Annotated in this window: 36 protein-coding genes; 29 read left to right on the top strand and 7 right to left on the bottom strand. The window is 58.3% G+C overall.

Annotation, left to right across the window (positions count from 1 at the left end):
- Positions 1–601 precede the first annotated feature (601 nt).
- The 7 genes from E6C55_RS30610 (at position 602) to E6C55_RS30635 (ending at position 7,428) form a co-directional block, all read left to right on the top strand.
- Complete coding sequence (locus E6C55_RS30610; protein WP_136373643.1) at positions 602–1,480, top strand: putative sporulation protein YtxC; 879 nt, start codon at positions 602–604, stop codon at positions 1,478–1,480.
- Positions 1,481–1,950: 470 nt separating this feature from the next.
- Positions 1,951–3,891: a threonine--tRNA ligase gene (gene thrS / locus E6C55_RS30615; RefSeq protein WP_211093681.1), complete on the top strand. Its 1,941-nt coding sequence runs from the start codon at positions 1,951–1,953 to the stop codon at positions 3,889–3,891.
- An 81-nt stretch (positions 3,892–3,972) separates the two neighbouring features.
- On the top strand, positions 3,973–4,503 hold the full coding sequence (locus E6C55_RS30620; protein WP_136373645.1) for a 3D domain-containing protein: 531 nt from the start codon (positions 3,973–3,975) through the stop codon (positions 4,501–4,503).
- Between the two features lie 107 nt (positions 4,504–4,610).
- Positions 4,611–5,186: an RNA polymerase sigma factor gene (locus E6C55_RS30625; RefSeq protein ID WP_136373646.1), complete on the top strand. Its 576-nt coding sequence runs from the start codon at positions 4,611–4,613 to the stop codon at positions 5,184–5,186.
- A 24-nt stretch (positions 5,187–5,210) separates the two neighbouring features.
- Positions 5,211–5,351: a hypothetical protein gene (locus tag E6C55_RS33985; protein ID WP_168735965.1), complete on the top strand. Its 141-nt coding sequence runs from the start codon at positions 5,211–5,213 to the stop codon at positions 5,349–5,351.
- A gap of 182 nt (positions 5,352–5,533) precedes the next feature.
- Complete coding sequence (locus E6C55_RS30630; RefSeq protein ID WP_136373647.1) at positions 5,534–6,994, top strand: methyl-accepting chemotaxis protein; 1,461 nt, start codon at positions 5,534–5,536, stop codon at positions 6,992–6,994.
- 89 nt (positions 6,995–7,083) lie between these two features.
- A complete protein-coding gene (locus E6C55_RS30635) occupies positions 7,084–7,428 on the top strand; it encodes a hypothetical protein (RefSeq protein ID WP_211093682.1) in 345 nt (114 codons plus the stop codon).
- 131 nt (positions 7,429–7,559) lie between these two features.
- On the opposite strand, the gene E6C55_RS30640 is transcribed toward E6C55_RS30635, so the two are convergent.
- Positions 7,560–8,843, bottom strand: coding sequence for an ammonium transporter (locus E6C55_RS30640; RefSeq protein ID WP_136373648.1), 1,284 nt, complete (start codon positions 8,841–8,843; stop codon positions 7,560–7,562).
- 304 nt (positions 8,844–9,147) lie between these two features.
- Between E6C55_RS30640 and liaF the strand changes: the two genes are divergently transcribed.
- The 16 genes from liaF (at position 9,148) to E6C55_RS30720 (ending at position 27,789) form a co-directional block, all read left to right on the top strand.
- Positions 9,148–10,254, top strand: a complete 1,107-nt coding sequence (liaF, locus tag E6C55_RS30645; protein ID WP_136373649.1) for a cell wall-active antibiotics response protein LiaF — start codon at positions 9,148–9,150, stop codon at positions 10,252–10,254.
- Between the two features lie 4 nt (positions 10,255–10,258).
- Positions 10,259–11,269, top strand: a complete 1,011-nt coding sequence (locus tag E6C55_RS30650; RefSeq protein WP_136373650.1) for a HAMP domain-containing sensor histidine kinase — start codon at positions 10,259–10,261, stop codon at positions 11,267–11,269.
- 34 nt (positions 11,270–11,303) lie between these two features.
- Positions 11,304–11,969 (top strand): response regulator, encoded by a 666-nt coding sequence (locus tag E6C55_RS30655; RefSeq protein ID WP_136373651.1) that lies wholly within the window; start codon positions 11,304–11,306, stop codon positions 11,967–11,969.
- A gap of 81 nt (positions 11,970–12,050) precedes the next feature.
- A complete protein-coding gene (locus E6C55_RS30660; RefSeq protein WP_136373652.1) occupies positions 12,051–12,464 on the top strand; it encodes a YugN family protein in 414 nt (137 codons plus the stop codon).
- Between the two features lie 214 nt (positions 12,465–12,678).
- The gene (locus tag E6C55_RS30665) at positions 12,679–14,310 is read left to right on the top strand and encodes a S1C family serine protease (RefSeq protein ID WP_136373653.1); all 1,632 of its coding nucleotides are present in this window, start codon (positions 12,679–12,681) and stop codon (positions 14,308–14,310) included.
- A 96-nt stretch (positions 14,311–14,406) separates the two neighbouring features.
- Complete coding sequence (locus E6C55_RS30670; RefSeq protein WP_136373654.1) at positions 14,407–15,093, top strand: response regulator transcription factor; 687 nt, start codon at positions 14,407–14,409, stop codon at positions 15,091–15,093.
- Between the two features lie 6 nt (positions 15,094–15,099).
- Positions 15,100–16,635, top strand: coding sequence for a sensor histidine kinase (locus tag E6C55_RS30675; RefSeq protein WP_136373655.1), 1,536 nt, complete (start codon positions 15,100–15,102; stop codon positions 16,633–16,635).
- 48 nt (positions 16,636–16,683) lie between these two features.
- Positions 16,684–17,634, top strand: a complete 951-nt coding sequence (locus E6C55_RS30680) for a 4-hydroxy-3-methylbut-2-enyl diphosphate reductase (protein WP_136373656.1) — start codon at positions 16,684–16,686, stop codon at positions 17,632–17,634.
- Positions 17,635–17,682: 48 nt separating this feature from the next.
- The gene (locus tag E6C55_RS30685) at positions 17,683–18,180 is read left to right on the top strand and encodes a DUF2062 domain-containing protein (protein WP_230986930.1); all 498 of its coding nucleotides are present in this window, start codon (positions 17,683–17,685) and stop codon (positions 18,178–18,180) included.
- A gap of 189 nt (positions 18,181–18,369) precedes the next feature.
- Positions 18,370–19,431: a 3-deoxy-7-phosphoheptulonate synthase gene (aroF, locus tag E6C55_RS30690; protein ID WP_136373657.1), complete on the top strand. Its 1,062-nt coding sequence runs from the start codon at positions 18,370–18,372 to the stop codon at positions 19,429–19,431.
- Positions 19,432–21,068: 1,637 nt separating this feature from the next.
- Positions 21,069–22,127 carry an LLM class flavin-dependent oxidoreductase gene (locus E6C55_RS30695; protein ID WP_230986931.1) on the top strand — a complete coding sequence of 353 codons (1,059 nt, stop codon included), beginning with the start codon at positions 21,069–21,071 and terminating at the stop codon, positions 22,125–22,127.
- A gap of 386 nt (positions 22,128–22,513) precedes the next feature.
- Entirely contained in the window at positions 22,514–23,938 is a 1,425-nt protein-coding gene (glnA, locus tag E6C55_RS30700; RefSeq protein WP_136373658.1) for a type I glutamate--ammonia ligase, read from the top strand.
- Positions 23,939–24,177: 239 nt separating this feature from the next.
- Entirely contained in the window at positions 24,178–25,266 is a 1,089-nt protein-coding gene (gene serC / locus E6C55_RS30705) for a 3-phosphoserine/phosphohydroxythreonine transaminase (protein ID WP_136373659.1), read from the top strand.
- Between the two features lie 108 nt (positions 25,267–25,374).
- Positions 25,375–25,842, top strand: a complete 468-nt coding sequence (trmL, locus tag E6C55_RS30710; RefSeq protein ID WP_136373660.1) for a tRNA (uridine(34)/cytosine(34)/5-carboxymethylaminomethyluridine(34)-2'-O)-methyltransferase TrmL — start codon at positions 25,375–25,377, stop codon at positions 25,840–25,842.
- Positions 25,843–26,048: 206 nt separating this feature from the next.
- Positions 26,049–26,294 carry an AbrB/MazE/SpoVT family DNA-binding domain-containing protein gene (locus tag E6C55_RS30715; protein WP_136373661.1) on the top strand — a complete coding sequence of 82 codons (246 nt, stop codon included), beginning with the start codon at positions 26,049–26,051 and terminating at the stop codon, positions 26,292–26,294.
- Between the two features lie 358 nt (positions 26,295–26,652).
- On the top strand, positions 26,653–27,789 hold the full coding sequence (locus E6C55_RS30720; protein ID WP_168735966.1) for an aminotransferase class I/II-fold pyridoxal phosphate-dependent enzyme: 1,137 nt from the start codon (positions 26,653–26,655) through the stop codon (positions 27,787–27,789).
- 83 nt (positions 27,790–27,872) lie between these two features.
- Here the strand turns inward: E6C55_RS30720 and E6C55_RS30725 are convergent, their stop codons facing one another.
- Positions 27,873–28,172 (bottom strand): Rieske 2Fe-2S domain-containing protein, encoded by a 300-nt coding sequence (locus E6C55_RS30725; protein ID WP_136373663.1) that lies wholly within the window; start codon positions 28,170–28,172, stop codon positions 27,873–27,875.
- Positions 28,165–29,037: a DUF2161 family putative PD-(D/E)XK-type phosphodiesterase gene (locus tag E6C55_RS30730; protein ID WP_136373664.1), complete on the bottom strand. Its 873-nt coding sequence runs from the start codon at positions 29,035–29,037 to the stop codon at positions 28,165–28,167. The genes E6C55_RS30725 and E6C55_RS30730 overlap by 8 nt, the downstream gene beginning before the upstream one ends.
- 221 nt (positions 29,038–29,258) lie before the next feature.
- On the opposite strand from E6C55_RS30730, the gene E6C55_RS30735 reads away from it, so the two are divergent.
- The 5 genes from E6C55_RS30735 (at position 29,259) to E6C55_RS30755 (ending at position 34,855) form a co-directional block, all read left to right on the top strand.
- Positions 29,259–31,154 (top strand): PrkA family serine protein kinase, encoded by a 1,896-nt coding sequence (locus E6C55_RS30735; RefSeq protein ID WP_136373665.1) that lies wholly within the window; start codon positions 29,259–29,261, stop codon positions 31,152–31,154.
- Between the two features lie 242 nt (positions 31,155–31,396).
- Positions 31,397–32,587 (top strand): ornithine--oxo-acid transaminase, encoded by a 1,191-nt coding sequence (locus tag E6C55_RS30740; protein WP_136373666.1) that lies wholly within the window; start codon positions 31,397–31,399, stop codon positions 32,585–32,587.
- Between the two features lie 1,202 nt (positions 32,588–33,789).
- Positions 33,790–34,323, top strand: a complete 534-nt coding sequence (locus E6C55_RS30745) for an accessory gene regulator ArgB-like protein (RefSeq protein WP_136373667.1) — start codon at positions 33,790–33,792, stop codon at positions 34,321–34,323.
- Entirely contained in the window at positions 34,320–34,445 is a 126-nt protein-coding gene (locus E6C55_RS30750) for a cyclic lactone autoinducer peptide (RefSeq protein ID WP_136373668.1), read from the top strand. The genes E6C55_RS30745 and E6C55_RS30750 overlap by 4 nt, the downstream gene beginning before the upstream one ends.
- A gap of 14 nt (positions 34,446–34,459) precedes the next feature.
- Entirely contained in the window at positions 34,460–34,855 is a 396-nt protein-coding gene (locus tag E6C55_RS30755; RefSeq protein WP_136373669.1) for a LytTR family transcriptional regulator DNA-binding domain-containing protein, read from the top strand.
- Between the two features lie 214 nt (positions 34,856–35,069).
- Here E6C55_RS30755 and E6C55_RS30760 read toward each other — a convergent pair whose 3' ends face one another.
- The gene (locus tag E6C55_RS30760) at positions 35,070–35,969 is read right to left on the bottom strand and encodes an SDR family oxidoreductase (RefSeq protein ID WP_136373670.1); all 900 of its coding nucleotides are present in this window, start codon (positions 35,967–35,969) and stop codon (positions 35,070–35,072) included.
- A gap of 51 nt (positions 35,970–36,020) precedes the next feature.
- Entirely contained in the window at positions 36,021–37,418 is a 1,398-nt protein-coding gene (locus tag E6C55_RS30765; protein WP_330999677.1) for a SpoVR family protein, read from the bottom strand.
- 804 nt (positions 37,419–38,222) lie between these two features.
- On the opposite strand from E6C55_RS30765, the gene E6C55_RS30770 reads away from it, so the two are divergent.
- Positions 38,223–42,398, top strand: a complete 4,176-nt coding sequence (locus E6C55_RS30770; protein ID WP_168735967.1) for an S-layer homology domain-containing protein — start codon at positions 38,223–38,225, stop codon at positions 42,396–42,398.
- A gap of 449 nt (positions 42,399–42,847) precedes the next feature.
- Here E6C55_RS30770 and E6C55_RS33990 read toward each other — a convergent pair whose 3' ends face one another.
- A complete protein-coding gene (locus tag E6C55_RS33990) occupies positions 42,848–43,000 on the bottom strand; it encodes a hypothetical protein (RefSeq protein WP_168735968.1) in 153 nt (50 codons plus the stop codon).
- A gap of 80 nt (positions 43,001–43,080) precedes the next feature.
- Entirely contained in the window at positions 43,081–43,245 is a 165-nt protein-coding gene (locus tag E6C55_RS33995; protein ID WP_168735969.1) for a hypothetical protein, read from the bottom strand.
- Positions 43,246–43,587 lie beyond the last annotated feature (342 nt).

Raw genomic sequence — 43,587 nt, forward strand, 5'->3', positions numbered from 1 at the left:
ACAAATAACCATTCTGTGAAAGATGCGTCGAAGAGCCGTATGCGGGAATTCCGCACGTACGGATCTGTGAGGGGGACGGGCACAATCCTCGAAAGGAGAGGCCCTACCTACTCGACCATAAAATCGCTGGGGGAGGCGAATCGGCATATGCTTCGGATCAGCGTGAGGAGGATCAGCGTATGCCCCGATCAGCATGAGGCGAATCAGCAAGCGCCGAATCGGCATATGCCCCGATCAGCACCAGCATCACATCAGCATAAACCGCCGGAGGTTTGGGTGGAGATATGGATTGGTTCAGATTGGAGCTTCGGATAGAAATGTAGATTCGAGGTGTGAATTGGTTCAGATTGGAGCTTCGGATAGAAATGTAGATTCGAGGTGTGAATTGGTTCGAATTGGAGCTCCGGAGGAGATAGGGATTAGAGGTTCGAATTGGTTGGTCATTCTGGCGGGGATTGCTTGGGAGGGGAAGGATACGCGCCGTAGCCGAGGGGAAACCGGTTGATGTCGATTTATAAAATATACCATATCGCCGCGCCGATCGTATATCCTTTTTTCGGTCACCATATAGTGTAGCTAAGGAGAAGTCGGAGGTGATCAGGTGAAGAGGGACGAATGGACGATCGACGCGGGGACGGAGCGCGAGGCGGCTATGCGGCTTGCCGTCATGCTGAATCAGTCATTCGCCGGGCTCACGGGCGGCAGCGGGGAAGGGCCTTGGGAATATTCGCGCGAGGACGGTCGGATACGGTGTTGCCTGGCCATCGAGAAGGGGCGGGAGGAATTCTGCGGGAAGACGGGGGCCGTGCTGGCCGACTTCATCGTGTCGGAGCGGGAACCGTCGCTGCTGCGCCGGCTCATAAGCAAGCGGCAGGGTGCGCGCGCGGATGCGGTCGAGACGGACGTGATGATCTCCGAGGCGATCGGGATGCTCGACGGGGAGACGGAGTACGAGGGGACCGCCGCTCAGCAAGGCCGGGCAAGAAGAATCAAGCGCTGGGGGCAGCCGCTTGGCGCGTTCCTGATGGAGAACAGCTTCCTGCATCTCGACGGCTTCCTGCGATTCCGGCTTAGGGATTATCAGGAGGAAGTGAAGGAGGCGGCGGAGGCGGCGGCTCTGGAGCGGATGATGGAATGGCAGTATCAGGAGTTCATGTCGCTCCTGCAATCCATGGTCGAATGGCAAGAGGTACGGGTTCAGGCCGTTCATGTCCTGCACTCCGAGGGACATGCCTGCAAGCTGCTCGATGAGAAAATGAAGCCGCTCGAGAAGGAGAGCTGGCCTGCGGAGCCGATATCGGATGAACGAAGCAGCGAGCCCGACGAGCAGGAGGAGGAGAGTTTGCTTGTGAGCCGCCTGCTTGCTGCGTCTCCGCGGCGTCTGTATATTCATACCCGGGAGCCGGAGGCGCAGGTGATTCGCACTTTGCTGGGAATTTTCGGCGAGCGTGCCGCTATCTGTCCGGATATGCCGACTTGACGCGGCTAGTCTGCTGGCGTTATAATTCCGGTAATTAGCCTTGCGTGAACGGGAGCGAAGCTTCCGAGATACGCCCAACAGCGATGAGAAAGACAACGACGTCTGCAACGGACGGCCCAGAGAGAGGAACCTTGGCTGCAAGTTCCTTCCGGTACCGACAGGCGTATACCCCTTTCAAGCTGCACGGTTGAACGCGGGCCGCATTCCGGAGCTTACGGTTCGGATGCCGCCGCCTGTAAGCCATGCCGGGTCATGACCGTTACTCATGCCTGAGAATCGAAGCTTCGTCCGGCATTCCGTGCCTCGGTCGAATGGGCTTCGGTTGAATAAGGGTGGAACCACGAGATGCGAACGATCGAGCGCTCGTCCCTGCTGGGACGGGCGTTTTTTTTGTCGTTATGGAACCTGCGCGCGTCCCTTGCCGACTTATCTTCACGAACAAGGCAATGACATAAAGGAGGCCAATCAGCATGGCACTGCAAATTAAATTCCCCGATGGAGCGATTCGCGAATTCCCGCAGGGGTCGACGGTCGAGGACATCGCCGGCTCCATCAGCAGCGGGCTCAGGAAGAACGCCGTCGCCGGCAAGGTGAACGGCAAGGTCGTCGATCTGAATACGGTGATCGAAGAGGACAGCGCGCTCGAGATTGTTACGCTGGACACGCCGGAAGGGCTCGAAGTGATGCGTCACAGCTCCGCCCACTTGATGGCGCAGGCGATCAAGCGTCTGTTCGGCGGCGATAAGGTCAAGCTGGGCATCGGGCCGGTTATCGAAGACGGCTTCTATTACGATATCGACCTGGAGCAGTCGATTACGCCGGACGATCTGACGAACATCGAACGCGAGATGGAGAAGATCGTCAAGGAAGATCTGCCGATCGTTCGCCGCGTCGTCAGCCGGGAGGAAGCGCTGAACACGTACCGCGAGATCGGCGATCCGCTCAAGATCGAGCTGATCGAAGGCTTGCCGGAAGGGTCGACGATCACGATCTACGACCAAGGCGAATTCTTCGACCTGTGCCGCGGGCCGCATCTTCCGTCCACGGGCCGCATCAAGGCGTTTAAGCTGCTCAGCATCGCCGGAGCGTACTGGCGCGGCGACAGCAAGAACAAGATGCTGCAGCGCATCTACGGAACGGCGTTCGCGAAGAAAGCCCAGCTTGACGAGCATCTTCACTTCCTCGAAGAAGCGAAGAAGCGCGACCACCGCAAGCTCGGCAAGGAGCTCAACATGTTTACGTTCTCGCGCGAAGTCGGCCAAGGCCTTCCGCTCTGGCTGCCGAACGGCGCCAAGGTGCGCCGCACGCTCGAGCGCTATATCGTCGATCTCGAGGAGAAGCTGGGTTATCTGCACGTCTACACGCCGGTGCTCGCGAACGTCGATCTGTACAAGACGTCCGGCCACTGGGAGCATTACCAGGAAGACATGTTCCCGCCGATGCAGATGGACAACGAAGAGTTGGTGCTTCGTCCGATGAACTGCCCGCACCACATGATGGTGTACAAGAGCGAGATGCGCAGCTACCGCGATCTGCCGATCCGGATCGCCGAGCTCGGCATGATGCACCGTTACGAGATGTCCGGCGCCCTGACGGGGCTGCACCGCGTCCGCGCGATGACGCTGAACGATTCCCATATCTTCTGCCGTCTCGACCAGATCAAGGAAGAGTTCAAACGGGTTGTGCAGCTTATCCAACGGGTGTACGAGGACTTCGGCATCAAGGAATACCGCTTCCGCCTGTCCTACCGCGACCCGCAGGACAAGGAGAAGTACTGGCCGGACGACAATATGTGGGAGACGTCGCAGCGCATGCTGCGCGAGGTCGTCGAGGAGCTCGGCCTGCCGTTCTTCGAAGCCGAAGGCGAAGCGGCCTTCTACGGTCCGAAGCTTGACGTGCAAGTCAAGACGGCGCTCGGCAAGGAAGAGACGCTGTCCACGGCGCAGATCGACGTGCTTCTTCCGGAGCGGTTCGAGCTCGAATACGTCGGCGACGACGGCAAGAAGCATCGCCCGGTCGTCATCCACCGCGGCATCATCAGCACGATGGAGCGGTTCACGGCATTCCTGCTGGAGAACTTCGCCGGAGCGCTCCCGATCTGGCTGACGCCGCTGCAGGCGAAGATCATTCCGGTCAGCCTCGCGTACGAGGAATATGCCCGCGAGCTTACCGACAAGCTGCTCGAAGCCGGCGTTCGCGCCGAGGCCGACCTGCGCAACGAGAAGATGGGCTACAAGATCCGCGAAGCCCAGCTTGAGAAGATTCCGTACATGCTGGTCGTCGGCGAGAGCGAAGCGGCGAACGGAACCGTCTCCGTCCGCAGGCGCGGAGAGGGAGACCTCGGAGCGCAGCCGGTATCGGACTTTATCGCCCGCATCTCCGAAGAGATCGCCTCGAAGCGCACCGACTAAGATGCGTCGAGCAAGACAATAAGCAGATCGCATAAAGCTTGCCGGCCAAGGGTACCCTTCCTCACAGGGGAGTGTGCTAAGATGCCAGCAAGCTTTATGTTCATCTCGGGCCGATTCGCGCGAAGCGCCCTGGCGGTAACCGTCGCGCTTGCGTTATCGGGACGGGCGGAGCCGAAGGCGGAAGCTGCCGACGGACCGGGTCCGGAAGAGCAAGGGGAGATCGTTCGGGTCGTCGCGACCGGCTATACCGCCGGGGTGGAGTCGACAGGCAAACGGCCGGGGCATCCGCAGTACGGGATCACCTACTCCGGAGTAAAGGTCCGTCGAGGCAAGCTGTCGACGATCGCGGCGGACCCGAAGTATTTTCCCATTGGGACGATCCTGTTCATTCCGGGGTACGGGTACGGAATCGTAGCGGATACGGGCTCCAAGATCAAGGGGAAGAAGATCGACCTCTACTTCCCTTCGAAGAGGCAAGTGTTCCAGGAATGGGGCAAGAAAACCGTCGATGTTCGGGTGATCCGCAAGGGGAACGGGAAGATAACCGAATCGATGCTCGATGACATGAGCGAGGTCATTGCGCCGAGCGAAGACGACCCGACCTCGGGCTAGGACCAATTCCCTAAACAGCTCTGGTTCCTGTCAAATATTCTCTTTTGCCGGAGTCTATGCTACAATTGGGGAGATGATTACGCTTCGCCGAGGAGTGACCTCTCCCAATGAAGATCTCCCTTCGAGAATCGAACGTTGCCTTCCGCAACGACGTGGATTCTGAAGAGCTTATGCATGAGCTTTATCGGCAAATGCTGCAGGTCGCCAGACACAAGCTGATTCGCAAGATGGACGCGGTGGACATCGTTCAAGAGGCTTGGGTGCGCATTCTCGAGAAGAGGGACAGCTTGCGGGACGAAGACAAGCTTATCCCTTGGGCGAAGACGATCGTATATAATCTCGCTTCCAACGCGAATCGGGCACGGAGAAGCCGTTCGAGCAGACAAGCCTTCTACGACGACGACATTCCGGAATATGTCGCACAGGCCGGCGCGGGCGTCGATCCCGAGCTGTTGACGGAACTGTCCGACATGCTTGGAAGATTGGACCCGACCGCCCGTACGCTGCTCCTCTACAAGTTCTATTACGGCTTCCGGGACGATGAGATCGCCGCTGCGCTGGAGATGCCCGTCGGAACGATCAAGTCGAGAATCCATCGGGAGAGAGAACGAATCCATAAGGAGCAGATCAAGAACGAACGGAGCCCGGCGCCCATACATAATCACTCCTCTATCGGCGAATGATACGTGCTGAGGAGGTGAGTGATCTTGGGCAAGAACAAGGGACAGCGGAATCAGAACCAACACAATCAGCAGCCGCAAGATACCGAGTTCGCGAGCGAGTCGATAGACGGCGCGAATTCCTATTCGAATAACAAGAAGAACGCACAGAATCGGAATAAGCGTTGATCGGCTGCGGAGGCGAAGGAAGCCGCCCGCATGGTGATTGCGACCAGGAGGAACCAGGCGGTTCCTCTTTATTTTTGTCGATTTTGTAGGAATAATGACGTATACTATAGAAAATTATGGATCAGAATTAAAGCTCGCAGGATAGATATGGAGTTCGCAGCATATTCAAGCGGAGGTGTCTCATGGCGCAGTGGCAACGATGGATTCGAGAACGAGGGAACGTCATTCGGATCGGACAGGCCGGAACGGCGGGGGAGAAGCCGGCTGCTTCCGGCTCCGCGGGTTCGCCTCTCTCCGCGCCTGAAGACGACAGCGCTCTCAAGCATATGGTGGAGGAAGCGCTTGTGATCTCCGACCGGCTCCAGGCGGCGGTGGCCGAGGTGGATCTGAGCATGGGGCAGCTTGAGGAGATCGCGGCTCGTTCCGCCGAGGAGGAAGAGCGGCTTCGCGTCAAGAGCCGGGAGGCTTCCGGCCAGTTGGAGGAAGCGTTCTCGGCGCTTCAAGAGGTGGCGGCTTCGTCCGAGCAGATTCGTGCCGTCTCGGAGCAGATGAGCGCCCAGAGCCGGGAAGCGAAGGATGTCGTCATCGAAGTGGCGCGTTCCTTGACGCATACCGACGAGGTGATGAACGATCTGTCCGTTCATCACGGCTCGATGGAGGAGACGGTTCGCAGCCTGATCGAGCAAGCCTCCAGGATCAACGAGATCAACGCCTTGATTCAGGAGATTGTCTCCCAGACTTCGCTGCTGGCGCTGAACGCGGCCATCGAGGCGGCTCATGCGGGCGAGTACGGGCTCGGCTTCTCCGTTGTCGCTCAGGAGATCCGCAAGCTTGCGGAGCAGAGCGGCCATGCGGTCAAGCGCTCGACGACAATCGTCAAGGACATCGAGAACGGGATTCGCCAGGTGGTCGATTCGGTCGATCAAGAGAAGCATTCGGTCGCCCGGGGCTTGGACGAGATGCGCCAGACGAGAGACCGCATGGACTCGATCTTCAACCATATCGTGAAGGTCGACTCCCAGGTCGGGAAGACGCTGGAGGCGGCGGTGGAGCAGGCGGGGCGGACAAGCTCGGCGAACGGCATGCTGAAGGAAGTCGTCGATTCCGTCGGCCTTATGGTGCGCGGGGTGGATGATACGCTGCTTCGGAACGAGAAGCAGCGCAAGGCCATCGCGAAGCTGGGGAAGGTATCCGTCGCCGTCAAGGCCTCGGCCGACGAGCTGGCCGCTTCGGTGCAGCAGACGGGCGGGAAGGTGCTGTCGGGTGTTAAGGAGATCGACGCCACCCGCTGGACGGAGCTGCTCGCCGCCGCGCTCGGCCGCAACCCGGGATTGGCGGAGCTTGGCGAGGACGAGCACCGCCTCGCGCTGAGCTCGCTGCTGAAGAAGACGGGCGGAATGGAAGCGATCTGGTCGAACCGGGCGGACGGCACATTCGTGTTCTCCGAGCCGGAAGCGGGCTTGCTCAACGCGCAAGGGCGGGAGTGGTGGAAGCGGGCCATGAACGGGGAGATGTTCGTATCCGATGTGTACTTATCTGCCATCACGAAGCGGCCATGTCTGACTGTTTCCATGCCAATTCGCGATGGAGACGGCCGAATTGCCGGGGTCATCGGAATTGATATCGCAGTTTCTGCGAAATAACCTGACATAAGCATTCTCAAGCCTATCTTTTTCTTGTACAATATGTGTAGTTGTCACAAATGTTAACAAGGATAGATGGGTGATACTCCATGAACGGTCCGTTAAGTTCCGCCATGCCGTCCTCTTCCGCCCGGAAGAATGCCGAAGTGTACTCGTTCCTCGAATCGTTGATCGAGAAGCGGGAGTCGGAGATCCGGGAGATCGAGGAGATGGTTCTTCGTTACGAACGCCGCGTCCAGAAGGAAGAGCAAGCTTACCGGGCGATGTCAACGCTTCGCCGCATGCTGACCGGACGGAAGCCCGATCATCACATCGCTGTCGAGTACATCCACTATGTCAAGAAGCCGAAGGAGAAGGCTCGCTTGCTCCGCGAGGAGATCGAACGGTATCGGGCGATGCTCGAAGGGACGCTTCCCGTGGAGCTGACGGAATAGAAGCCGGTATATCCGCTCGAACGTGCGAGCCGAACTGACGAACGAAGGCCTGCGCTCGGACTCTGAAGAAGAGTTCCGGCGCAGGCCTTTGTTGTTGATGCTGTTGTTGCCGGGAGCGGCGAAGGCCGGATTTACGTGGAAGGCTTGCGCAGCTCGTCCACGTCGATGAAGTCCTTGTCCTTGCTGTAGGCAGGCACCCCGTGGAGGGAGACGTCGAGACCGATTCTCTCCTCGTCTTCGCTTACGCGGACGGGGCGCCAGGCCTGGATCAGACGCAAGGCAAGCCAGGTGAGGACGAAGCCCCACACCGCGACGACGGCAAGGCCGAGCGCTTGGGCTCCGAGCAGGTGCCAGCCGCCGCCGTGGAACAGGCCGGCATGGGCAGCCGTTCCCGGCAAGGCGAACAAGCCGACGGCCAGCGTGCCGATGCTGCCGCTGACGCCGTGAACGGCGAAGGCTCCGACCGGGTCGTCGACCTTCCGGCGCTCCAGCCATTCCGAAGCGAGCACCATGGCGATGCCCGATACCGCTCCGATTCCGATCGCGGCGACGTCAGAGACGAAGGCGCAGCCAGCCGTAATGCCGACGAGGCCGGCCAGCGCCCCGTTGATGACCATCGGCGGATCGGCCTTCTGGTAACGCAGCATCGTGAACAGGATGCAGGCGGCGCAGCCCGCCGCCGAGGCGAGCATCGTCGTGACCGCGATATGACCGATGCCCGGATTCGTTGCGCTCAGCGTGCTGCCCGAATTGAAGCCGAACCAGCCGAACCACAGGACGAAGGCGCCGACGGAAGCGAGCGGCAGATTCGACGGGGGGACGATGTTGGTCTTCCCCTCCGGGCCGAAGCGGCCGAGGCGCGGCCCGAGGAACAGGGCTGCGGCGAGCGCGGCGAAGCCGCCGAGGGCATGGATGGCCGCCGAGCCGGCGAAGTCGATCATGCCGAGCTTGGCCAGCCAGCCGTTCGCGGACCAGATCCAGTGGCCGGAGATCGGATAGATGAGTCCGGTCATGACGATGGTGTACAGGATGTAGGCTCGGAAGTGGATGCGCTCGGCCGCCGCCCCGGAGACGATGGAGATGACGGCGATGACGAACGCGCATTGGAACAGCCAGAACGTATCGCTCGTAATATTCGTCGGCAGATGCGACAGGTCTCCCTTCATCAGGAAGCCGCTGGTGCCAATGAAGCTCCCGAGATCGCGCCCGTGCATCAGGCCGAAGCCGACCAGATAGAACACAAGCGCTCCGAACGCGATGTCGACGAACACCTTCATAATAATGCTGACGGCGTTCTTCTGCCGGACGAAGCCGGCTTCCAGCAGAGCGAATCCTCCTTCCATCAGGAGAATCATCGCGGCTGTGAGAATAACCCACACGGTATCCAGGCCATTGGAGACGTCTAGTAGCTGCATATCGTCAACTCCGGTATAAAATTGTGAAAACCTAACATGAACAATGGCAAATCGGACTCATTATATAGGGAGGAATTGATGATGTCAACGAAGTTTGTGAGTAAATATCACATTGTCTTTCTCGGTGTCTCTCTGTCTATCTCGGTCTCGGGACGGAGAAGAGAATCCATCCCCCGCCGCTTCATGAAGCGGCGCATTGCCGCTATAATAGGAATTGTCAAAGCCGATCTCCCTCGGATTATCCAAGGAAACAAGGAAGCAAGGGATAGCGCCTATCACAGTCAATTTTAATGGAGGAATCGTTATGCAATCCTTCTTGCATCGGTTATTCTGGGGAGCCGTCCTGATCGGTGTCGGCGCGCTCTTCCTGTTTAACCAAGCGGGTGTCATCTCTATTGATATAGGAGAGATGTTCTCCTCTTACTGGCCGGTTATTCTCATCTTGATCGGAATCCAAGGAATGCTGCTTCAGCGCAACGGAGGCTTCTATTGGAATCCGCTGCTGGTGCTGCTGGGGATGTTCTTCCTGGCGCGCAATCTGGAATGGATCGACTGGGAGCTGCATGATCTGATCCGGTTCATCGGCCCTGTTGCGCTGATTCTGGTCGGCTTGAATCTGATCGCTCGAGGCGGAAGACCGAAGAAGCAGCCGGGAGAGGACTCGGGCTGGAATTCCGTGCCCAAGGCGCCCCCGGTTCCGCCGCCGGCGCCGTCGATGCCGGAATATCGCGATGTCGAGCCGGAGCCTCCGATCGATCGCGGGCCGCCTCCCGCACCGGACTCTCTCGGCTGGGACGATGCCGCTCCGGGGCCGAAGGGAGAGCAGCCGCAAGGCGGATTTTCCCACGAGCCTTCCCATGAGCCTTCCCACGAGCCTTCTCACGAGCAGTTCCATGAGTCTTCGCACGAACGGCACGATCGCACCCGCGACTTCCGGGGCCGGGGAGAGGCGTGGAAGCACCACCACAAGTCGTGGAAGGAACGCGCGGAAGCGCACGGACACGGCTATGGATACTGGGATCATTCGTCCCAGCGCGAGAGCCACACGAGGTTCATCGGCGACTTCGATATCGGAAGCGACTACTTCGAGCTTCGTCCGATGAACATCTCGCACTTCATCGGCGACACGAGAATGGATCTGACGCGGGCGCAGATTCCGATCGGAGAGACGCGGATCTATGTGTCCTCGTTCATCGGCGATGTGAAGGTGTTCGTGCCGAACGACTTCTCGATCGGGGTTCGCGTCGTCTCGAGCAGCTTGATCGGCGATGTCTCGATTCTTGAGCAGAAGCGCGGCGGCGTCTTCAATCAGATGAACCTGCAATCGCCGGGCTTCGACGACGCGCCGAAGCGGATCGTCTTCATCGTAAGCACGTTTATCGGCGACGTCCGCATCAAGAAGGTGGGATAAGCGGATGCTGCGAATCGTGCGCAACAGCAAATGGGAAGGGGCTGTCTATGCAGGGGCGTCGACGGCGTTCCTGCTTGGCCTCGTCTATGCGGCATGGACAACCATTCGCGGAGAGGTGCCCTACATGGATTGGTGGGGCGGCTGGGCGGTCGTAATCTGGATCGCCGACGTCGCGATCGCTTACCTGCTCGGCAGGCGGATTCACCGCAGGCTGGATCAGCTTCAACTGGCGATGAAGGAAGCGGCGATGGGCAATTGGAGCGAACGGTTGCCGGAGCTGTCGCGGGATGCGTTCGGGGAGACGTTCAAGGAATTCAACTTTATGGTTGAGAAGCTGGAGACGCGCATGAAGCGGCTTCAGGAGCTGGGGGAGAAGGACGTGCTCGAGGAAGCGCCGGCGCTGGAGGCGGCGGTGCTGGAGGAGCGCAGGCGTCTGGCGAGAGATCTGCACGATTCGGTCAGCCAGCAGTTGTTCGCGCTTCATATGGCGGCTTCCGCGTTGCCCAAGCTTATGGAGAAGAATCCGCAGCAGGGCGGGAAGGTGATGGAGCAGCTCATCGAGATGTCCTCGTCCGCGCAGAAGCAGATGAGAGGACTGATTGCGCAACTCCGTCCGATGGAGCTTCAGGGGCGCTCGCTCGCCGAAGCGCTCGATCGCTGGTTCCCGGACTTCTGTCGGCAGAACGGGCTTCAAGGCACGCTAGATATTCAGGCGGAACGGCCGATCTCCGAAGCGAAGGAGCATCAGTTGTTCCTCATCGCGCAGGAGGCCATGGCGAACGTCGTCAAGCACGCGCGCGCGAGCGAAGTCCGCCTGGCCCTGGGAGAGACCGGCAAACAGATTATTTTGCAGATTGAGGACGATGGGGAAGGGTTCCAGGCGGATCAGATTCGGGCAGGCTCGTACGGCCTGACGAGCATGAGGGAACGGGCGGAGAAGCTCGGAGGGGAAGCCGAGATCGTCACGAAGCCGGGGACGGGAACAAGGGTGTTCGTTCGCTTCCCGAACTTCTAAACCATGGATGGTGTAAAAAAAGGAGCTTGAGGCGATGAGCACGGATACGGCGGTATGCAAGGTGTTGCTGGTGGACGATCACGAGATGGTGAGAACCGGATTGCGCACCTATCTTATGCTGGACTCCAGATTCGAGGTTATCGGCGAAGCGTCCGGCGGCCTTGAGGCGATCCGGATGCTGGAGGACCGGCAGGGGAAGGAGGACTTCCCCGAGCTTGTCCTGATGGATCTGATGATGCCGGGCATGAACGGAGTAGAGGCGACACGGGAGCTTATCGGCCGTTACCCGAGTCTGAAGATCATCATCCTGACAAGCTTCCTGGAAGACGATAAAGTCATCGAGGCGATGGAGGCCGGCGCGGTCAGCTACGTGCTTAAGACGGTATCGGCGGAAGAGCTGATCTATGCGATGCAGGGGGCGCTCCGCAGCATGCCCGTCATGAGCTCGGAGGTGTCCCAGGCGCTGACGAGAGGACTTCGGCAGCGCTCCGTCAAGAGCGACGAGGAAGGGCTGACCGAGCGGGAACGCGAAGTGCTGCTGCTGATTGCCGAAGGCAAGTCGAACAAGGAGATCGGGGACGAGCTTCACATCAGCATCAAGACCGTCAAGACCCATGTCAGCAATCTGCTCATGAAGTGCGGAGCGGAGGATCGCACCCAATTGGCGATCTATGCCCACCGGAAGGGCTGGGCCGAATAGCGAGTCGATAACGCGGTCGGCAGCGGGACGGATAAAATCGGTGCGGATCGGCAACGATAAGGAATAAAAGGGGGATTCCCCATGATTCCATTGACTTCCCGAATCGATTCCAAGGAAGGGGACTTCGTTCCCGTGCAGACCGCTCTCGAGCGCAGAGGGTTCACGCTCGCAGGAGGCTGGGATTACGAGCGCGGCTCGTTCGATTGCGCCTTGGACGACGAACGCAAGGTATGGCTTCGTCTTCCGTTCGAAGTGACAAGCGGGAGCCTCGACAGCGAGACGAAGGACAGCGATGCCAAGATTCGCTTCGGTCAGCCTTATGTGCTCAAGCACTTGTATAATGAAGGACTCGATCCGGAAGCCCGGGCTCGGACGATCGGCGCGATGTTCGATCAGTTCCAGGACCCGGTCGACCCGGACGCCCGCGTCGAACCGGAATGGATCGAAGCGGCGACGCGGCGTCTGAACGAGGCGGAAGAGATCTATCCGGCGTGAAGATAACGAGGATTGGGAGCGCCCTCCGGACCATCCGGGGGGCATCTCTCTTTTATTTGTTCATCTTCCGTTCATCTTTTAGATTTTGTTCACTTTGAATTAATCTTGCTTTAAGGTTGGGGAGCGAATATAGGAGCAAGACGAAGTTGACGCACGGCCGGCCGACCAAGACAAGGGCGATAACAAGCCGGGTGCATAACGAGGAGGACTGGACATGGACGATAACAATGAGAAGAAGCCGGAAGATTTATTCGGATTCCGATATGCCGGAGACGGCCAAGAGAGCGAGCCGCGCAAGGTGGAACCCGAGAGAGGGGAAGCCGCCGAGCCGGAGACGGAGACGATCTACAGCCCTTATTCGTCCCATTCAGACGAGCCGCCTAGAACATCGACATACGGATCTGCGAGCAGCACCTACACATACGGTCCTTATTCCGGAGGGGGAGGCTCGTCCATTAGCTCGGAGGCTGGCGATTCCGACGCCAAGGCCGATATGGTTCCGACGGTCCGCGAGTCGCGGCCGTTCACCGTATCCGGCAATGGCCGCAACTGGGAGAGTCCGCCCCGTCGGAAGGGAACCTCGCTGCGAGCGGTGTTCGCCTCCTTCATGGTAGGCGTCGTCGCGGTCGGCGGTCTCATGTTCGCGGCGGATCGCGGCAACTGGTTCTCGGATACCTCGCTTAAGAGCGTTGTCGCTTCCTCGGGCTCCTCCTCGTCGGCCAAGGCGAACACGGTTGTCAGCAACACGACCGACACGGTTCGGCCGAACAACATCTCGAAGATCTTCGAGCAGGCCAGCCCGGCAGTCGTGAAGATCGAGACGTACACAACGGTTCAATCGCGCTCCTCGGGCGGAGGAAGCTGGCTGGACGATCCGTTCTTCCGTCAGTTCTTCGGCGACGAGCAGAACGGCCAAGGCGGCAGCGGCAGCGACGGCTCCACCGGGAACGGAAGTGACGACAACCTGCAAGAATCGGGCATGGGCTCCGGCTTTATTTTCGACTCCACGGGCTATATCCTGACCAACGAGCACGTCATCGACGGCGCGAAGAAGGTTGAAGTTACGGTCAACGGCTACGATCAACCGTTCACTGCCGAAGTGCTCGGCTCCAGCTACGATCTCGACCTTGCGGTGCTGAAGATCGAAGGCAGCAACTTTCCGACTCTGAAGCTGGGCGATTCCAGCGCATCGAACATGGGCGACTGGGTTGTGGCGATCGGCAACCCTTACGGCTTCGACCATACGGTCACCGTCGGCGTTCTGAGCTCGAACGAGCGCGAGATCAGCATCCAGGATACGAACGGAACGCGCAACTACGAGCATCTGCTGCAGACGGACGCTTCGATCAACCCGGGCAACTCCGGCGGTCCGCTGCTTAACCTGAACGGCGAAGTTATCGGCATCAATACGGCGGTCAGCTCCGAGGCGCAAGGCATCGGCTTCGCGATTCCGACGAGCACGATCAGCGAGGTTCTCGACAACCTGAAGACGAACACGAAGATTCCGTCCAAGCCGTCTCCGTTCATCGGCGCAACGCTGCAGGATATGACCGAATCGATCGCCAGACAGCTCGGCCTCAGCTCCGCGAGCGGCGCGGTTGTCAACAGCGTGCTGTACAACTCCCCGGCGTATAACGGCGACCTTCGTCAGTACGATGTCATTACGGGAATCGACGGAACGAGCTACAACAATTCCGAAGAGATCATCGCGGCCATCCAGAAGAAGAGCGTCGGCGACAAGGCAACCTTGAACGTCACCCGCGCCGGCAAGAATATCGAGATCACCGTGACGATCGGCGACAAGAACGAATTCGAGGAACAGCAGCAGACTCAGACGCAGCAATAAGGCAAGTGTTTGCGCCAATCGGAAGGGCAGTCTTTCAAGGCTGTCCTTCTTTGTATACAATAGGACATATAACTTATCCATATTAAGGAGCGAACCATGAGATCTCACATAGTTGTTATCGATGACGATGAGAAAATCACTTCCATGCTGCGACGGAGCCTGGCCTTCGAAGGCTACGAGGTAACGACGGCGCCGAACGGTGTGGAGGGACTGCGAATTCTGCAAGGCAGACACGCCGATCTCGTTGTGCTGGACGTCATGATGCCGCAGATCGACGGCTGGGAAGTATGCCGGCGCTTGCGCGCCGCAGGCATTCATTCCCCCGTGCTGATGCTGACGGCGAAGGACGATGTTCAAGATCGGGTGAAGGGGCTCGACATCGGAGCGGACGATTATCTCGTGAAGCCGTTCGCCCTCGAAGAGCTGATGGCGCGCATTCGCGCGCTGCTCCGCCGGCGTCCCGAGCAAGCGGAGGACAACAACCAGCTTCGGTTCGAGGACTTGCTGCTCGATGTCGACGGACGCGAGACGATCCGCGGCGACAAGCGGGTCGAACTGACGGCCAAGGAATTCGATCTGCTTCATCTATTCATGCAGAATCCGAAGCGTGTGCTCTCGCGCGACCAGATCATGGAGCGCATCTGGGGCTACGATTACAGCGGCGAATCGAACGTGCTCGAGGTTTACGTCGCGATGCTGCGGCAGAAGCTGGAGGAGCACGGCGGCAAGCGCCTGATCCAGACTGTGAGAGGGGCAGGCTACGTTCTGAAAGGGGACAGTTGATTCATCATGTCGATACGTCTGCGCCTAACGTTGTGGTATTCTGGACTGTTGGCCGTCACGTTGGTGGCGTTCAGCGTCCTTGTCTACACCATCGTCTCGCATAATGCGTTCTCCGATCTCAAGTCGAAGCTTATCGCGGAATCCAGAGAATTCCAGGTGGTGACCTCCAGGCTGATCATTCAGCCGACGACGCGCCTGGATCGATCGACGATCTTCGTTCAAGTTAACAGCTACCAGGATAGCAATCAAGGGGTCAAAGCTGACGGAACGACCAACCTGCTTAACTGGGCGTTCGACTTCCCGTCGCTCGACAAGGTCGACTTCGACAGGCGCTTCGTGGAGCGGACGTTAAGCAATGTTCCGTTCTATGTGATGGAGCAGCCGCTGTTGCTCGCAGGCACGAACACGATCGTCGGGCTGGTGCAGATCGCGACCCCGATGAACAAGGAACAAGCGATGCTGGCGCAGTTGAATCGGGTTCTGATCATCGCTTCGTTCGCCGGGCTGATCATCGCCTTCCTGCTCGGCATGTTCCTCTCGCGCAAGGCGCTTCGTCCAATCGAGCAAGTGACCGAGGCGGCGGAGCGGATTCAGAGCGGTTCGGATCTGAGCACCCGGATTCCCGGCGAGAGCCAGGACGAGATCGGCCGGCTGCGGCAGACGCTGAACCATATGCTGCAGCGAATCGAGGGAGCGTATCGCGGCCTTGAGGAGACCAATATCGCGCAGAGACGCTTCGTGTCCGATGCCTCCCACGAGCTGCGGACGCCGCTGACGACGATTCGCGGGAATGTCGACTTCCTGGAGAAAATCTGGGACAGCCCAGTTGTGGAGGACAACGAGGATCGACTCGGCGCCGGAGACGGGTACGATGTTCGCATGGTCAGCTCTCCCAAGCTCACCGCGCAGGAGAAGGAGCAGTTGTCCAAGGAGGCGATCAAGGATATCGCCGACGAGTCGCGGCGCATGAGCCGCCTTGTGAACGATATGCTGTCGCTTGCCCGCGCCGATGCCGGTTACGTGATGGACAAAGAGCGGATCGAGTTGAAGCCCCTGGCGGAGGAAGCCGCGAGAAGGGCCGTGTTCCTGCCGCGCAAGGCGGACTGGAAGGTCGGCTCGCTCGATGCGCTCGACGGCGCTTGGGTGCAGGGCAATCGGGATTACCTCATCCAGCTCCTGTTTATTTTCATCGAGAACGGGTTCAAGTACACGCCTTCGGGTGAGGTGCGGCTTGAGGCGCTCCGTTCGGGCGACAAGGTGGGGCTTGTCGTGGCGGATACGGGCATCGGCATCTCCAAGGAAGAGGTTCCGCACATCTTCGACCGCTTCTACCGGGTCGACGTGTCCCGCGGAGAGACGCCCGGCACCGGACTCGGCCTCTCCATCGCGAAGTGGATCGCCGACATGCACCACGCAACGCTCGAAGTCCGCACCAAAGTGGGAGAAGGCACCAAGTTTATCGTTTGGCTTCCGGTCGACTTTGCCGAACCTGTCGAATACGATATAATAGAGATATCATCACGCCCCGGGGAGATGGGATGAGAATGTCTCGGCTGCCTCCCAATGGGCGGGAAAGCAGGCATCAATCGTATGGAAGTCGTGAAAATCTCGCCAAGAGGGTACTGTTACGGCGTGGTGGATGCCATGGTCTTGGCGCTTCAGACGGCGCGCAACCTGGACCTGCCGCGCCCCATCTATATTCTCGGCATGATCGTGCACAATAGCCATGTCACGGATTCGTTCAAGGACGAGGGCATCGTTACGCTGGACGGACCGAACCGTCTGGAGATTCTCGACCAGGTCGAGAGCGGAACGGTGATCTTCACCGCTCACGGCGTCTCTCCCGAGGTGCGCAAGCGCGCGAAGGAGAAGGGGCTGACGGTCGTCGACGCGACCTGTCCGGACGTGACGAAGACGCACGACCTGATTCGCGAGAAGGTGGCAGACGGATATGACGTCATCTATATCGGCAAGAAGGGGCATCCCGAGCCGGAAGGCGCGATCGGCATCGCGCCGGAGCGGGTGCATCTGATCGAACGCGAGGAAGAGATCGAAGCGCTGAACATCGATTCGGATAAGATCATCATCACGAATCAGACGACGATGTCGCAATGGGACATCCGGAACCTGATGGCGCGTCTGCTTGAAGCGTATCCGAGCGCGGAGATCCACAATGAGATCTGCCTGGCTACGCAGGTGAGGCAGGAGGCCGTCGCCGGGCAAGCCGGCGAAGCGCAGCTCTGCATCGTGGTAGGCGACCCCCGAAGCAACAATTCGAACCGCCTGGCGCAGGTGTCGTCGGAGATTGCGGGCGTTCCCGCTTATCGCGTGTCGGACGTGTCGGAGATCAAGAAAGAGTGGCTGCAAGGCGTCGAACGGGTTGCCGTGACCTCCGGCGCCTCGACGCCGACGCCGCTGACGAAGGAAGTCATCCAATACCTCGAGCAATACGACTCCAATCTTCCCGACACGTGGGAGATTCGCAGGACGGTCAACATGAACAAGTTGCTGCCTACCGTAAGGGAGAAAACCGTAAAATAGCAGGTTATGGATGGCGATCCGGATGCTATCAGAGAAGGGATATGCCCCATGAACCCATTATTACGATGGCTGCGCAAGCTGCCGCGCCTCATGAAGTACCAGTATTACAAGCTGCTCCGCGCCAAGGGCGGAGCGGCCGTCATCGCGATGGGCTTCGCCGTCGGGCTGTTCGTCGAGATGTTTAACCTGCCGACTTACGGCACGTCCTTCTTGCTTATTTTTCCCTTGAACTTCGTGCTGAGGGGAAGTCTGGCTGCGGCGCTGGTCGGCTTCGTCTTCGGGAAGATCATCTATGTGCCGATGTCCTTCCTGAACACGTATGTGGCGACCCATGTGCTGCCCAATGACTTCTCGGTGCAATTATCGTTCCTTCCCGGGTGGATCAATCGCGCGCTGCTGCTTAATCTCAAGCTGATCGTCGGCGGCGTCATCGACGGGGCTGCGCTCGCCCTCCTGCTCTACTTCCCGATTCGTTACAGCGTCAACGCCTTCAAGCGGAAGCGCAAGGAGACTCGGAAGCTGCGGCGGGCGACGGTCGGGCATTGAGAGGCGAGAAGGGAAGAAGAGAACGGAATGGATGAGGAGAAGCGGGCATTGACAGCCTGCTTTTTTTCGGATATAGTTACTTTAACGCGTAACAGCGTATAAGCGTCGAAGCGTATAAGTGCTAAAACGTGTTAATTCATTGTTAATCCATGTTAATCATTGAATCGCAATATACAGGAGGCTGCAATCATGATTGTCATCACATCCCCGCAGATTACGGAAGAGCGCATCGAAGAGATCGTGCGCCAGATTGAAGCCGGCGGCGTGCAGGCGCACGTCTCCCGCGGCACGGACCGCACGGTCATCGGCATTATCGGCAAGGCCGATCCTCATCTCGCGGAGCATATCCGCTCGATGAAGGGCGTGGAGAACGTCATCAAGATCTCCAAGTCCTACAAGCTGGCAAGCCGCGACTTCCACCCGGACGACACGATCATCGAAGTCAAGGGCGTGAAGATCGGCGGAGACAACCTCGTCGTTATGGGCGGACCTTGCGCGGTGGAGACGCCGGAGCAGATCGACGAGATCGCTCGCCTGGTCAAGGCAGCCGGCGGCCAGGTGCTTCGCGGCGGCGCGTTCAAGCCGCGGACGGGCCCGTACAGCTTCCAGGGGATCGGCATCGAAGGCTTGAAGTGGATGAAGGAAGCGGGCGACAAGTACGGCCTCATCACCATTACGGAAGTTATGGCGCCGGAGTTCGTCGACGTCTGTGCGGAATACGCGGACATCATGCAGGTCGGCACCCGCAACATGCAGAACTTCGATCTGCTTCGCAAGCTCGGCACGATCAAGAATCCGGTGCTCCTGAAGCGGGGCTTCAGCGCCACGTACGACGAATGGCTTAATGCGGCGGAATACATTCTGGCCGGCGGCAACCCGAACGTCATGCTGTGCGAACGCGGCATCCGCACGTTCGAGACGTACACCCGCAACACGTTCGACCTGACCGCGATTCCGGTTATCCAGCAACTGTCCCACTTGCCGGTCATCGCCGACCCGAGCCATGCGACCGGCCGTCGCGAGCTCGTCGAGACGATGACGAAGGCTTCCGTCGCCGCGGGAGCGAACGGTCTCATCATCGAGATGCACACGGACCCGGACAACTCGGCGACAGGCGACGGCGTGCAATCGCTGTTCCCGGATCAATTCGCGAACCTGCTGAAGGAGCTTGAAGCGCTGGCTCCGCTGCTCGGCAAGAAGTTCGACACGGCGAAGGAGCCGGCCGAAGCGTTCGCGACCTGGAAGGTGTAAGCGAATCGAATCGGCATCAGGCTTCGAATATAAGCACACAAGGCTGCCCCCGGCGATCCGATGGATCGACGGCGGGCGGTTTTTTTTGACATAGCGCGCCTAGCCAAGCTAGGCACAACTAGCCGGTGGAAGTCCGGTCGAGGTAAGAGCCAAGTCGCTACGCAGCTGACGGGCAACTGGTGGAGAGATCCTAAGGTTGAAGCCCCGTGACAAAGCAACAACTGCGGGAAAACGGCAGGAGTGCGAGCAAATCTGGAAGTGGAGATGAACAGGGAGAAGTCCAAACTCGTCAGCCTGTGGGACGGTAAAGAAAGAAGGATTCGATTTTCTGGGGATGCATCACCGGAAAATACCGAAGAAGCAGAACATCGGAAAGCCGGATGAGGGAAAACCTCAATTCCGGATTGATGCAGGGGGATCTGAACAGTAAAAAGGATCTATAAGTTTTGGGGTAGCCCGTTTGGAATCGTGCGGGAGGGGGAACCGGACAAGCCGGACATCTCGCCGGATAGGAGGAATTGATGAATTTATGTGAAAAATCACATTCGAGCGTCGCGATAACGGGCAGGTTGGACGATTCTATGTGAAAAATAGCCTATATAGAGAAAATTCCGGCTCCCGTTGCCGCATGTATGCTAAAAATCACATAAAACGCCGAGATTGCGGCTCATTCAAACCGATGAATGTGAAAAACCGCATAAAATCGCAAAAGCCGGCGGATCAGAGGGCAAATACCGACGGGTCAGCGGGCAAATACCGACGGGTCAGCGGGTAAAAGGCGGCGGATCAGAGGACAAAAGCCTGCGGGCCGGAGGTGCGAGCAGCGTTGCGGGGAACGGTCAGGGCGCGATGTCTCGACCGTTATCCTTATGCGAAAAACCGCCATGACAACCCGAACGGTTGTCCCCCCTACCATACGGACTCACGGAGCGGGAGAGGAGCGCCGCGCACAACGCACAGAGATCAGCTTGCCATGCATGCATCCGGTACGCGGCAACTCCTTTCCCTCCGCGCCTTCTCCCCTCTGGCGGCATTAGGTCTCCTCTCCCGCTCGTTCAGGATCCACCTCTCCCGCTCGTTCAGGATGGGAATGAGGGGGATCACCCGGCTGCGGTCGGGGTGCGGCGATGGTCCAAGAGGTTCCTGAGCCGCGGGGAGAAGAAACATAAGCGTGCAGAAGGGGGATAGCGCCCCTGTTTTCACCATAATATGGTAATTGTCTTGCGAGGGGGCGGTGAGCAGGAGAGAAGGACGCGGTTAGGCGTTTTTCTTGTATGTGTCAGATAATGAATGTGAAAATTCACATTGGTGCAGCCCGATAACAGCCGGTTTGGGCGAACCTATGTGAAAAATCATATTCATCGAGGAATTTTCGGCTCGAGTCGCCGCATATATGCTAAAAACCGCATAAAACGTCGCGATTCCCGCCCAACCAAGCCGACGAATGTGAAAATCCATATAAAATCGCGCTGGAGGGGGAGGATGCGGGAGAGGTTGCATAAGCGATTGGGAGGGAGGAGCAAGCCGTCCCGCAAGAAGTGTGATGGGAGCGCGCGGGAAGGGTTCATGGATCGGCCGGACACGGAGTAAGCTTAGGGTAGCGGCCAGAAGGAACGGCGCGGAAGGAGCGGGTGTCTATGCCGAATATGCCGGATATGTCGGATATGCCGGATATGCTGGAGCTGGGAGTGCTGGATCAGTCCGTGATCGGACCGGGGGAGAGTGCGACGACGGCCTTGTGGCAGACGGTCGAGCTTGCCCGGAGAACGGAGAAGCTCGGCTACAGCCGATTCTGGGTATCGGAGCATCACGATTCCGGGAGCTTGGCCGGCTCTTCGCCGGAGGTGCTGCTGGCGGCGATCGGCGCGCATACGTCCCGCATCCGAATCGGATCGGGAGGCGTGCTGCTGCCGCATTACAGTCCATATAAGGTAGCGGAGAACTTCCGCGTCCTCGAAGCACTGTTCCCGGGGCGAGTCGATCTCGGGATCGGCCGGGCGCCGGGAGGCTTCCCGTTGTCATCTCTTGCTCTGCGCGGTCCGGCAGCCCCTGTGCAGGATGACGGAATGCCGGATAAGCTGCGGGAGCTCGGGGCATACTTGGAGACCGGACAGGCGCTTCCGGCCGAGCATCCCTTGCACGGCCTGATTGCCTCCCCGCGCGTGGCGTCGGCCCCGGAGATCTGGCTTCTCGGGTCGAGCGATGTCAGTGCGGCGCTGGCTTCGCGCCTCGGCGCGCGCTTCTCGTTCGCGCACTTCATCAACGGCGAGGGCGGGCAGCGGGCGGTCGCGCAATATGCGGCGAGCTTCCGGCCGGGGATGCTGGGGACGAGGGCGCAGGCGAGCATATGCGTCTTCGTCGTGTGCGCGGAGACGGACGAACGGGCGGAACGGGAAGCGAAGGCGGCGGACTTGCGGCTGCTGTATCAGGAGAAGGGGGAGCGGCATCGGCCTTATCCAAGTGTGGAGGAAGCGGAGGCTTACCCTTATACGGAATGGGAGCGGGCGAGAACGGCGATCAATCGAAGGCGGATGGTTGTCGGAGGTCCGGAGCGGGTGCGCGATTCGTTGCAGGAGCTTGCGGACAGCTACCGGGCAAGCGAGCTGCTCGTTGTGTGCCCGATCGCGGACTTCCGGGCGAGGGTGCGCTGCTACGAGCTTCTGGCGGCTCTGTTCCTGCGGCGAAGCTTCGGTTGACGGCCTCACTCGGCAGGGCAAGGGGGCATCAAGGAAAAACCGAAAGACGAAAATAAGTCGAAAATGGGGATTACGATTGGCTTTGGCTATAACGTTCGTGTTTGGGTTGGTCATGTAAGCCTTTTCTTTGCCGCGACAAACCTGACATGAGATGGCGAAAAATCGCGCCAATACAAGGCTTCCCGCAGCTATCGGCCGTCGTTAACGGCTAAAAACCCATGCGGAGAGAAAGTGTGAGAATAGCTTACACTTCCACAAAAAATACCTGACATAACTATTGACGCTCCATATATCGAGAATTATAATAACTTCAGTGAGTTGGGGGAAAGTTGAACGTTCTTCATGATTGAGACTCTTAATGTTCGGGAATGGGGAGGAAATTCGAAATGTCCGTACAAAAAGTATTGGAACTGATCAAGGAAAAAAACATCGAGTTCGTAGATTTCCGTTTCGTTGACTTGGCTGGCCGCGCCCACCATATCACGTTGCCTGCAACTGAGGTGGATGCTGATACGTTCGTTAACGGCGTAGCATTCGACGGTTCCTCGATCGCGGGCTTCCGCGGCATCGAAGAATCCGACATGGTCATGATGCCGGACACGGAATCCGTCTACGTGGATCCGTTCACCGCGCATTCGACCTTGATCGTTATGAGCAATATCCATACTCCGGACGGTGCTCGTTATGAGCGCGACCCTCGTTCGATCGCCCACAAGGCGGAAGAATTCCTGCAAGCCTCCGGCGTAGGTACGACTGCGTTCTTCGCTCCGGAATCCGAATTCTTCATCTTCGACGACGTTCGTTACGAGACGACGATGAACTCCTCTTCCTTCTTCGTAGATTCCGAAGAAGCTGCTTGGAACACCAACCGCAAGGAAGAAGGCGGCAACCTGGCGTTCAAGGTAGGCGTCAAGGGCGGTTATGTTCCGGTAGCCCCGGTTGACTCCCAACAAGACATCCGCAGCGAGATGGTTCGCCTGATGCAGGAATCCGGACTTCGCGTTGAGCGTCATCACCACGAAGTGGCAACGGCCGGCCAAGCGGAGATCAACTTCCGCTTCGATACGCTGACGAAGACGGCTGACAACCTGCTGAAGTACAAGTACATCGTGCATAACGTCGCTCGCCAATACGGCAAAGTAGCTACGTTCATGCCGAAGCCGATGTTCGGCGACAACGGCAGCGGCATGCACGTTCACCAATCCATCTTCAACGGCGGCGACCCGCTGTTCTATGAAGAAGGCGCTTATGCGAACCTGAGCCAACTGGCTCTGAACTATATCGGGGGCATCCTGTACCACGCTCCTGCCCTGATCGCGATCACGAACCCGTCCACGAACTCGTTCAAGCGTCTGGTTCCCGGCTACGAAGCTCCGGTCAACCTCGTGTACTCCAAGGGCAACCGTTCCGCAGCCGTTCGTATCCCGGTTGCTGCGGTTACTCCGAAGGGCTGCCGCATCGAGTTCCGTACTCCGGACTCCACGGCTAACCCGTACCTGGCGTTCGCTGCCATGCTGATGGCCGGTCTGGACGGCATCAAGCGCAAGATCGATCCTTCCGCACTCGGCTATGGCCCGTATGATAAGAACATCTACGAGCTGTCCGACGAAGAGAAGAAGGAGATCCGCAGCGTACCGGGGAACCTGGACGAAGCGCTGGACGCTCTGGAAGCCGACTACGAGTTCCTCACGGAAGGCGGCGTCTTCACGAAGGAATTCATCGACAACTACGTTTCCTTCAAGCGCGGCGAAGCGAAGGCAGTCTCGATTCGCGTCCATCCTTACGAATACGGTCTGTACTTCGATTGCTAAGATCGAAGCGCCAATAAGTTAACGGGGCTGCTCCGAGAGTCTTCACGGACTCGAGGGGCAGCCTTGTTCGTAATTGGGCGAAGCTTGTCGAGCCAAAGCCGAAGGATATTCGAATATTCCCTCGAATTTGTTCGGATATTCATTCGATCGCCATCAATTCAATCGGAATAACGGTTGCTACGTTAGCCTGGGCTTTGATATGATAAGCCTATCCTGATTTCTAACAAGGTGGGTATGAGATGACGAACCGAGCTTACAACTTCAACGCGGGGCCGGCAGCGCTGCCGCTTGAGGTTCTTCAGCAAGCGCAGGAACAATTCGTGAATTATGAGGGATCGGGCATGTCCTTGATGGAGATGTCCCACCGCGGAGCGATCTACGAAGGGGTGCATCAACAGGCGGAAGCGCTGCTTCGCGAGCTGTTCGGCATTCCGGAAGGCTACAAGGTTCTGTTCGTGCAAGGCGGAGCGAGCACCCAGTTCGCCATGGTTCCGATGAACCTGCTGCAGCCGGGCAAGGCGGCAAGCTTCGTGGCGACGGGAAGCTGGGCGACCAAGGCGATTCAGGAAGCGAAGCTGTTCGGAGAGACGGTAGTTGCGGCTTCCTCCGAAGCGGACAAGTACAACCGCATTCCTTCGCTCGCGGAGATCGCGATTCCGGATAACGCCGCTTACCTGCACGTGACCTCGAACGAGACGATTGAAGGCACCCAGTGGGCCGAATATCCGGATACGGGCTCCGTTCCGCTCGTCGCCGACATGTCCAGCGACATCCTGTGCCGTCCGCTCGACATCTCCAAGTTCGGCCTGATCTACGCGGGCGCGCAGAAGAACCTCGGCCCTTCGGGCGTCACGATCGTTATTGTGCGCGAAGACCTGATCGGAACTCCGTCGCTGACCGTTCCGACGATGCTCCGGTACAGCACCCACGCCAAGAACGATTCGCTCTACAACACGCCGCCTACATTCGCCATCTACATGACGAACCTCGTTCTGCAATGGGTGAAGGCCCAAGGCGGAGCGGCGGCCATCGAGCAGGCGAATCGCGAGAAGGCCGAGCTTCTGTATCGGACGATCGATGAGAGCGGCGACTTCTATCGCGGCTTCGCGCAGAAGGATAGCCGGTCGCTCATGAACGTTACCTTCCGTCTCGGCAGCGAGGAGTTGGAGAAGAAGTTCGCCAAGGAATCTGAAGCCGAAGGCTTCGTCGGCTTGAAGGGACATCGCAGCGTCGGCGGCCTCCGCGCTTCGATCTACAATGCCGTCCCGCTCTCCAGTGTCCGTGCGCTTGTGGACTTTATGGCGGAATTCCAACGCCGCAACGGGTAACGCTCGGCTTTGCTTCGAAGAGAAAGCGGCATTCGCCGCTTTTTTTTCTTGACGGCAAGGAGGAACGCAACGGGGATATCGCTTTATGCAACGAACGGAGGAGACCAGGTGGCTTTTCACATCGTATTGGTTGAACCGGAGATTCCCGCGAATACGGGCAATATCGCCCGGACGTGCGCGGCAACCGCAACGCATCTCCATCTCGTGCGCCCGCTGGGCTTCTCGACGAGCGACAGCCAGTTGAAGCGCGCTGGGCTCGATTATTGGCATTCGGTCCGGATCTCGTACCACGATTCGTTCGCCGAGTTGCAGGAGCAATACCCGGAGGGTCGCTTCTTCTTCGCAAGCACGAAGGTGAGCAAGCGGTATTGCGACTACGAATTCCGCGACGGCGACTTCTTCGTGTTCGGCAAGGAGACGAAGGGGCTTCCGCAGGAGCTGCTTGACGCGAATCCGGATACCGGCATGAGAATGCCGATGACCGACAAGGTTCGTTCGCTCAACCTGGCGAATTCGGCGGCTATCGTCATCTACGAAGCGCTGCGTCAGACCGGATTCCCGGGACTTGAAGGATAATTCCGGGTAATCCCTGTTTATATCCATGGATATTAGCAGAAAAATCGACTAATTTCCGCATGATTTGTCGAACATTTGTACAATTTTAAGCAAATTGACCATTGGTAGAGGATTCGTCCATCCGATAGAGAAGTGCTATATAAGGTACAACGGTTTCTATTTGGATACTACCTAGATGATCGCTACAGAAATGAGGAGGAACTGTTTTGAAACCCGCTGGCGTCGTTCGTAAAGTGGACCAACTCGGTCGTATCGTATTGCCCAAGTCTCTTCGCAAGAGATATCAAATGAATGAAGGAGATCCTGTCGAGATTCTCGTACAGGGCGACCATATCATCTTGGAGCGTTACCGTCCGCGCTGCGTGTTCTGCACGTCGATGGATAATGTCGAAGAGTTCAAGGACCGTTACGTATGCGGCACTTGCCTTGGCGAGATGCAGGGCATGCTGTAAGCGGCAAGGCAACACGGCTGTAATGGGGAAAAAAGAAACACCGCATCTTCCGCGACTTCGGCGGGGGGAGCGGTGTTTCTCTTGTGTTCGAGGGAGCCTGAGGCGCTCGTTACATTCCGGCAGTCTTGTCCTCGTTGTAAGCTGCGGTCAAGACGGCGGTCAGGAGAATCGCTAACACGAGGATAACGATCCAGAAGTTATGTGTCAGTCCCAGAAACATTTGCCACACCTCCACTAAACTTCCTTTATTATACCCAAGACAGGCCAAAAAGAAAACGCAAAATGTTGCTCCGTCCGCGCATAGACTAAGATTGTAGCCGAATGTCGCTGCCACTTGGAAGACGAGGAGGGCATGACGATGGGCGAGATGATCAACTGGATGGGCGGATGGCCGAAGGAAGGCGTCTTGTCGGCCGCGGAATGGGAGGAGCGGACGGAGCGTTGCTCGGCGCTCGGCGGCGCTTGGCGCGAACGGGACGCCGAGCGGCTTAAGGAGGTCTTGGCGCAGACCGAGCTGCTTCCGACCTTCGGGGCGGCTCCGTCGCGCATCCGTATTGCCGCAGGAGCGGATGCGGCGATCGAGTGGACGATCGGGCGCTTGCTGCAGCCGGGAGACGCGGTGCTCGTGGAGCGGCCGACCAGCCGGTTCGCGCTTCAGTCGTTCCGCCGGGCGGGTGTCGTTCCTCACGATACGCCAAGCGATGCTTCCGGGATCGAGCCGGACGCGCTGGCGGACTCGATCCGCAAGCTTCACCCGCGCCTTGTGTATGCGGCGCCGGATTGCACGGACCCCGAAGGGAGAAGATGGACCCGGGAGCGGAAGGACGCGCTTCTGCGCATCTGCGGCGAGACGGGCACCGCCGTTCTGCTGGATGAGCGCCAGGCGATCCTGTGCGAGCCGAGGGAAGCGGAGGATGCGCTTCGGCCGCTCGGAGACGGCATGGGGGCGGTCGTGATCCGAGCCGGGGAGCTGCCGCCGGGAATGGTCGCCGGCCTGCGGTGGGGATGGCTGTGCGTGGAAGGGGACGAGGGAGACGAGCGGATCAAGGAGCTCCTGCCCCGGCACTCGCCGTCATCGCAGCCGCTCCCGTTCCCGGGCGAGGGCGTCTCGCCTGCGGAACAGCTTGCGGTGCTTGGCTTGCTGGAGGAGGGCATCGAGCCGCTGGTGAATACGCTGAACTTCATCTGCCGCTCGCGCAACGGCGTGCTGATCGAGCAGCTCAAGAAGCAGCGGCTGGAAGGGCTGAGCTGGCAGGAGCCGCAGCGGGGGATGCACATGTGGCTGGGGCTCCCGGAGGGCTTGGACGGCGACGCCCTGCTTCGGGCTTCATGGCTCGGCGGCGTGCTGTTCCAGCCGGGAGGCGCGTTCTACGCCTCCAACCCGGATCGCTTCAAGCTGCGGATAACCGTCGCCCATACCGAGGATAGATGGATTCGAATCGGAGTTCAGAGGCTGGGCGAGGCGATGTCGGAATTCCTCGGGAGATGGGTGTAGAGCGGGGAGGAAGGGAATTGGGCGGAGGTAAGGCGGGATGGGCGAAGGCAGGATGGGCGAAGGCAGGGTGATGGGGCAAGGGGCTAATAGTTGTCTCCGACCGCATAGAGGATGCCGTCCTTCAGCTCGACATCGCGGCGAACAAGGCGCTCGTCCCTCACGTTCAGGCAGCCTCCATGTTCGTCGAACGTCCAGAAGTGCAGGGGGCAGAGGAACTGTTCGCCCGTCCAACGGATCTCTCCGCCTGCATGCGGGCATAGCGCAAGCAGCAGTCGGTAGCCTCCCTCTCCTTCACGGACAAGCCAATAGGGCACGCAGTCCACATTCACCTCGGTCGGGAAGCTTGTGTAGAGAGCGACCGGACCGAGCGGGAATTTAGTCATTCCCGGCACCGCCTCCCGTCTCTATAGGCTCGGCGCGGTTTGCCGCCCAGGCGAATCGTTCCGTCCAGGTGCGCGTCACTTCGGGGAATTGCGCCAGCCCCGCGCTGCCGGCCGGAGTCAGCTCGTAGACGCCGCGCTCGACGCGGCGGAACCATCCGTAATAGTTGTCGCGCAGCATCGACGCGGCGTTCGGGCAGCCGGTCAGCTCGCGCACTCGTTTAGGCGACGCAGGGCCTCCGCATTCCAGCGCGAGGGCGCATTGAATGGACCGTTCGCGGTACGCCGTGACGAGCTTGCGCTTGGAGCTGCCGCCGACGTTGTAGTCGCCGCTGCGGGCTTCGAACTCCTGCAGCAGCTTCTTCGCTCCGCGCTTCGCGCGCCCGCCTTCCTTCAGCCGGTATTCGCCGGCGGAAGCCGCTTCGGCGGCCGCGAGGCCGTCTGTGAGATGGTCCGCGAGCATCGGCATGGCGAGCGCCGGCGCTGCGGAGCCGCCGCCGCCCTGCGGCTGCCGCCAGATCTCGATCACAGGCGATTTGGTCTTGTAGAAGGTGACGGTCATGAAGCCCAGCTTCAGTCTTCCGCATAAGGAGGAGAGCTCGTGGAATCTCTGGTTGTGAGCGCCCTTCTTCGTCCGGTTCCGTTCGACGGCGAGCCATACCTCGGCTCCCGTGCGCTGCCTCTCCAAGCCCTGGAGCAGGAGCGGAAGCGTAAACGTCTTCTTCATCTCCACGATAACGAGCCGGGAATCGGCGGGGCGCACGGCGACAAGGTCGCAGCCGCGCACCTCCGCCTTCACCTCGTATCCGAGCCGCGCGAAGTGAGCCTTGATCGGAGCGTACAACTCGGTTTCGCGCTCGATGGCCAACGGCGTCCGCCTCCTTCTCCGTTTTCATTTTACCCATAGCTTGAATTATAACATGGAAGCCGCCAATCGTAAGCGCGGCGCGGATTCGAAGCTAACATGGCTGCGGGCATGGGACGGCCTATCTTGTTTTCATGGTCGGTAAGGGGCAATTTCGTCCTTCTCTTCGCATAGTTATAAGTACGTTTCTCAAGGGGAAGGGACTAGGTAGAGGAGGTAGCGGCATGGATCTATTCAGACGTCTCGCGGAGTACCGGACCGAGAGCGAGAAGCTTGCGTGGTCCGGAACTTTCAGGGATTATATCGACTTGCTGCGCCGCGATCCGGCTCCGGCGATGACCGCGCATGCCCGGGTATACGACATGATCGTGTCGCATGGCGTGGAGGAGGTCGGCGGTCACAAGCGATACAAGTTTTTCGAACGGGATATTTACGGCCTGGATCGAACGATGGAGAAGCTGGTGGAGGAGTACTTCCACTCGGCGGCCCGCCGGCTTGATGTGCGCAAGCGGATCTTGCTCCTCATGGGACCGGTAAGCGGAGGCAAGTCGACGATCGTCACGATCCTGAAGCGAGGACTCGAGCAATTCGCCCGCACCGATCGAGGAGCGGTCTACGCGATTCAAGGCTGCCCGATGCACGAGGACCCGCTGCACTTGATCCCTCACGGGCTGCGCCCCGAGTTCGAGAAGGAGCTGGGGGTTCGAATCGAAGGGAATCTGTGCCCGTCCTGCCAGATGAGGCTGCGCACCGAGTTCGACGACGACGCGGAGAAGGTTCCGGTTGTGCGTGTCCTGCTCTCCGAGGAGGACCGGGTCGGCATCGGCACGTTCAGCCCCTCCGATCCGAAGTCGCAGGATATCGCCGACCTGACGGGGAGCATCGACTTCTCGACGATTACGGAATACGGCTCCGAGTCCGATCCGAGAGCGTACCGGTTCGACGGCGAGCTGAACAAGGCGAATCGGGGGCTTATGGAATTCCAGGAGATGCTGAAGTGCGACGAGAAGTTCCTCTGGAACTTGCTCTCCTTGACGCAGGAAGGCAACTTCAAGGCCGGCCGGTTCGCGCTTATCTCCGCCGACGAGCTGATCATCGCCCACACGAACGAATCCGAGTACAAGGCGTTCATCTCCAACAAGAAGAATGAGGCGCTGCAATCGCGGATGATCGTCATGCCGGTTCCTTATAACTTGAAGGTGACGGACGAGGAGAAAATCTATTCCAAGCTGATCGGCCAATCCGACATGAGCCACGTCCATATCGCTCCGCATGCCCTTCGTTCCGCCGCTATTTTCTCCATCCTCACCCGTCTGAGAGACTCCAAGAAGCAAGGCATGGATCTCGTCAAGAAGATGCGGCTGTACGACGGGGAAGAGGTGGAGGGCTTCAAGGAAGCCGATCTGAAGGAGCTGCAGAACGAGCACACGGACGAAGGGATGTCGGGCATCGACCCCCGTTATGTCATCAATCGCATCTCCAGCGCCTTGATCAAGCACGATCTGCCGTGCATCAATGCCCTCGACGTGCTCCGCGCGCTTAAGGACGGCCTCGACCAGCATCCTTCGATCACGAAGGAGGAGCGGGAGAAGTACTTAAACTTCATCTCCGTGGCCCGGAAGGAGTACGACGGCCTGGCCAAGAAGGAGGTTCAGAAGGCGTTCGTCTACTCGTTCGAGGAGTCGGCGCGCACGCTGTTCGAGAACTACCTGGACAACATAGAGGCCTACTGCAACTGGTCGAAAATGAAAGATCCGCTCACGGGGGAGGAGATGGACCCGGACGAGAGGCTGATGCGCTCCATCGAGGAGCAGATCGGCGTCTCCGAGAATGCGAAGAAGGCGTTCCGCGAGGAGATTCTGATCCGCATCTCGGCCTATTCCCGCAAGGGCAAGAAGTTCGACTACAGCACGCACGAGCGGCTGCGCGAGGCGATCGAGAAGAAGCTGTTCACCGACCTGAAGGACATCGTGAAGATCACGACCTCGACGAAGACGCCGGACGAGAGTCAGCTCAAGAGGATCAACGAGGTGACGAAGCGGCTGATCGACGAGCACGGCTACTGCCCGGTATGCGCCAACGAGCTGATGCGGTATGTGGGGAGCTTGCTGAATCGGTGAGCAGGGAATGGCCCTCGTGCCGGGAAAAAAATAAAGTTCGCCCTGACGCTGTGTCGGGGCGAACTTGTTATTGGGCGCAAGGAGTGGCGAGATGACGGTTGGACGGAGGGTTAGGTGTGGCGGCCGGCTTGGAGCAGCTCGACTTCTTCCGATAAACGGGCTCCATTATGGCTGCGACTTGAAGGAACGTCAACATGAATTCGCGTCTGCGAATTTTCTTCGGGAGAAAGAAGGGGCGTTATATGAGTCCGCGCAAAGATACGATAGCCACGACGGATCGACTCGGCGCTCGCAATTATCACCCTCTGCCGATCGTCATCGCCAGGGCGGAAGGGGCATGGGTGGAAGATCCGGACGGCCAGCGATACCTGGATATGCTCAGCGGCTATTCGGCGCTTAACCAGGGGCATCGGCATCCGCGCATTATTCAAGCGCTCAAGGAGCAGGCGGACAAGGTGACCTTGACTTCGCGAGCCTTCTACAACGAACCGTTCGCAGAGCTGCTGAAGCGAATCGTCCGATACACCGGCAAAAACATGATGCTCCCAATGAACACCGGAGCGGAAGCGGTCGAGACGGCGGTGAAGACGGCCCGGCGGTGGGGATATCGGAACAAAGGGATTCCGGACGGGAAGGCGGAGGTTGTTGTCTGCGAAGGGAACTTCCACGGACGAACGCTGCTTGCTACCTCCTTCTCGTCGGAGCCTGCTTACCGAGAACAGTTCGGCCCGTTCGTTCCCGGCATTCGGCTTGTGCCGTTCGGCAATCTGCAGGCGTTGGAGCGGGCCATTACGCCGAATACGGCTGCGGTGCTGCTCGAGCCCATTCAGGGAGAAGCCGGCATTGTCATACCGTCGGACGGTTATCTGCGCGGTGTGTCCGAGCTGTGCAAGCGCGAACGAGTGCTGCTGATGGCCGACGAGATCCAGACGGGATTCGGGCGCACGGGCAAGCGATTCGCCTGCGATTGGGAAGGCGTCGTCCCCGACGTCTACATTCTGGGCAAGGCGCTCGGAGGAGGAGTGCTTCCGGTATCGGCGGTTGTTGCCGACAGGGAGATTCTCGGCGTGTTCGAGCCCGGCTCCCACGGCTCGACATTCGGAGGCAACCCGCTGGCCAGCGCGGTAGCCGTCGCCGCGATCAAGGTAATTGAGGAGGAGCGGCTGGCCGAGCGTTCGCTCTCCTTGGGGGAGCGGTTCCTGGGGAGCCTGCGCAGTCTCTCGCATCCGGACATCAAGGAAGTCCGTGGCAGGGGGCTGCTCGTCGGCGTGGAGCTGTCGTGCCCGGCGCGGCCGTATTGCGAGATGCTGAAGCAGATCGGCTTGCTCTGCAAGGAGACGCACGAGCGGGTTATCCGTCTCGCACCGCCTCTTGTCGTAGCCGAAGCGGATCTGAACTGGGCTGTCGAACGAATTCGGGACGTGTTCGCTTAACCGGGCAATAGGATCAATGCTGCGTTGACACTATGCAACTTGGAAGGGGCGGGCGGCTTGGGCGGCCTGGACTCCTTGCTTTGTGGGCGACCGCTTTTTATGCTAAAAACCACACACAATCGCCCCTTGCCCCCTCCTCACGGCCATTTTATGCTAAAAACCACATACAATCGCTTCCCCACTGCCTCCGACGACCATTTTTATACTAAAAACCATATTCATTCCGAAAAAAGCGGCCTTTAGCGTCGATTGAATATGAAAAACCGCATAGAATGAACGGGACCGCAGCCTCTCGACGTGATCGGGAGAGTGCGGTTTATTCGTATTTTCTCGGAGAGGCCCTCCTTCTTCCTTGAACGTATACTTTTTTATCCTAGGTCTGAAGTCGTATTTTGTTGAAAAATGGTATGAGCTGTTACATAATTGTATATTAAAGGGATGAAAATGGTGAAAATGAAACGCGATCGAAAGAAATAAAGATATGAAAAGTGTAGCTTCATTGGTAAAATGGTACTATAAATAGTGAGGTGCGGGGGATCGTATGGCGTTCATCATGTTTATTGCTTCCTCAATGCTTGAGTATGTTTCCTTCTTTATTTTTATCATGGTTCTATTCCGCTTCTCGATTAAAGAGAATATTTTAAAATTTATTCTGGGAGCTTTAATACTGGCATTTGTGTCGAATACGCTTCAGACGGAATCCTTGCAGGATATATCGCCTCTTGTAAATGTTTTAATTTTATTTTTCCTTACGACAATTATACTGAAAGTAAGGCTCTTTCATTCCTTTATTATGGTAGTCATTGGATATGTTGTCCAAGCTCTAGTCCAATTCATATTGATTGCCATTCTAGTTTATTACAAGGTTTTCGAAGAATTCATTACCTACACGGAATCGGGCTACACTCTGCAGATATTGACTTTCACTTCGGTATGTCTTATCTCTGCCTTTATCTATCTAAGCAAAGGCGGATTTAGCTACATCGAGTCTAGTAGTCGTTTTTACAAGGATTCTATAAAAGGTAATAAGCTTTTTCTTATATTTTTGGTGGTGGGAATTCTCATTATTTTCGTGGCTAATCTTCTTTATATTGCTTCAAACGCTCCCGATCAGTTGTTAGAAACGATTATCAGCGTGTCGATTTTCTTCGTGGTTGTACTTCTAATTCTTATTTACTTTTCCATCAGGAAGGAACGATAAGATGATTGAGAAGCTAGCTCTTTCTATTGCGACATCCATTAAAAATGTGGATAAAGATCAGACGCCCAGCATCGAGGTCATGAAATTCTCGCTGATTACTATTTTGCACACATTATTCACGATGATTGTCATTACGGTTATCGGTTTTATATTTGGGGAGCCATGGATCACTTTTTACGGGTTGCTGTACTTTATGTTTCTGAGATTCTTCTCGGGGGGATATCATCTTCATTCCTCGAATCTCTGTACATTGCTTTCAATAACCCTTATGTGCTCTGCTCCTTTTATTCCTATCACAAAAGAAATGATTATTTATGGAAATTGTGTTAATTTAATTATGGTAGCGATTTTTGCGCCGTCGAATATTAAAGGTTTTGCTCAGATTCCGGAGAAATACTTTCCCATCCTTAAGTTGGTGTCGATTGTAATTGTAGGAGCTAACTTCCTGATTCAGGACCCTGCACTTACGATTGTTGCCATATTTCAGTCCATTTTGCTGTTATTTAAAAATGGAAAGGAGGTCAAACCTTCATGAAGAAACAATTGGCCCTTGGTCTGGCTAAGGCACTTGGTGTATTTGCAGTCGTATTCGTCAGCACAGCATGCTTCTTTGTCGTACATCGTCCTGAAATCCCTGCTGAACTGAAACGCGCATAAGAAGTGGGGGGAGCATGATGTCTATCTTTCACCTACTGGATGCCAACGGCACTCCGGTCGAAGTGAATGTCGACGAAGTGCTCGCGATTCGTCCGACTTCCAACGGCCCAGAATTTCACACAAAGCAAGGGGTATTTTATTATCCTACGACGCTTGAGGAATTTCAGGCTTTGCTAGGTGAGACAGGCTTTGAGCGTTTGGATCGGGGCAACTTGGTCAACATGGCTCACGCTAAGTCGTTCGACAAGAAATCGCGGAAAGTGTACTTCGAAGACCCGTGGACTTCTGGCAGCTTCTTCGCAACGGTATCCGAAGCCAACACCCATAAGGTGATGCACCTGGTGCAAGAGGACAAGTCCTCGTATCAGACGTCGCCGAAGGGATTGTTCTGGTCCAGGAACCGAACATAAATTTACGGATGTCCCGCAAGGAAGTTGGAAGATGTGTACTTATTATGGAACGAGCCCTCCACGGCCTGACGCCGAGAGGGCTCGTTCCATTTCTGTGACTGGTATGTATGTCGCTGATTGCGTGCAAGAAGCAGCGGCTGTTTGGGCTGGCCGGCCGCGTGGGCGCCGGGGGGCCAACCCGAATGGCCCCGGCGCTTGTCGCGTCTGTCGCTGCTCAGCCGTTCACGATGGTTCCGCCGTTGACGTGGATGACTTGCCCGCTGACGTAGGAGGAGTCCTCGCTGGCGAGGTACACGTAGGCGGGGGCCAGCTCGTCCGGCTGACCGGCGCGCTTCATCGGAGAGTCGGAGCCGAACTTCGCCACCTCCGTCGCGTTGAATGTCGACGGGATGAGCGGCGTCCAGATGGGGCCCGGCGCGACGGCGTTGACGCGGATGCCTTGTCCGACAACGCTGAGCGACAGCGACCGCGTGAAGGAGACGATGGCTCCCTTGGTTGCGGAATAATCGAGCAGAATCGGATTGCCCTTGTAGGCGGTGATCGAGGCGGTGTTGATGATCGTCGCCCCGGCGGCAAGGTGCGGAAGCGCGGCTTGGGTCAGGTAGAACATGCCGAAAACATTCGTAGCGAACGTACGTTGAAGCTGCTCCGGCGAGATTTTGTCCAGCGAGTCGACGGGATGCTGTTCGGCGGCATTGTTCACGACGGTGTCCAGGCGGGCGAACGTCCCGATTGTTCGCGCGACCGCGTCCTTGCAGAAGGCGGGATCGCCGATGTCGCCGGAGAGAAGCAGGCACTCCCGGCCCTCCTGCACGATCTGGCGCTGCGTCTCCTTGGCGTCCGTATATTCGTTCAGGTACACGATCGAGACGTTCGCGCCCTCCTTGGCGAAGGCGATCGCGACGGCGCGGCCGATGCCGCTGTCGCCGCCTGTGATGACGGCGACCTTGCCGGTTAATTTGCCGGCCGGCCGATAGATCGGCGACTCCGCTTCCGGGGGCGGGAGCATGTCGCTCTCGATCCCCGGTTGATGGTCCTGATGCTGCGGCGGGAAGTGGTCCGGGCGGCTTGGAGACGCTCCGCCGCCGGAGGTGTTCGAATCGGCTATCCACATGGAAGAATCCACTCCTTTCCTTAGGAGTAGATTACGACCAATCGCCGATTTTTAAACATTTTTGCGTGTTGTCTTCTTGCCGTCGCAACTGAAGAGCACCGGCTTGCCTTCCACGGTCGTCTCCAGATGCACCGGCTTCCCCCAGAGCTGCACGACGAACGGTATCGTGCGTTCGATGTACTTCAGATCCAGCTCCGCGCCCTCGAACCGATGGGACAGATACAGCTCGCCATTGCGCTGATAATCGCCGTCGGTCACGACGAGGTACGGGAAGCCGCCGTTCACCCGCGAATAGACAAGTTGATCCCGCACCGCTTCCCACGCTTTGTCCGTGATCGTCCACTCCGGCCCCTTTTTCTCGAAAATATACAGATCCAGCTCATCCGTCAGTTCCTTGGTCAAGTAATTGCGCAGGAAGGACGGGTCCGAATCGAGCTCGCGCACCTCAAAAATCTTCTCGCGGCCCCAACGCTTCTCGATGTCTTCGAAGATCTTGACGCCCAGATAGTAGGGGTTCAGGGAGCTGCGCGAGGGCTGGACGACGGCGGAGTTGAGCTTCGCGTATTCGATCGTCTCCTCGCTCGTCAGGTGAAGCTCGCGGATGATCCGCTGGTGCCAGAAGGTCGCCCAGCCTTCGTTCATGATCTTCGTCTCGATCTGCGGCCAGAAGTAGAGCATCTCCTCGCGCAGCATGGACATGATGTCGCGCTGCCAATCGGTCATGTGCGGCGAATATTCCTGGACGAACCAGATGAGGTCCTTCTCCGGCTCGGGAGGGAAGCGGCGGGGCTCGGCGGCTGTGTTCGCAGGGCTCAGGGAGGACTCTTCGAGCGACCACAGGTCGTCGTACGGAGTCGGGTTCGCCGTCTTGCCCCTTCGCTCCAGCTCGGCGCGCCGCTGCATCTCCATATACCGTCTCTTGTCCAGCCCCTGCGGCCGAACGATGCCGGGATCGACGTGCTCCTGGATCGCCATGACGGCATCGAGGAACTTCTCCACCTCGTCGCTCCCGTATTCGATCTCGTATTGCCGGATTCGCTCGGCGGTTGCGGACATGCTCTCGACCATGTTGCGGTTCGAGGCGGAGAAGCGGGCGTTGTTCTTGAAGAAGTCGCAATGGGCGAGCACGTGGGCGACGATCAGCTTGTTCTGAACGAGCGAGTTGCCGTCGAGCAGGAAGGCGTAGCAAGGGTTGGAGTTGATGACGAGTTCGTAGATCTTGCTCAGGCCGAGGTCGTATTGCATCTTCATTCTATTGAATGTTTTGCCGAAGCTCCAATGGCTGTAGCGGGTCGGCATTCCGTAGGCACCGAACGTGTAGATGATATCCGACGGACAGATCTCGTACCTCATCGGGTAGAAATCAAGCCCGAAGCCCTGGGCGATCTCGGTAATCTCTCCAATTGCCGCTTCCAGTTCTCGGTGCTCGTCTTGCTGCGACATGTACATGGCCGTTCCCCCTCGCTAAATGGCAATAGGTCCACCACGATATGTATATGCGGGAAGCGGGCGGGACGTGACTGGGGACGAGCGGGGGGCGCGGTTGCGAATCGACTTGGCTGGCGGGAGTGGGAGGGGGAGGCTGACGATGGCCGGTTCGGATTTTATGTGAAAATTCACATTGGCGCAGCTCGGGGGACGGTAGATTGGAGGATTATATGTGAAAAAGCGCATTCGTGGAGAAATTTCCGGCTCGCGGTCCCCTATAGATGTGAAAAACCACATAAAACGCCGCGATTGCCTCCAATTCAAGCCAACGAATGTGAAAAATCACATAAAATCGCAAAAGTCATCAGGCAAAGGGGCAGAGTATCTTAATGGAGCGGCACAGATCGCATCGTATCGCATCGCATCGTATCGCATGAGCCGCCCACACGTTTACCTTCCACAAACCAATTTATACCAACACATCCCGCCCCTATCGAGGGGGAATTCCCACATTATGGTTATGACAAGGGGCTATCCCCCCTTCTGGACGCTTATGCTTCTTCTCCCCGCGACTCAGGAACCTTCCCCTTACCGATCATGGCCTTCGGCATCAAGTTGGCTTGTTCCGTACAGGATGGCAAGCTGACTCTGTGCGTTGTTCGCTGTGCTCCTCTCTCCATACAAATTGTAATGATCTCTCCCCGAAACTTTTATTTTGTTATAACCAATGGATAACAAACTGTCGAATCAGCGTTAACAGTCGGCATCTATACTCTCTTATTGTGAGCGTTCGCGTACTTTAAGAGAGAGAGGATGTGCCTTCCCTTGAGAAAAAGCCATACCCCATTAGCCAAACTCGTTGTCGGATCGATGGCCGTGCTCGTTGCGGTCCCTTGGGCCGGCCAATTGCCGCTCGTTCAAACGTCCCACGCTTCGGCGGCGGGAACGATCGAGAACGGAATTCTGATGCTCGAGAACTTCGAAGCCGGTTCCGCAGGCGTCGTTCGATTAAATCCGAAGCGCGTTGTGTCGGCCTCCGCGTCCATCGAGACCGATCCCCAGCACGTCCGCAACGGAACCTACTCGCTGAGAATCGATTACGACATGATCGACGTCGTCGACAATCCTTCCCAGTTGGAGCTGTATCCGGCGTCCGGCAACATCGCCATCGCGGGCAAGCCGATCAAGGTCGGCATGTGGGTATACGGCAACAACGACGGTCACCTGCTGACGACGAAGTTCCGCGACAGCGGCGGCTCCTCGTTCACGCCCGAATATTATGAAGACGAGACGATCGGTGTGAACTGGACAGGCTGGAAGTACATCGAAGTAGAAGTTCCGCAGAACAAGATTGAAGGCAGCAGTCTCGAATTGCTTTTCCAATTGAAGCAATCGGATATGGCCAAGAAGAACAAAGGCTCGATCTGGATCGACGACGTGCAGCTCATCTACGAGGATACGGGAGCGGATCACGAGGTTCCGGCCATCGAGGCCGTCTCTCCTGCGCCGAACGATGTCGTGCCGAGCGATGTGACCTCCTTCGAGGTGCGAATCCGGGACGTGCAGTCCGGTACGGATACGGTATCCGGAATCGATCCGGCTTCGATTCGACTGATCGCGGACGGACAAGACCTGACCTCCCATGCGACCTACTCCGAAGAGACCGAGCTGCTGAGCCTGCCGTCCGAATTCGTGACGAGCGGTTATCACGAGGTCGTCGTTAACGCCAAGGACCGCGCGGGCAACCCGGCCCGGCTCGGCTACTCCTTCACGGAAGCGGCCGGAGAGCGCCTAACCATGTCGGCCCCGGCGGAAGCGGTGAGCAACGAGCTTTACGAAGTGACGGTATCGCTGGCAGGAGATCGCACGAGCGCTTCTTCCCAGGTGACTCTGCAATACGACCCGAGCACGTTGACGGTCGAACAGATCGTTCCGAAGAACGGGACAAGCATCTCTTCCCGGACGGATGCGGCGGGACAATTGCAATTCGGCATCGACGGCATCGCGTCCTCCGGCGAACTCGCCACGGTTCAATTCCGGGTAAGCTCCGACGCCGTGCTCGCCCGCGGGGAGAGCTTCAAGCAGGTGAAGATGACCGCGGGGACGCTCGCTTCCGAAGCCGGAAGCATCTCTTCGCTGGCCGTGCCGGTCCATTACACAATCGCTTTCCCGTATCTTATGGACATCGAGGGCGTCGGCTTGAAGACGACCACGACGTTTAAGGTAACGACGCACGATGGCGTCCCTGCGGCCGGAGCCGATGTTTACCTGAGAGGGCTGCTCGGAGAGATGGCCGTTGCGACGATTACAGCCGATACGCCCGTCTACGAGGACGACGACACGTCCGAACCCGTTCTGACGACGCTTCATGCCGGAGATCGCATCTATTCCGCTCCGGAATCCGATGACGGCTGGTACGAGGTGCTTCTCGCCGACGGCGCGACGACGGGCTACATCGAAGAAGCGAACGTCGATGCGGCATCGCTTATCCCCTTGAACCGGTCGCTCGGTCAGACGGACGAGAACGGGATTCTCAAGACGGATCTGACGACTCTTGCGCTCGGAACGTACAAGGCCCAGGCCGTCGTCGGCAGCAAGAACAGCGCGGCCGTCAGCTTCGAAGTCGTCGAGCCTTACGGCAACGAGTATCCGGAGTACGTTCAGACGTACATCACCGAAGATTTGTCTTCCCAGATGAGCATCGGCTGGATGACCAGCCCGCATGTGAGCAGCAATTACGTCCAGTATGTCAAAGCGGAAGACTGGGGCTCGGACGAGGCGGCTCCGGACGAATCGAAGGTGACGACGACCCGGGCGCAGGGCGAGAACCAGGTGCTGAGCGAACTGGAGAACGGTACGAAGGGCGAGATTCGTTTCCATACGGCGCTGATCGGCGGGCTTGACGAATCGACCGCTTACAAGTACCGCGTCGGCGATGCCGGGGCATGGAGCGAGTGGTACGACTATTCGACGACCGACGCTTCGCTGGAGACGCCCGTATCCTTCGTGTTCGTGACCGACTCCCACGTGAAGGCCGACAACGGGATGGAGACTTATCAAGCCCTGATCGACAACGCTTTGGCCAATTACCCGGATACGCAATTTCTCATGCATGGTGGAGACGCGGTGGATGCCGGCGGCGCATTCGCGGAGTGGAAACGGTTCTGGCAGGCGACGTCCAGCTACTCGAATTTCCTTCCGTCGGCGACGACTCTCGGCAACCACGACGTCAAGGCGGAGGGCAAGGAGGTCTATGCCAAGGGAGCGATCCTGCCGGACAACGGCCCGGCCGCGTACAAGGAATACGCCTACTCCTACGACCTGGACGACACGCACTTCGTCGTGCTGAATTCCGAAGGAACGACGGAGCAGATGGCCATGCAGGCGCAGTGGCTGGAGCAGGATCTGAATTCGAACGACAAGAAGTGGACGATCGCCATGTTCCACCGTCCCGTGTACCACACGGAAGCCGGGCGCGGGGATCTGGCCGAAGATGTGAAAATTTATTTCTCAAGCATTCTGGAGAACCACAACGTCGATCTGGTTCTCGTCGGACACGACCACGTGTATGCGAGGACGTACCGGATGGCCGGCGGAGTGCCGTCTTCCGACGGCAAGGGATCGATCTACCTGGATGGCGGCTCGTCCGGCTGGAAGTTCTACGACGGCGAGAAGTACAGTTATCTGGAGTTCATGTACGATGACGACGTGCCTGTCTATTCTCACGTCACCGTATCGGACAGCGAGATCAAGGTTGACGCGCGGACGCTGGAGGGAGAATTGATCGATACGTTCTCCATTGCCAAGCAAGAGACGTCCGGCGGCAGCAACGGCGGGAATAACGGCGGCAACAATGGCAGCGACAACGGCAGCAACGGCGGCGACAACAGCGGCAACAGCGATTCGTCCGGCACGACCGAGCCTGCCGATACGGTTCACGAATTGACGGCCAAGGAGCTGGAAGCCGCGGGCGCGAACGGGGAACTGACGCTGGCCGTCTCCGGCCAAGTCAATCAGTTGAAGATCGGCGCCGACGTGCTGAAGCAATTGCAGAGCGGCGGTTCGATCGCGACGCTTGTCGTCAAGGCGGACGGCTTGCCTGCAATTCGGATCGCGGCCGGTCAACTGACCGCGCCTGCCGACGGGTCCGATCTCGTTCTCGGGTGGAAGACGGAGGACTTCGGCAATTCCTCCGCCTTAAGCTCCCTCGCCTCGGGCCCGAACGCCCAGGCGACAAGCCGCCTGGCCTTTAACGTCAGCTCGAACGTCGGCGGGATCGTCTATGCGCTCGATTGGTCCGGCCTTGCGCTCACGCCGTATACTCACCTGTACCGCGTGACGGAATCCGGCAAGCCGGAGCTTGTCTCCTTCAGCATCGTCAACCAGAAGCAGCAGGCGCAGCTTGTTCCGAACGCGACCTATGTTGCGGTCGAAGTCCAATCCGGCTACGCGGATCTGTCCGCTTCCCATTGGAGCTATTCGTATCTCCAGATGCTGTCCGGCATCGGGGTGATCCAAGGGACGGGAGACAACAAGGTAAGCGCGGAGAAGCAAGTCACGCGGGCGGAATTCACCGCGATGCTGGCCAGGGCTCTCGGCCTTAACGCATTAAGCTCCTCCGGCTTCGCGGACGTGGTCTCCAATGCTTGGTACGCCGACTCGGTCAGCGCCGCGGCGGCGGCCGGTATCGTGCTCGGGGATCGCGACGGGCGCTTCCAGCCGAATGCGGAGATCTCGCGGCAAGAGATGGCCGTCATGCTCCTGCGCGCTCTGGAGTACCGGGGCGCAGCGGCGGCCGGAAGCGGCTCCGGCAGCGCAGGCGGTTCCGACGGTTCCGGCTTCGGCGACGAAGCCGCCATCGCGGCTTGGGCGCGGGATGCGGCCCGGCAATTGAAGCAGCTCGGCCTGATGGAAGGCAACGAGGCGGGAGACTTCAGCCCGCTGGCTTCGGCAACACGCGCAGAGACCGCCAAGGTCGTTGCGATGCTGCTTTGCCAATGACGGGTTAATCGCCGGCAAACCAAATAAAGACGACAGGCTTCTCCGATCCGGGGAGGCCTGTCGTCTATTCGGCAGATCGGAGCCTCCCGGGGTTTTTTATGCGAGAAACCACATTCACACAGCTCGATAACGGGCAGTTTGCCCGATGATATGCGAAAAATCACATTCATGGAGGAATTTCCGGCTCGAGACGCTGGATGTATGCTAAAAACCGCATAAAACGCCCCGATCCATCCGGAATCCGGGTCAACGAATGTGAAAAAACGCATAAAATCGCATGGCTCTTCGGATGAGGAGGATCAAGAGGGCGATCGCATGGACGAGGAGGGGGAGAATGTGCCGTACCGCCGCCTGATTCCGTATGCGAGCCTTGCCGAGGAGAGCGGTATTCCGAATAGGACCGTCAGGGCGAATTCCCCCGGCGGTCCTTCTTCTGCGTCATGCGCCGATTACTGGGGACGAATGCGAACGACGCCGATGTCCGAGGCGTTGATGGAGATCGCGTTGCCGCCTTGGTTGATCGAAGCGCTGGCGGATTGGCCGACCTTGACGTTGGTGCGGGGATCGCTCCACTTCTGCGTGCGGGCAGACTTCTTCTTCAAGACGAATCACCTCCTCTCGTCGATGAGGAGGGGGCCGGACGGCTGGGGCGATGTCGGATCAGCGTCGGATCAGCGTCGGATCAGCGTCTGCGGCTCGCTGTTCTCTCGATTTTGATGTTCAGGGCATTGCTCGCCAGAGCGTTGCCGGAATCGGAGCTGGCCGACGCCGACTGGTAGATGTGGATGACGATGTAGCGGTTCTTGCCTACTTGATGACGGAACGTCTTGACTCTTGTCCGGTTCATGGAACTCCTCCTCGCGGAATTCGTCTGCAGAATTCGTCTTGCCTACAGATTATGCGGGGGCTGGCCGAGCCGAAGCGGCGAGTATACGGGGCGATTCCGAACCGGCGGGGAAAATGGCGATACCGCCCAGAGGCGCGCAACAAAAGGAGGCGGCGAGGCAAACGGCGGGCGCGAGGCAACGAGGAGAGGCAATGGGGAAGCGGGCGGCGAATAGGATAGCCCAGCGGTGCAATGTCAAGTAGGTGAAACTGTGAAATTGGAAAAAAGTCAGGACGAAACGCCATCGGTGCCGAAAAAAGCGAACACCAAGCGAGACCCACCATGTTGTCGAAATTTTCAGAC

This window comes from Cohnella fermenti, from assembly GCF_004801405.1.
Classification (GTDB): domain Bacteria; phylum Bacillota; class Bacilli; order Paenibacillales; family Paenibacillaceae; genus Cohnella; species Cohnella fermenti.

What these genes read in the sequence shown, in the direction of transcription:
- liaF (WP_136373649.1), top strand. Translation starts at nt 9,148, where the DNA reads ATGCAATCCTTCTTGCATCGGTTATTCTGGGGAGCCGTCCTGATCGGT.
- E6C55_RS30755 (WP_136373669.1), top strand. Translation starts at nt 34,460, where the DNA reads ATGATGTCTATCTTTCACCTACTGGATGCCAACGGCACTCCGGTCGAA.
- E6C55_RS30675 (WP_136373655.1), top strand. Translation starts at nt 15,100, where the DNA reads ATGTCGATACGTCTGCGCCTAACGTTGTGGTATTCTGGACTGTTGGCC.
- E6C55_RS30750 (WP_136373668.1), top strand. Translation starts at nt 34,320, where the DNA reads ATGAAGAAACAATTGGCCCTTGGTCTGGCTAAGGCACTTGGTGTATTT.
- thrS (WP_211093681.1), top strand. Translation starts at nt 1,951, where the DNA reads ATGGCACTGCAAATTAAATTCCCCGATGGAGCGATTCGCGAATTCCCG.
- E6C55_RS30685 (WP_230986930.1), top strand. Translation starts at nt 17,683, where the DNA reads ATGAACCCATTATTACGATGGCTGCGCAAGCTGCCGCGCCTCATGAAG.
- E6C55_RS33995 (WP_168735969.1), bottom strand. Translation starts at nt 43,245, where the DNA reads ATGAACCGGACAAGAGTCAAGACGTTCCGTCATCAAGTAGGCAAGAAC.
- E6C55_RS30620 (WP_136373645.1), top strand. Translation starts at nt 3,973, where the DNA reads ATGCCAGCAAGCTTTATGTTCATCTCGGGCCGATTCGCGCGAAGCGCC.
- E6C55_RS30725 (WP_136373663.1), bottom strand. Translation starts at nt 28,172, where the DNA reads ATGACTAAATTCCCGCTCGGTCCGGTCGCTCTCTACACAAGCTTCCCG.
- E6C55_RS30695 (WP_230986931.1), top strand. Translation starts at nt 21,069, where the DNA reads ATGCCGAATATGCCGGATATGTCGGATATGCCGGATATGCTGGAGCTG.
- E6C55_RS30655 (WP_136373651.1), top strand. Translation starts at nt 11,304, where the DNA reads ATGAGCACGGATACGGCGGTATGCAAGGTGTTGCTGGTGGACGATCAC.
- serC (WP_136373659.1), top strand. Translation starts at nt 24,178, where the DNA reads ATGACGAACCGAGCTTACAACTTCAACGCGGGGCCGGCAGCGCTGCCG.
- E6C55_RS30745 (WP_136373667.1), top strand. Translation starts at nt 33,790, where the DNA reads ATGATTGAGAAGCTAGCTCTTTCTATTGCGACATCCATTAAAAATGTG.
- aroF (WP_136373657.1), top strand. Translation starts at nt 18,370, where the DNA reads ATGATTGTCATCACATCCCCGCAGATTACGGAAGAGCGCATCGAAGAG.
- E6C55_RS30765 (WP_330999677.1), bottom strand. Translation starts at nt 37,418, where the DNA reads ATGTACATGTCGCAGCAAGACGAGCACCGAGAACTGGAAGCGGCAATT.
- E6C55_RS30625 (WP_136373646.1), top strand. Translation starts at nt 4,611, where the DNA reads ATGAAGATCTCCCTTCGAGAATCGAACGTTGCCTTCCGCAACGACGTG.
- E6C55_RS30635 (WP_211093682.1), top strand. Translation starts at nt 7,084, where the DNA reads ATGAACGGTCCGTTAAGTTCCGCCATGCCGTCCTCTTCCGCCCGGAAG.
- E6C55_RS30740 (WP_136373666.1), top strand. Translation starts at nt 31,397, where the DNA reads ATGAGTCCGCGCAAAGATACGATAGCCACGACGGATCGACTCGGCGCT.
- E6C55_RS30640 (WP_136373648.1), bottom strand. Translation starts at nt 8,843, where the DNA reads ATGCAGCTACTAGACGTCTCCAATGGCCTGGATACCGTGTGGGTTATT.
- E6C55_RS30760 (WP_136373670.1), bottom strand. Translation starts at nt 35,969, where the DNA reads ATGTGGATAGCCGATTCGAACACCTCCGGCGGCGGAGCGTCTCCAAGC.
- E6C55_RS30630 (WP_136373647.1), top strand. Translation starts at nt 5,534, where the DNA reads ATGGCGCAGTGGCAACGATGGATTCGAGAACGAGGGAACGTCATTCGG.
- E6C55_RS30650 (WP_136373650.1), top strand. Translation starts at nt 10,259, where the DNA reads ATGCTGCGAATCGTGCGCAACAGCAAATGGGAAGGGGCTGTCTATGCA.
- glnA (WP_136373658.1), top strand. Translation starts at nt 22,514, where the DNA reads ATGTCCGTACAAAAAGTATTGGAACTGATCAAGGAAAAAAACATCGAG.
- E6C55_RS30670 (WP_136373654.1), top strand. Translation starts at nt 14,407, where the DNA reads ATGAGATCTCACATAGTTGTTATCGATGACGATGAGAAAATCACTTCC.
- E6C55_RS30720 (WP_168735966.1), top strand. Translation starts at nt 26,653, where the DNA reads ATGGGCGAGATGATCAACTGGATGGGCGGATGGCCGAAGGAAGGCGTC.
- E6C55_RS30735 (WP_136373665.1), top strand. Translation starts at nt 29,259, where the DNA reads ATGGATCTATTCAGACGTCTCGCGGAGTACCGGACCGAGAGCGAGAAG.
- E6C55_RS30665 (WP_136373653.1), top strand. Translation starts at nt 12,679, where the DNA reads ATGGACGATAACAATGAGAAGAAGCCGGAAGATTTATTCGGATTCCGA.
- E6C55_RS30660 (WP_136373652.1), top strand. Translation starts at nt 12,051, where the DNA reads ATGATTCCATTGACTTCCCGAATCGATTCCAAGGAAGGGGACTTCGTT.
- E6C55_RS30680 (WP_136373656.1), top strand. Translation starts at nt 16,684, where the DNA reads ATGGAAGTCGTGAAAATCTCGCCAAGAGGGTACTGTTACGGCGTGGTG.